A 57,296-nucleotide genomic window follows, 5' to 3' on the forward strand; every position below is an offset into this window, starting at 1 on the left:
CGATCCCTCAATCCCACAAGATCAGCACGCTCAACGCCCACGGTCCTCGCAACTCCCACAGATCGCGGGTGTTGCGAGGACCGTTAGAACCCAAGCAGGCGTCCGGGGCCCTGCCTCGTACGTCTCGTACGCGCCGGTCAGCTGCCGACGAAGGCGGCCAACAGCAGCCAGACCACCGGGGCGGTCGGCAGGAGCGAGTCCAGCCGGTCCATGATGCCGCCGTGGCCGGGCAGCAGCGTGCCCATGTCCTTGATCCCGAGGTCGCGCTTGATCATCGACTCGCCCAGGTCGCCCAGGGTCGCGGTGACCGCCGCACAGCCGCCCAGGATCAGGCCCTGCCACCAGCTGCCGCCGTCGATGATCAGCTCCATCAGCAGCGCGCCCGCCAGCATCGACAGGCCGATGCCGCCGGCCAGGCCCTCGCGGGTCTTGCCCGGGCTGATCGTCGGGGCCAGCTTGGTCTTCCCGAACTTGTAGCCCACCGCGTACGCGCCGGTGTCGCTGCAGATCGTCACGATCAGGAAGAGCACGATCCGCTGGGGGCCGTCGTCGGCCGCCAGCATCATCGCCACGAAGGTGGCCAGGAACGGCACGTAGAAGGCCGTGAACACGCCTGCCGTTATGTCCCGCAGGTAGTCCTCCGGCGGCTCGGCCATCCGCCAGACCATCACCGCCAGCCCGGTCAGCGCGAGCGAGGCGGCGGCCCACTGGATGCCGGACCAGTAGCCGGTGGCGACCATCGCGATGCCGCCCACGACCAGCGGGATCAGCGGCGCCTTGATCTGCTTGCGCTCGGCGAGCCGGCTGGTCAGCTCCCAGACGCCGACCGCGACCGCGGCCATCACGACGACCAGGAACAGCGCCTTCACCACGAACAGCGAGGCGACGATCACCGCGCCCAGGCCGACGCCCACGCCTATGGCGGCCTGGAGGTTACGGCCACCGCGCTGCTTGCGCGGCTGCGGCTGCGGGGCGGGCTGGGCGGCCACGGGTGTCTCCTGCCCTGGGTGGGACGACGGCACGAAGTGGGGCTGCCCGGCCGCCAGGTGGTTCGCCGGCGGCGCGGGATGCACCGGTGCCCCCGGGTGCGGCGGGGTGCCGCGGCCGGGGGCGGGGGGAGCGTCGTCGGATATCGCGCGCAGCACGACCGTCTCCGTCACGCCCGGCGGCGCCGACTGGGGCTGCTCGTCCCGGAAGAACGCGCCGCTCAGCCGGGACTCCCTGCCCTGTCCCCCGGCGGGCTCGGCCGGGCCGCCGGGGGCGGGCCGGCCGTGGGCCGAGGGCCCGCCATGGGCGGCGGGCCCACCGTGGGCGGCGCGCCGACCGGGGTCGGGCGTGCCGGGCGGCGGCCCGGGCTCGGCCGGCACGGGAGGCATGACCTGAGTCTCCTCCGCATCGCCGCCCCAGTACACCGGAGGCTGCTGCGACTGATCCGAACGGAGGCCCGGCACCCCGGGGGCGGCACCCGGCACGCCCGGGGGCACGGCGTGGCCGCCAGGGTGGCCGGGGTGTCCCTGGGCCGGCGCCGGCTGCGCGCCGTACCCCGGCGCCGGATGGGCCGGGGTACGGGCGGCCTGCGGGTGCGGCGCCGGGCGGTAGGGCTGGAACTGCTGGTCGGACGGGCCCCAGTAGCCGGGGGCGTCAGGGGCGTCGTTCATCAGACCTCGAGCAGCTCGGCTTCCTTGTGCTTCAACAGCTCGTCGATCTGGGCCACGTACTTGGCCGTGGTGTCGTCGAGCTCCTTCTCGGAACGGCGGCCGTCGTCCTCGCCGACCTCGCCGTCCTTCACCAGCTTGTCGATGGCGTCCTTGGCCTTGCGGCGCACCGAACGGATCGAGACCTTGGCGTCCTCGCCCTTGGTGCGGGCGATCTTGATGAACTCCCGGCGGCGCTCCTCGGTCAGCTCGGGCAGCACCACGCGGATGATCGAGCCGTCGTTGGACGGGTTCACGCCCAGGTCGGAGTCACGGATCGCCTGCTCGATGGCCTTCAGTGCGGTCTTGTCGAACGGCGAGACGACCGCCATCCGCGGCTCCGGCACCGAGAACGAGGCCAGCTGGTTGATCGGGGTCTTGGCGCCGTAGTACTCCGCGACGATCTTGGCGAACATCGCCGGGTGCGCGCGGCCGGTGCGGATGGCCGCGAAGTCGTCCTTGGCGTGCAGGACGGCCTTCTCCATCTTCTCCTCGGCCTCGAGGAGGGTCTCTTCGATCACTGTGGTCTCCCTGTCCGGTTCATCTGCTGTTGTTCCGACCGGTGTCGGCGCGGTGGCCGGTCGCGGCGCCGGCGCCGTCCGGTACGGCTGGTTGCTGCTCAGGCCCGGACAGAATCCTGGCTGATGAGTGTGCCGATCTTCTCACTCTTCACCGCGCGCGCGATATTGCCCTCCGCCAGCAGTTCGAAGACCAGCATCGGAAGGTTGTTGTCCTTGCACAGCGTGATCGCGGTGAGGTCGGCGACCTTGAGGTCGCGCGCGATGACCTCGGAGTACTCCAGCGCGTCGAACTTGACCGCGTCCGGGTTGGTCCGCGGGTCGGAGTCGTAGACGCCGTCCACGCCGTTCTTGCCCATCAGCAGGACGTCGGCGTGGATCTCCAGGGCGCGCTGGACGGCCGTGGTGTCGGTGGAGAAGTACGGCATGCCCATACCGGCGCCGAAGATCACCACACGGCCCTTCTCCAGGTGCCGGACGGCGCGCAGCGGCAGGTACGGCTCGGCGACCTGGCCCATGGTGATGGCGGTCTGGACCCGGGTCTCGATGCCCTCCTTGACCAGGAAGTCCTGCAGCGCCAGGCAGTTCATGACGGTGCCGAGCATGCCCATGTAGTCGGAGCGGGCCCGGTCCATGCCGCGGACCTGGAGCTCGGCGCCCCGGAAGAAGTTGCCGCCGCCGATGACCACCGCGACCTCGGTACCGGCGCGGACGACCGTGGCGATCTCCCGGGCGATCGCGTGCACGACGTCCGGGTCGACGCCGAGCCCGCCACCACCGGCGAAGGCCTCACCGGACAGCTTGAGCAGCACCCGGCGGCGCGAGCCGACCTGGGGGTCCTGCGCGGTCTCCTGCGTCTCCTGCATGGACTTCTCCTTTTTGCACCTACTGGTCACAGGCGCGGGTGTGCGGATGCCCCGCCTGCGCGTACACGCGAGGAGGCCACTGCCGCGGGAACCGGTTCGGTGTCCTGCACGGCAATGGCCTCCTCGTCGTTCATGGTGCCGACGCGAGCCCGCCCGTTGGGGGTAGGCGCGGGGTGAGCCCGTTCGGCGTTCCTCCCGCCCCGATCAGCGGGCGGGGGCGGTTCCCAGCGTAAAGGGGCCGGGGACCAGGTGGAACGTGGCTCAGGCGCCGACGCGGAAACGGGCGAAGCGCTTGAGGGCGACGCCGTTCTCCTCGAGGACCTTGGCGACGGTCTTCTTGTTGTCCTTCGCGAAGGCCTGCTCCAGGACGGAGTTCTCCTTCACGAAGCCGGTGACGCGGCCCTCGACGATCTTCGGCAGGGCGGCCTCCGGCTTGCCCTCCTCGCGGGCGGTGGCCTCGGCGACGCGGCGCTCGTTGTCGAGCTCCTCGGCCGGGATCTCCTCGCGGGACAGGTACTTCGGCGCGAAGGCGGCGATGTGCTGCGCGACGTCCTTGGCGACCTCGGCGTTCTCCTTGTCCAGCTCGACCAGGACGCCGACGGCCGGCGGCAGGTCGGGGCTGGTCTTGTGCAGGTAGACCGCGACGAAGCCGTCACCGTCGAACTGGGCGAAGCGACGGAAGACGATCTTCTCGCCCAGGGTCGCGTTGGCCTCGTCCACGAACTGCTGGACGGTCTTGCCGGCCTCGATCTCGGAAGCCAGGGCGGCGTCCAGGTCGGCCGGGGCGCTCTTGGCGACGTGGGCGGCGATCGCGTCGGCGACCTTGACGAAGTTGTCACCCTTGGCGACGAAGTCGGTCTCGCAGTTCAGCTCGACCAGGACGCCGGACTTCTTGTCCTCGGCGATCAGCGAGGCGACGGCGCCGTTGGAGGCGTCACGGCCCTCGCGCTTGGCAACGCCCTTCTGGCCCTTGATGCGCAGGAGCTCGACGGCCTTCTCGACCTGGCCCTCGGCCTCGTCCAGGGCCTTCTTGCAGTCCATCATGCCGGCGCCGGTGAGCTCACGGAGCTTCTTGACGTCCGCGGCGGTGAAGTTCGCCATGGTGTGAATCTCTTCTCGCGTCTCGCGTGTCTGCGTGGAGTGGCGCCGGGACCGATGGTTCGGTCCCGGCGCGGGAGAGAGGGGCACCTGCCGGCTTCGTACCGGCGGGTGCCCCTCACCCTTGGTACGTCAGGCCTGCTCGGCCGGAGCCTCGGTGGCGGGGGCCTCAGCAGCGGGGGCCTCAGCGGCGGGGGCCTCGGCAGCGGGGGCCTCGGCAGCGGCGGGGGCCTCCTCGGCCTTCTTCTCGCCCTCGATGAGGTCCTTCTCCCAGGCGGCCAGCGGCTGGTCGGCACCCGGCTCGGCCTTGGCGTCGCCCTTGGCGACACCGGCGCGGGACTTGAGGCCCTCGGCCACGGCGTCGGCGATCACGCGGGTCAGCAGGGTGACGGAGCGGATCGCGTCGTCGTTGCCCGGGATCTTGTAGTCGACCTCGTCCGGGTCACAGTTGGTGTCGAGGATGGCGACGACCGGGATGTTGAGCTTCCGGGCCTCGCCGACCGCGATGTGCTCCTTCTTGGTGTCCACGATCCAGACAGCGCTGGGAACGCGCTGCATGTCACGGATACCGCCGAGGGTCTTCTCCAGCTTGTCGTGCTCGCGCTGCAGGACCAGGAGCTCCTTCTTGGTGAGGCCGGAGCCGGCCACGTCCGAGAAGTCCAGCTCGCCGAGCTCCTTCAGGCGCTGGAGGCGCTTGTAGACGGTCGAGAAGTTGGTCAGCATGCCGCCGAGCCAGCGCTGGTTCACGTAGGGCATGCCCACGCGGGTGGCCTGCTCGGCGATGGCCTCCTGGGCCTGCTTCTTCGTGCCGACGAAGAGGACGCTGCCGCCGTGGGCAACGGTCTCCTTGATGAACTCGAAGGCGCGGTCGATGTAGTTCAGCGACTGCAGGAGGTCGATGATGTAGATGCCGTTGCGCTCCGTGATGATGAAGCGCTTCATCTTCGGGTTCCAGCGGCGGGTCTGGTGACCGAAGTGGACGCCGCTCTCCAGCAGCTCCCGCATCGTGACGACGGCCATTGCCGTGCTCCTTGGTGTTACGGCCCGGCGGCGGCACTGCCTCGCAGCGATCGCCCACAGCCGGGTCAGGCTCGGTTTGTCCGTGGCGGCCAGGTGACAGCCACGCCTGACGCCCCGAACGTGCCGAGCCGCTTGAACCCTGCGGCCCGGGGGCCGGTCGGGCTCGGCGGACCGAGCGGCACTCGCACCTGGCGGGCTGCGGAAGAACCGCGTCCGACCGCCGGTGGCGGGGCGTGCGAAGTCGACCCGGCAGACCGGGTCGCGTGTGAAGTGTACGGGAAGCGCCGCGGCGCGAGCGACTCCACGCGTGGCCGGGGGCCCGCCGAGGACCTGGGGGGAGCCGGGGGAACGGCCGGAACGGGCGGGTTGCGGCGGGGTTGCGGGCGGGGTTGCGGAGGGGGCAGGACGGGGGCGCGGGGGTTGCCGCGGGGCGCGCGCAGGGACGGAGAGGGGCACGCGCACCGGCTGATCGGCCACCGGCTCGGAGCCCGTCGGCGGCGGGCGCTTGTACACCGGATGGCGGCATTCGTACACCCGCCAGGGGGATGGCGGTCGGGCGCGAGGGCGGTTTGTCCACAGGTATCCGGATGTGGGTGGTGTGGGGGGCGGCCGAGCGTCGAGCCTGCGGGCATGACTGGTCGCGGGTGGTTCGGCGGGGTGTCCAAGGTGGTGACGGTGACGGTGGCGCTCGTGCTCGTGCTCGCGTCGTCGGGGGCGGCGGGGGCAGCGGGGGCGTCGGGAAGCGCGGGTGCGGTCGGCATCCCGGGCTCGGGTGGCGGGGCTGGGCGGGCCGGGGCCGGGTGGGGTGGGGCGCGGGCCTGGCCGGTGGGCGGGCCGGGCGGGGTGCTGAGCCGCTTCGAGCCGCCGGCGAAGGTCTGGGCCGCCGGGCACCGCGGAGTGGACCTCGCCGCCGCACCCGGGGCGGAGATCCGGACGGCGGCTCCCGGGGTGGTCACCTTCTCCGGGCTGGTGGCGGGACGGCCGGTGGTGACCGTCTCCCACCTCGGCTCGGGCTCTCCCCCGCTGCGGACCACCTATCTGCCCGTCACCGGCACCGTCCCGATCGGCACCCCGGTGGCCGCCGGGCAGCCGATCGGGCTGCTCGCTCCGGAAGGGCGGCACTGCGCCGGGCGCGACTGCCTGCACTGGGGGCTGCTCCGCGGAAGCCGCTACCTGGATCCACTGGCCCTGTTCGGCGCGGGCACGGCCCGGCTACTGCCGTCGAGGGGCGCGGACGGGTAGGGCGCACCTGCTCGACGCGCGCCGGCGGCGAGCGGACCGACGCCGGGCCCGGGCCGGGGCCGGGGGCAGGGGGCGGGCCCGGGCCGGGGCAGGGGGCGGGGGGCAGGGCAGGCAGGGCAGGGATCAGGGGCGGACGAGTCCGTGCAGGACCAGCGCGACAGCGGCGTCCGCGATCTCCTCGGGGCTCTCCGCCGCGCAGCCCGTGCGGCCGCTGGCCGCGGCCTGCTCGGCCCTACGGGTCGCCGCCTCCACGACGCCCTGGACCAGGGCCGCGGCGAGCCGGGGCTGCGCGTGGCCGAGGTCCTCCAGCGTCCGGCCGATCAGACCGGCCAGCCTGCCGTGCGCCGACCTGATCCGCTCGCGCGCGGACTCGTCGAGCTCCAGTGCCGAGATCGCCACCACCGCCCGGTGCCGGGGGTCGGCGGCCAGCGCCAGCTGACCCCGGACGTAGGCCTCGACCCGCTCGACGGCGGTGTCGCAGCTCTCCATCCCGGCCTCGATCTCGGCCGCCCAGAGCGGGAGGTCCACCTCGCAGAGGGCCTCGACCACGGCGGCGCGGGAGCGGAAGTACTCGTAGACCGAGGAACGCGCCAGCCCGGTGCGCGTGGCGAGCGCGGGGAAGGTCAGGGCCTCCATGCCACCCTCGGTGAGCAGGATGCGGGCAGCGTCGAGGAGCGCTGCACGCTGGAGCTGGCGATGCTCGGCCACCGTGGCCGCTCGGATCTTCGGCACGCACCCACTGTACGGAGCCATACCTCCGGCCGGTACGGCGCCGCGCATCGGGAGGAGGTTCGGGCCCCGAGGCCGGCTTTCCGAGGCCAGGTGTCAACGTCCGGGTGCCGACGCCCTATCGGATGTCCGACAGCTTGGCGCGCAGCTGGAGGACGGACTTGGTGTGGATCTGGCTCACCCGGCTCTCCGTCACCCCCAGGACCTGTCCGATCTCGGCGAGGGTGAGGCCCTCGTAGTAGTAGAGCGTCACCACCGTCTTCTCCCGCTCCGGGAGGGTGTTGACCGCCTGGGCCAGCAGCCTGCGCAGTTCGCGGTCCTCGGCCACCTCGACCGGGTTGTCCGCGCCGTGGTCCTCCAGGGTGTCCATCAGGCTCAGCCGGTCGCCGCCCTCCCCCACCGGGTGGAGCAGCTCGTCCAGCGCCACCACGTTGGCCAGCGACAGCTGGCTGAAGATGGCGTGCAGGTCCTCGATCGCGATGCCCATCTCGGCCGCGACCTCCGGCTCGTGCGGTGTCCGACGCAGCCGGGCCTCCAGCGTCGCGTACGTCCGCTCGACCGCCTTCGCCTTCTGCCGGACGGAGCGCGGGATCCAGTCCAGGGCCCGCAGCTCGTCGATGATCGCGCCGCGGATGCGGCTGATCGCATAGGTCTCGAACTTGATGGCGCGTCCGATGTCGAACTTCTCGATCGCGTCGATCAGCCCGAAGACCCCCGAGGAGACGAAGTCCGCCTGTTCCACGTTGGAGGGCAGGCCGACCCCGACCCGCCCCGCCACGTACTTGACGAGCGGTGAGTAGTGCAGGATCAGCTGCTCGCGCAGCCTCTGGTCCCCGGTCTCCTTGTAGGAGCGCCAGAGTTCCTCCAGCGCGCTGCGGCCCTGGGCCGCGGCCTCCCTGGCGTCCTGCCCCTGGTCTCCACCCGCCACTCTCTCCCGACGGGGCGGCGACACCGGTGAGGCGAACGCCGGGGACGTGACGCTCCGGGCCGGCGCGCTGCCGGGCGACCGGGGCGCGCCGGCCACCCCTGCGCCGGGGGGCGCACCGGCGGGTGCCCCGCCGGGCGCGCCGCCGGGGCCTGCCGTGTCCGCATCCTGGACCGGCTCCGCACCCCGGGCCGCGTCCACGGGCTGGGGCACCACCGTCGGCCGGCCGCCCTGGCGCGACAGGCCTCCCATCGTCCCCGGCGACTTGGCCGGGAAGTCGGGCACGGGGCGCCGATCGGTCCGCGGCCCTCCCGAGGACCGAGCGCCACCGGTCACTCTGTGTCCGGGAATGTGTGTGGGCATGCGTTGGTCTGCGCCGTTCTGCCGAGTCATGTGCTGATAGGGAAGGCATGTGGAGCGTAGCGTGACCGACTCGCTGCGAAGCGCTACCACCGCTCGGCCGTCCCCCGATCCGGTGGCGTTCGCACGCCGGATCCGGGCAACGAACAGCAGAACCGGATCGGCAGGTCAGCAGGGCGGCTCCGACGCGCGTTCCCTCGGCGCGAGCGCGTTCTCCGGTGCGACGTTCACCTCCTCCGCACCACGCGCCAGTGCGCGCCATGACGCTCCACGTAGCCGAGCGCGCCCAACTCGTAGAGCCGTTGCAGGACTTCGTCCGGCGGGAGACCGGACTGCCGGGCCAGTCGCTCGATCGGGGCGCCCTCCGCGGTCGCCGGTACGGCCTCCAGCACCCGGGCCACCGCCGGCTCCAGCAGATCACGCGGAAGCACCGGGCCGCTGCGCTGCGGTGCCAGGTCGTCCCCGATCGCGCCGATCAGCTCGGTGATCTCGGCCGCGTCCGTGACCAGGGTGGCGGCGCCGCTGCGGATCAGGGCGTGCACCCCGGCGGAGAGCGCCGAGGTCACCGGGCCCGCGACGCCCATGGTGTGGCGGTTGAGGTCCCGCGCCCGTCTGGCCGTGCTCAGGGCTCCGCTGCGCACCGCGGCCTCGACCACCACCGTGCCCCGGGTCAGCGCCGCGATGACCCTGTTGCGGAGGACGAAGCGGAAGCGGTTCGGGTGCTCCCCGGGCGGGAGTTCACTGACCAGCAGGCCCTGGACGCCGATCCGCCGGATCAGTTCGGCGTTGCCCTTGGGGTAGGCCACGTCGACGCCGCAGGCGAGCACGGCGGCCGTCATCCCGCCGACCGCCAGCGCCCCGCGGTGTGCGGCCGCGTCGATCCCGTAGGCGGCTCCGGAAACCACCGTCCAGCCGCGCTCGGCCAGTTGGGCCGACAGCTCCCCCGCGACGTGGGCGCCGTAGGCGGTGCAGGCCCGGGAGCCCACCAGCGCGACCGAGCGGAGAGCGAGCAGCCGCAGCGAGCCGGTGCCCGCCACCCAGAGCCCGACCGGACGTCCGTCACCCAGGTCGTCGAGTTGGCTGGGCCACTCCGTGTCCCCCGGAATGATGAACCGTCCACCGACGGCCCGTACCCGTTTCAGGTCCGTCTCCGGGTCCAGGCCCGGGAGTCGCGCCTGGTACCCGGCCAGGCGGGTGGCATCCAGTCCGGGGTGGTCGGGCACCGTCCCGTCCCGGATCGCCTCGACCACGTCGACGGCGGGGAGCTGGCCGAGCCACCGGCCGACCACCGCGTCCCCCGGTTCGCTGAGCCGGCCGAGCAGCACCCGGGCGAGGCGCTCGGGCTCGGACCCGGTGTCGGACGCGGCACCGGCCGCGGCCGCGCCGGGAATTCGAGGTTGCCTCAGCAGCTGGTTCATGCCTCACCCTCCTGGTTCCGCGGACGCTCGTCGAGCGCCCCGGGCTTCTCCGGCCGGCCGTCCTCCGGGCTGCCGCGCTGCGCCGGGATCCCGCCGAGCCGGCCGAGGGCCCGCTCGGTCAGCGGCAGTCCGTGTTCCACCCCGGTGCGCAGGACCAGAGCGGTGCGCACGTCCCGCTGGTCCGGCCGGTCGCGTCCGGCGAGATCGGCGACCGTCCAGGCCACCCGGAGCACCCGGTCCAGGCCCCGGGCGGTCAACAGCCCCCGCTCCAACTGCCGCGCGGCGTCGTTGAGCGCCCCGGGTGAGAGCTGCCAGCGGGTGCGCAGTTCGTGGCCCGGCACCTCCGCGTTGGTCCGCCACGGGGTGCTCGCCAGCCGGGCCGCCGCCCGCTCACGCGCGGCCAGCACTCTGGCCGCGACGGTCTCGGTGGTCTCCGCCGTGGTGTCCCGCTCCATGAGTTCGACCCTGGTCACCGGGGCCACCTGGACCTGGAGGTCGACCCGGTCCAGCAACGGCCCGGAGAGCCGCCCCTGATAGCGGCTGACCATGGCCGGGGTGCACTCGCAGCCCTCGCCCCGCCGCGAGTACCGTCCGCACGGACAGGGATTGGCCGCCAAGCAGAGCAGGAAGCGAGCCGGGAGCCGCAAGGAGCCGGCCGAACGGGCGATGACCACCTCGCCCGACTCCAGCGGCTGGCGCAGCGCGTCGAGCACCCTGACCGGGAACTCCGGCGCCTCTTCCACTTTTCCTGACGTGAACCTGTGCGGGATGTTGCCGACCTGCGGAGATGCATCGCGGCCACGTCCGCGACGTGGAGGCCGCCCCCCAGCAGCAGGCCCGAGACGGCTCCGGGAGGTCGACCGCGGGCAGAGGGGTTCCAGCTGCGACAACTACTGAGAGTTGACATTCCGTCGGCCGCAAGTACAATTTGACGAGCCCGTGGTTCCGTGATGCCAAAAATGACTTTGCATCAGGAGCTGACGGCGCGCTAGGTTACTCCTGGCAACACAACCACACATGTCTCGGCTCCAGCGATGCACCGCATCGCCGGGGCCCTTGTCTTATATGGGAGGAAAAAATGGGTATTGCGATACTTGTTGGCGGCGGTTGGGTGGTGGTCGCCCTCGGGCTGGGAGTGTTTGTCCTGCTGGGGCTGCTGTTCGTCCTCAGCCTGTGGAAGGCGTCGCCTGCCGAGGCGCCTGCAATCCTGACGGAGCTGACGGGCCTGGTCATGGCACTTGCGTCCTTCATGCCTTGGCGCCAGGCCAAGGGGGCGACCAGTGCGGTCCAGCAGCCGAGGGCTGTGCCTGGCTCTGGTCCTGGGGTCCAGAACGTGATCCAGGGCGAGCTGGTGAACCCGGAAGCTGAGGAAGACACCGACCCACAGGTGCTGGAGCCCTGATCTCGCCCGCTGATCCGCATGGGTTCCCGGTCAGCGGGTGGGCGCCACAAACTCTGGTGGCGTCCACCCGTCGACCGGACCCCATGCGGATCGGCAGGGCGGTCAGGTGCGTTGGTGTTCAAGAAGTTCGGCTTCGAGCGCGGCGACACGCTTGTCGGCGAAACGTAGGTTGGAGCGGGCGCCGTCGAGGCGTTCCTGCAAGGTGCGGTGCTCGCGGGTGAGCTGCTCGACGCGGTGCTTGAGGGTGGTGTTCTCCGTGACGAGGGCCTGGACGGACTCGCCAGGGACCATCTGGTCGAAGTCGCGGATGTGGCCCATGAGCTCCCCGATCCGTTGCCGCAGGACGCCAACCTCGTTCTGGGTGCGGGTGAGTTCGGCCTCCGCGTTCAGGGCCCGCTCGCGCCAGGTGGCCTCGATGCGGTCATGCTCGGCCTGGCCGGCCTGGTCGTGGCGGCTCCGGCTGGCGGTGACGGCGTTTTGGGCCATGGCCCGCGCGGCGGTGTTCTCGTAGAGGAACGTGCTGGAGACGCCTGCTCGCCGTGCGATGGCCTTGACGGTCAGGGTGCCCCGTTCGCGGCGGAGCTGTTCGATGGCGGTGGCGACCTGGGCGAGCTTGTCCTCGGCCTGCCGGCGTCGGGTGGCGATGGCCGCCGCAGTGGACTCCGGCCTCATGCCGGGCCCCCGGTCGACTCGTGCCCGGCCAGCTCCCGGGCCCGGAAGGCAGTGGTCCAGATGCGGCCGAAGTAGTCCTGCGGCCGCCGCAGGTCGAGGGCGAGCGCCTCCTCCAGCAGGCCGACACCGGTCAGAGCCTTCTCCAGGCCGTCGATAGCTCGGGCCGTGGGCTCGAATGCGTCGTGGAGGAAGTCGGCGGTGGCCGGGTCCGGCGCGCGTTCGGCGAGTGTGCGCCACTGCTCGCGCTTGCGGCGCCAGTAGAGGAGGTCGGCGCCGGACAGGACGAACTTGTCGCAGTTGTGGCAGTCCAGGTTCCAGGGGCAGGCGTCGCCGTTGACGACGGGCTGGAAGGTGCAGAAGCCGCCGTCGGCGGGAGTGGAGGTGCGAGCGAGGTCGATCGCCAGGGCCTCGGCCTGCTTGCGGGACATCGGCTGGCCGGCCGACAGCAGCTTGCCGGGCTCGGCGGTGCCGGGGCCCGCGACCCAGACCGCGTTGAGCGCGTCGTTCAGGCGCGGGTCAGTATTGGCGAGGTGGACGTAGTGCTCGGCCATCGCCTCGGAGACCTGCCCGAGGTAGCGCTTGACGTGCACCAGGTTCGCGCCGGCCTTGATCAGGTTCGTCGCCAGGGTGTGGCGGGCCTGATGCGCGACGCCCTTGATGTCGAGCTCGCCGACCCAGCGGCTGAAGAGGGTCTGGAACCAGCTGAGGGTCATGCTCTGCTGACCCGAGCGGTTGGTCGCGCGGCGGGGGAACAGAGCGAGGAGGGCTCGTTCCTGCGCGGTGGGCGGCCGGCCGTGACGCTGGACGAACCGGTCGACGGTCTTCTTCTGCCGGACCTCGATCCGCCGGACCAGGCGCTCGGGGATGCGGATGCCCTCGTCCAGATTCCCGACCTTCGTCTGGTCGTGCCAGAGCAGTGGCAGGCCGTTGATGCGCGCGATGCAGTCCAGTCGCAGCCGGGCCACCTCATTGCCGCGCCGGCCCGTGACGACGAGCGCCTCCCAGATGTCGCGCAAGCCGCGGTCGTCGACGTCGAGCTCGTCGAGGCGGGCGAGGTTGTCCGGGTCGGCCAAGGCCTTGGCCACTTCGTCCGAGAACGGACGCCGGGGCCGGCCCCGGGAGATCCCGCCGAAGGGGAAGGCCAGGACGAACCGGTGATCCAGCCCGATCTCGAAGACGATCCCCTTGTCCAGCGCGAACCTGAAAACCTGGCGGGTCGCGTTGATGATCCGGGAGATCGACTGCGGGTTCGCGGTGCTCGGGGGCCGTTTGACCAGGTCGAATTCGCGCGAGAGCGGCAACAGCCCGTGTTGGGCCCGGTGACGCTGGTCGGCGACGAAGCCGAGCACGTCGGCCTCGGTCAGCAACCGGGGATCGTGGCCGCCCCCGGGCGCCTGCGCCTGCAGGTAGGCGCTGAACTCCACGAAACCGCGCCGGGCCGCCTTGAACGGGCCCTGCGATCGAGGCGGATCGTTCCTCAGCCGCTCGTCGTAGAAATCCCAGAGAAGATCGCGCAGCCACCGCTGCGAGACAGCGGTCAGCGCGAAATGGCTGGAGCAGTCGGGAAAGTGGACGCCGTAGTGCGCCGACTCGATGAACCCGGCCTCCCGGGTGTCCTGCCGGGTGAAGTAGACCAGCCGCAACTGCCCGACCATCGCCTTCGCGATGCCCCGGGGCGTCAGCGGGACGGCGTACATGTCCAGATCCGACAGCGACCGCGCCTCGCAGGAACGGGCGTGCTGAACGAGGCGGTGGACCCAGAAGAGCGGCCAGTGCGCCTTGTCCGCCGGCCCGTGCGTGTGATCGAACATGGTCCACTGGATCTCGGCCTTCAACAGCGGCGCGAGGCCCAGCAGCGACAGAACACCGTTCTTCTGGAAGATGGCTGGCGCCTGGTCGCACCAGCGCCGGAACGCGCTCTCGTCCCCGAAACTGACCGGCGCCTCGGCCGGCATCTGCTTGAGCTTGCGCCAAGACCGCGTGTTCATCACCCGCGCATCGCCCGGGGTGCCCTCCCGCTGGTAGAGGCTCATGTGCCGGGTGCACAACTTCAGCGGATGATGGTTCGCCCGGTCCGCGCAAGCTCGAACTCGGCACTTCCCCAGCCCCGGAAACGGCGAGCAAGTGGCCAGCCAGCTGTCGAAATCGGCGGTCCGGCCCCGATTCGCCTCGTCCCGCCGCCAGCCGATCCACCGTCTCGCGTGGACGGAGCAAAGGCCCGTCTTACCGATCGCTGGCAGCTCCGGGCAGATCAGACACGGCCGCGCGTCCGACCAGGTCCTCGCCTGCAGCGGCTCCGCCTTCTCCATGAACTGGGTGTAGGAGCCCCCGGCGTCCCGGAGCGCCGCCCACTCGACGCGGTGGTTGTAGCACAGGTCCCAGGACCCTTCGTGGGCGCGCTCGCATCCGTCGACCTTGCACTGCCAGCCGAAGACCGGATGGTCGCCGGGCATCCGCAGCACGTCACCACGGAACAACAGGTCGAACGACGGAGCCGTGATCAGCGCCTGCAGGATTTCCAGCCGGTCCGCTCCGGTGCGGGACAGGACGTGCGGGTTCGTCAGCAGCGGGAGCGCTCTCACCCGTCCTCCCCCCAGACCTGGCTGAGTGCCGCACTGAACTGCGGTGAGTGCAGATCCGGGTGACCATAGACCTGGTCAACCATCGCCGCCGACGCCCAGTTCCCGGCGGCCTTCGCGACGAAGGGGTCACCGCCGGACGCCTCCAGCACGGCGTTCGTGAACGTGTGCCGGAACGCCTGCGGCCTGATCCTGCCCGGCAGCCCTGCCCGCGCTCCGGCCCGCCGCAGCATCCCCCGTGCAGCGTCCGCGCTCCAGGGCTCGCCCCGCCGTGGTCCGGCCAGCTGGATCAGCAGCATCCCGTGCCCGGCGGCGAAGGACGCGTACTCGGTCGTCATGTAGGCGAAGTAGGAGCTGACCATCGCAGGGCTCGCCCTCACGATCTCGCCGCCCGTAACCACGCCGTCGCGCAGCCACCAGTCCGGCTTGATCTTGGCCGCCGCCCGGTTCGGATTGTTCCAGCGATGGCAGATGTGCAGGTGGGGGTCCGCGCACTCCCCGCAGGCCGCCCGCTCCCGCAGGTGCAGGTCGACAAGATGGAGACCGGTGAGCGCGCCGATGCGTATGCTCGTGTCCGACAGCCAGGTCACCACCATCGCGTCCCGAGCCGTGTTGACCCGCTCCAGCAGGTCCCCGCGGGTGCCGTCCGGGAGCATCTTGGGGTGCCGGCGGCCCCGGCGCCTCGGCGCGAGCGGGTTGGCAGGCGCCGACGTAATCACATGCCCGAGGAACGCCCGGCCGCGGTCCGCCCGGGTCGGCAGCCGACCCGCGGCCAGCGCGCTCCGCAGCTCGTCGTTCACCCCGCCGACCGCGCAGTGATGCAGGTAGAAGCCCTTCAAACAGGCTGCGGCGATCACCAGGGCTGATGCCGAGTACGGACGCTTCGGCGGCAACCGCCACGGCAGCCCGAACGGGAACTGCACCTTCGCGCCGACCGCCCCCATGTACCGCTGAAGATCACGCAGTCCGACCCGCTCGGTGGTCAGGCCCTCTCGCAGCCGCCACCGCAGGTGATCGACAAGGAAGTAGGCGTACGTCCGCTGAGTCCCTCGACCATCGAACAGGCGCAGGAACGCGTCGGCCTCGTCCTCAACCGTCGCATCCGGCCGAACGATCGTGTAGGACCGGCCGCCACCAGCCCGCGGCATCTCCTGGACCCTCAGATCTCCGAGCACCAGCCCCCGCACCCCGACCTCCTCCGCAAAACCGGACTCAACAGTCACATCGGCAGCGGTCGGTAAACCTCCACGTCATGTCCTAGATCTGCATCCAAACGAGTGACACGGACGTTCTACGGGTGGTCGGTAAAGTCCAGGAAGAGCACGCCCCGGTGGGCCAGCGAGACCGCCCCCGGTCTCGGCAGACCGCTGCCGCCGCCGACGATGGCCGGCATCGTCGTGGAGTGGTGCGGGGCGCAGTAGGGCGCGGTGTCGATCAGGGGACGCCCGGCTGGCAGCAGCCCCGCCACCGAGTGGACGGCGGTGACCTCCAGCGCCTCCTTCTGGGTCAGCGGCGGGAGCAGCGCGGGCAACCGCTCCGCCAGCATCGTCTTGCCCGCCCCGGGCGGGCCCTTCAGGTAGATGTGGTGGCCCCCGGCGGCGGCGATCTCCAGGGCTCGCCGGGCCTCGTACTGGCCGGCCACATCGGCCATGTCGAGCCGGGCCGCCCGGTCGTCGGGCAGGCCCCGCACCCCCGCGCTGGGCAGCATCAGGCCGGCCATCAGCGGATCCGGCCGACCGCCGATCGGGTCGGGCGGCTCCTCCGGTGCCGCCGCGCCGGTCAGGATGGCGACGAGCTGGCGCAGGCTGCGGACCCCGATCACCGTCACCCCGGGAACGAGCGAGGCCTCGGGCGCCGTCTGCTCGGCGACCACGACCCGCTCGTACCCCGCGTCGGCGGCGGCCAGCACCGACGGCAGCACCCCTCTGACCGGCCGCACCCGGCCGTCCAGCCCCAGCTCGCCGATGACCAGCAGATCGGCGATGGCGGAGGGGTCGAGCCGTTCGGCGGCGGCCAGCACGGCGCAGGCGACCGCGAGGTCGAAGCCGCTGCCGCTCTTGGGCACCGAGGCGGGACTGAGGCCGACCGTCAGTTTGCGCTGCGGCCAGGCCTCGCCGCTGTTCACGACCGCGGCGCGGACCCGGTCGCGGGCTTCGGTGAGCGCCTTGTCGGGCAGGCCGACCAGGGTGAACGCGGCCACCCCGGGCTCCAGATCGGCCTGGACCTCGACGATCACTCCGTCGACGCCGACCAGCGCGACGGAACAGGTACGGGCGAAAGCCATCTCAGACCACCCCCCGCAGGTGGTCGACCAGGGCCGCACCCCGCGCCCGGTTCACCACCGCGACCAGGTCGATCCGCACCCCGCCCGGTGGGGCGGGCGGCCATTGCGGATCGGTGGGCCCCGGATCGTAGCCGGGCCCGGCCAACTCGGCGAAGTGACCGGGCCAGCGCTCGGCCATCCAGCGCTCGGCCAGGCGCTGCAGCCGGGCGGCCTTGGCCCGGTCGATGGCCTCGGTGGGCTGTTGGAATCCCCGCTCGGAGCGGGTCTTCACCTCGCAGACCGCCACGGTGTCGCCGTCGAGGGCGACGATGTCCAGCTCGCCCTCGACGCAACGCCAGTTGCGGTCCAGGATGCGGAGCCCGGCCTCGGCGAGGCGGCGGGCGGCGACCCGCTCTCCGTAGCGGCCGAGCCCGTTCTTGGTACTGCGCTCCGGGATCGCCCGCGGGGGTTTCCCGGCTGTGGACGCGTCCGGTACGGCCTGGTCCTGCACGACGGTGTGCTGCATGGTGACCACCTCCGCCGAGGAGGCTGCACCAATGCGCACGACGAGGCCCGGGAATTCCCGTTCCCTGTGGATAACCCGGGCCTGTGGACAACTCTTGTCACCCGCAGGGGTGAGAAGCCCCGTTCCCGCCGAATTCGGCTGGACAACGCGGGACGGAGTCGTCCAACGTCAGTTCCCGAAGCCGGACTCGTCCGAGGGCAGCTCCAGATCGCTCTTCGCGAGTTCCTCGATGTTCACGTCCTTGAAGGTCAGCACCCGGACCTTGCGGACGAACCGGGCCGGCCGGTACATGTCCCAGACCCACGCATCCGCCATCGACACCTCGAAGAACACCTCGCCCTGGACCGAGTGCACCTGCAGCTCGTAGTCGTTGGTGAGGTAGAACCGTCGCTCGGTCTCGATCACGTACTTGAACAGGCCGACGACGTCCCGGTACTCCCGGTAGAGCTTGAGCTCCATCTCGGTCTCGTACTTCTCGAGATCTTCGGCACTCATCCAGGCGTCCCCTCAACTTGTCACGTCCACCCATTGTGGACCACCGCACCCACGGTCAGAGCCGTACCGGATCCACCGGCGGGCCCTCGGCCAGCAGCCGCTCCAGGAAGTCCGCCAGGCCCGGCGGATAGACCGTCTCGGCGGTCCCCCTCAGTTCCTCGACCGTCCACCAGCGCGCCGCGAGCAGTTGGGCGTGCTCGTCCGCACCCATGCCCGAGTGGTCCAGCCCTGTCTCCGCGGTCCGGGCCAGGTGGAACCACTGCTCCTGCTCGTAGCACTGTCCCTGAAAGGAGAACGACACCGTGCCGTACCCCACCAAGGGCCCCAGGTCCACGCCCCGCAGGCCGGTCTCCTCCACGAGCTCCCGCTCGGCGGCCCCGCGCACGTCCTCCCCCGGCTCCAAGCCGCCCCCGGGCGTGAACCACCACGTCTCCCCCGGGGTGGCCGGGTCGGCCCCCAGGAAGAGGAGGATGCGGTCCTGCCCGTCCAGCAGCAGGATCCGCGCGGCCCTGCGACGCCGTGCTGTCATGGCGGCGCTCCACGCTCCTTCCGTCCGCATCGGTGGCGCTACCGATCCTGCCACCCGGCGCGGTCGTCCGGGGCGATGTTCGGCAGAGCGGCCCGCCCGGCGACGGTCCCGCTCAGGCGCCGCGCCCCCGGAGCCGGCGGGCCAGAGCAGCCACCCCGCCCACCGCCGAGGTCACGAGGATCAGCGCCGCACCCGCGACGGCGGCGTAGGCGAGGGGCTCCAGCGGCCCCGGCTGCGAGGCCCTCGGGCCCGCGAAGCCGTCGAAGTCCGTGACCCGGCCGAGCAGACCCATGCGGCCGAAGGGCAGCACGGTGGCCTCGACCCTGGCCTCGACGGCCTCGGCCGGGACGGTCCCGCCGTCGACCTCCAGGTGGGTGCGGGAGTCGAGCGAGCCCACCCGGTTGTCGCCGAGCAGGAACAGCCGGCCCTGCGGCACCGTCACGCTGAACGCGTCGCCCTGGCGGCCCTGCGTCGCCAGGTAGGGCTCGTCCACCGGCTGCCCGTTGACCGTCAGCCGGTGCTCGGCCCCGGTGGTGGCGACGGTGTCCCCGCCGACCGCGACCACGCGCTTGACCATCAGCTCGCTGCCCCAGGCCTGGTCGCGGAAGACCACCACGTCGCCCCGCCCGATGTCGCCGCCGTCGGCCTTGCGCGCGAGCACGGTGTCCCCGGCGCGCAGCGTCGGGTGCATCGAGGCGGTGGGGATCTTGTACGGCCGGTAGTCGATCGCGATCAGGGCGAAGCCGCCGACCATCAGCACCAGCCCGAGCGCGAGGGCGACGCCCTGCAGCACCGCGGCGGGCCCGCGGCCCGCTCGGGCGGGCACGGGCGGGCGGTCGACCGTCTGCTCCACGACACTGCTCATCGACACCGTCCACCTCTGGCCGACCGGAGAACACCACTGGCACGCCGGAGGCACGGGCGGAGAAGCCGACGGGCCGTGGCACGTCCGAGCAGATTACTCGTCGGTACCACGGCCCGCGCAAGAGCCGGGGCCAACCCGGCGGAACACGATCCGGTGGAGCTCAGGACTCCTGGCGGCGCTCCGCCCGGCCCCGCACCCGACGCACCAGCGGGAGCAGGGCGACGGCCCCCACCGCACCGGCCACGGGGGGCGCCATCGGCGCGGCCGCCGCCAGGCCCTTCTGGTCGAAGGTGTCCGGCACCGGCAGCGTCGACCAGTGGCTGATCGGCCAGGCCACCACGAAGGCGCGCCCGATCACGTTGTCCACCGGGACGGTGCCGCCACCCGGCTGGTCCATGTGGAAGCGGGAGTCCAGCGAGTTGGCGCGGTGGTCACCCATCACCCAGATCCGGTCCTTGGGCACCTTGACCGGGCCGAAGGGGTGGTCGCCGCAGGGGGTGTTGCCCGGGTAGACGTACGGCTCGTTGAGGGCGACGCCGTTGACCTTGACCGGCCCCTCGCCCTCGCACTCGACGGTGTCGCCGCCGACCGCGATGACCCGCTTGATCAGGTCCTTCTCGTTGGCGGAGGGCATCAGGCCGACGAAGCTCAGCACGTCCTGGACGCCGCGGAGGAAGGAGTTGCTGCTCTGCTGGGTCGGCTCGTCGTTCAGCCAGCCACCCGGGTCGTGGAACACCACGACCTCACCGCGCTCGGGTTCGGCTCCGAACCACGGGGTCAGCTTGTCCACCAGGACGCGGTCGCCGACCTGCAGCGTGTTCTGCATCGATTCCGACGGAATGGAGAACGCCTGGACGAAGAAGGTCTTGATCACCAGCGCGAGGATCAACGCGATGCCGATCAGGATCGGCAGTTCCTTCCAGAACGAGCGCGGCTTGCGCGGCTTGGAGGGAGCCTCCGACTCCGATCCGTCCGCGGGCTCGGCCCCCGCGTGCGGGGAGTCCGGGGATTCCTCCGGCCCGGTGCCCTGTCCGTCAGCGGTCTGCGCCGCCGCGTCCTCGACCGAGGCCGAGGAGGCCGCGGACTCGGCGGACCGGTCCGCCCGACGGCCCGGGCCCTCGGGCTCTCCGGCGCCTGATCGGGCGCCGATCACCAAATCCCCCACAACGTCTCCTCCCTGCTGTGCGGACGCCCGCGCGCCCGCGCTCAGAGTGCCGCACAGCGGGCACCACGCTCACCACGACCATGAACGCCTCAGGGCTGCCCACCGCGGACTCCCCTGACACCAGCACGGCCTCGGCCCACGGCCGGGACCACTTCCGGCCGCACCTGCACTTCTCTATCACTCCCAGGCATCCGGCTCGCGGTCCCACACGCGAGGCCCGTCCGGTCGACGGCCGGCGCGACTCACTCCGGACGCCGCCCCGACCTGCGCGCGACGACCGGAAGGATGCCCAACACCCCCATAACGAGCGGGGGTTCCGCAGGAACCGGCCCAACGCCCACCGACTCCGCGGCAGTTCCGCCGGCCTGCGGCATCCGGGCGAGAGAGGAGAGTGAACCGGGCGCATCGAGTTGATGGAACCGGTCCAGCGGCCAGGCGATCACGAAGGCGCGACCGACCACGCCGCTCAGCGGGATCGTCCCCTGGCCCGGATTGCCCATGTGAAAACGGGAGTCGGCGGAGACGTCCCGGTGGTCGCCCATGACCCACAGCCGCCCCTGCGGCACCTGGACCCTGAAGGTCTGCCGGGACGGCGGGTTACCGGGCGCGAGATAGGACTCCTCCACCGGACGGCCGTTGACGCTGAGCCGCCCCTGCGCGTCGCAGCACTCGACGGTGTCCCCGCCGACGCCGATCACCCGCTTGATCAGGTCCTGCTCGTCGTCGGAGGGCAGCAGTCCGACGAAGGTCATCACCTTCTTGGCCCCGCCCAGCACCAGGCCGTCGTCGGACGGCTTCCGGTCGTGCTCCAGCCAGCCGCCCGGGTCCTTGAACACCACGATGTCGCCGCGCTGCGGCTCACTGCCGAACCAGGGGGTCAGCTTGTCCACCAGCACCCGGTCCCCGATCAGGATGGTCTGTTCCATCGAGCCCGAGGGGATCACGAACACCTGGACCAGGAAGGTCTTCATCACCAGCGCCACCAGCAGGGCCACCAGGATGATCAGCGGCACCTCGCGCACCAGCGAGCGCTTGCGCCGACGGGCCGCCTTGCGGGCACTGCGCCGGCGCTCGGCCCGGCCGCGCGCCGACGGGGCCCCGGCCGGCCCGGAGCCCGCCGCACCACCCGTCCCCGGCACTGCGGTCGCCGTTCCCCCGGCGGCCGGACGGTCGGCGAGCCGATCCCTACCCCTGGTCCCCATGACCGCCCGTCCCCGCAGTCGCGGCGAAGGCCGCGGGCCGGTCCAGGCCGGTCCAGCGCGAGAACGGGTAGACCACCCAGTCCGCCCTGCCGATCACCTTCGTCTCGGGCACGAAGCCGCCGCCGGGCTCGCCGAGGTGGTCGCGGGAGTCCCGGGAGGCGCTGCGGTGGTCCCCCATCACCCACAGCTTGCCGGCGGGCACGACGATGTCGAAGGCCACGCTCGACGGATCGTCGCCCGGGGACAGGTAGGAGGTCTCGTCGATCGGCACGCCGTTGACGGTGATCGGCGCGCCCGGGCCGGTGCTGGTCACCCGGTCCCCGCCGACGCCGATCACGCGCTTGACGTAGACGGTGTCCCCGGCCGGGGCCAGACCGAGGTCCTGGGCGAACGAGCGCAGGCCGTCCCAGAAGCCCGACGGCTTCGCCGACCCGCGCAGGAAGGAGCCCGTCCCGTCGAAGACCACGACGTCGCCCCGCTGGGGGTGGCCGCCGAAGGCGTAGGCGAGCTGGTTCGCGACCAGCCGGTCCCCCGGGCGCAGGGTCTCCTCCATCGACCCGGAGGGCACCGAGAACGGGCGCGCGACGAAGGCGTTCACCAGCAGCAGGGCCGTCAGACAGATCCCGACCAACAGCAGCAGGTCCCGCGAACGCGAACGCCCTGGCTCCTCGTCCTGGTCGGATCCGTCACCGCCGTCCGAGTCGGCATCGCCGCGGCCGCCGGTCCGTTCCTCGGCGCGTTCAGGACCCGCAGCGCGTTCAGGATCCTCGCCCCGCTCCGGCAGCTCGGCGCGCTCCAACAGCTCCGCGCGCTCCGGCCCGTCGGCGGCCTCCGAGGCATCCGCGCCGTCCGCCGCGGCGGAACCGCTCCCGGAAACGACCGCGGACCGCGACAGCGAGTCCGCACCGGTGGGTGCGGGACTGCCGTCGCGGTCCGCGGGTGGTTCGTGCGTGCTCATCGGGGGGTGAGCTTACCTTGCGGCCGTTCGACCCCCTCGGAGCGTTCCGATCCCCGGCGGAGCCGGGGTCCGGTGGATCAGCGGTCGCGCTTCTCCTTGATCTTCGCGGCCTTGCCGCGGAGGTCACGCAGGTAGTACAGCTTGGCGCGGCGAACCGCACCGCGGGTCACGACCTCGATCTTCTCGACGACCGGGGTGTGCACCGGGAAGGTGCGCTCCACGCCGACGTTGAAGCTGACCTTGCGAACGGTGAAGGTCTCACCGATGCCGGCGCCGTGGCGGCGGATGACGACGCCCTGGAAGACCTGGACACGGGAGCGGTTGCCCTCGATGACCCGGACGTGAACCTTCAGGGTGTCACCGGCGCGGAAGGCCGGAATGTCGCTACGCAGCGAGGCCGCGTCGACAGCAGCGAGCTTGTTGCTCATGTTGCTCTCCATCGCAGGCGCCACGGGCCGCCCACGGAAATCGTCACAATGGGGTCTGCTGCGGGCCGCATCGGCTGACGACGAACCCCCCGTGGCGGGGGCGCCGGTCCACGTGCCCCCTACGGAAGGGAACCAGCGACAGACAGCAGCGGCCTATTCTTCCACATCACCGGCCACGGACCGAAATCGGCCGAGCCTCTCGTCCCAGGCCAGGCCGAGGATGCTCAGCGCCTCCCGCTCCTTCTTGTCGAAGTCGCCGTACTGCCAGCGCTCGACCAGATCGGGCCGGTTGGCCAGGGTCCGGGCGAAGGCCTGCTCGCGGCGCCAGCGGGCGATCCTGCCGTGGTTGCCGCTGAGCAGCACGTCCGGCACCGTCCGGCCGCGCCACTCGGCGGGCTTGGTGTAGACCGGGCCCTCCAGCAGGTCGGCCATCGCGCCCGGCGCGAAGGAGTCGTCGCGGTGCGACTCGGCGTTGCCGAGCACCCCGGGCAGCAGCCGGGCGATCGCCTCGACCATCACCAGCACGGCGACCTCGCCGCCGGCCAGGACGTAGTCGCCGATCGAGGCCTCGACCACCGGCATCCGGGTGGCCGCCTCCTCGATCACCCGGCGGTCGATGCCCTCGTACCGGGCGGGGGTGAAGGCCAGCCAGGGGCGCCCGGCCAGTTCCTGGGCGAGCGCCTGGGTGAACGGTCGCCCGCTCGGGGTCGGCACGACCAAGGTGGGCAGCTGCCCCTCCGGTCCGCCGGCGATCACCGCGTCCAGCGCCTCGCCCCACGGCTCGGGCTTCATCACCATGCCGGGGCCGCCGCCGTACGGGCTGTCGTCGACCGTGCGGTGCACGTCGTGGGTCCACCCGCGCAGGTCGTGGACGTGCACGTCCAGCTGGCCTCGGGCGCGGGCCTTGCCGACCAGCGAGACGTCCAGCGGCTCCAGGTACTCGGGGAAGATCGTGACGACGTCGATCCGCATGCCGCTCTGCACGCCGTCGGCCGCCGGAACGCCCGCCCCGGTGTGCTCCGCCGTGGTCACTTGGACTCCTCCGAGTCCTCGGAGTCCGAGCCCGCGGCGGGCTCGGCCGAGGAGGTCCCCGCGACCTCGGCCTGCTCCGGGTCGATCAGCCCGGCCGGCGGGGTGATCACGGCGCGCTGGTTCTCCAGGTCGATGGTCGGCACGATCTGGGTGACGAAGGGCACCAGCACGTCCGTCCCGTCGGCCTTCTTGACCGTGAGCAGGTCCTGGTAGGGCAGGTGGACCACCTCGGTCAGCTCGCCGACCAGGGTGCCGTCGAGCAGCACCACGTCCAGGCCGATCAGCTGGTGGTCGTAGTACTCCTCCGGGTCGTCGGGGCGCTCCTCCGGGTCGACCTCGGAGATGAGCAGGGTGCCGCGGAGGGCCTCGGCCGCGTTGCGGTCCTTGACGCCGACGAAGCGCAGCAGCAGTCGGCCGCTGTGCACCCGGCCGGACTCGACGGTCAGCGGTCCGGTCGAAGCGGGGTCGGTGAGCACCACGGCACCGGGGCCGAGCCGGAGTTCCGGCTCGTCGGTGCGGACCTCGACACTGACGTCCCCCCTGATGCCGTGGGCACGGCCGATCCTGCCGACGACGAGCTGCACGGTGATCGTTCTCCTGGAGTTCCTGAGCCGAAACGAAAAGCGACGGGCTGCGAAGCGATGATGTGCGGGAAATACGGATGGAAATGCGAAAGGCCGACCGGGACGCCATGCGTCCCGGTCGGCCTCACAAGCCCTGACGGCTGAACGAGCAGCAGCGTCAGCGAATGCTGTCCACGTCGACCAGGTCGACCCGGACGTTGCGACCGCCGAGGGCGCCGACCACGGTGCGCAGTGCGCGCGCCGTACGGCCGCCCCGGCCGATCACCTTGCCGAGGTCATCGGGGTGCACCCGCACCTCGATGGTGTTACCCCGACGCAGGTTGCGCGAGCGCACCTGCACCTTGTCGGGGTGCTCGACGATGCCCTTCACCAGGTGGTCCAGGGCGTCCTCGATCACGATCAGGCCTCGGCAGCGGCGTCGGCCTCGGCCTTGTCCGACTTCTTGGCCTTCGGGGTGATGGCGACGCCGGTGGTGGCGTCCTCGAAGCCGGCGACGGCCTTGGCGAACAGGTGCGAGAAGTCCTCGACCTTCGGCTCGGCGACCTTCAGCGGCGCCGGGGCCGGCAGGCCCTTGAACTTCTGCCAGTCGCCGGTCAGCTTCAGGATGGCGAGCACCGGCTCGGTCGGCTGGGCGCCGACGGACAGCCAGTACTGGGCGCGGTCGCTGTCGACCTCGATCTTCGAGGGGTTGTAGGTCGGCTGGTAGATGCCGATCTCCTCGATCGCGCGGCCGTCACGCTTGGTGCGGGCGTCGGCGACGACGATGCGGTAGTGCGGGGAGCGAATCTTGCCGAGACGCTTCAGCTTGATCTTGACTGCCACGGGAGTGGATTCTCCTGGTGTTGACGTGGGTGAGCGGGCTCGCCATCGCGTGGGGTTGCGCGGCGGACCGTTCAAGGGACACGCCAGCCGTAGGAGAGAGGGGTCCTGCTCGGCTGCCGAGTACTCAGCTGTCCATTCTGCCACATCGGCGAGAACCGCCTGTACGCGGGCCCGGGCGCCCGGTCAGGGCTCGACCGGGAGCCCCCGCTCCCGGTCCAACCCGAAGACATCACCGCTGTCCTGCCGTACCGCTCGATCGGTGGTGCCCGATCCGCCCGGTACCGCTCACTCGGTACTGCCGGTCCTGCTGGTCCTGCTGGTCCTGCTCACTCGGTGCCGCTCATTCCGGCCGGACCGCCGCCCGCACAGCAGCCCGCCGGGACGTCGACCGACTACGCGATCTTGAACGGCTGCTGGCACGCGCCGCAGACGATGGACGCCTGCGCGAGCACCGACGGAACGACCCGGACGTTGCGCCCGCAGCCGCAGACCGCCTTGACCCGCACGCCGCCCCCGGAGGAGCCGTGCCGGGCCGCCGGGCCGCGGAAGGCGCGCGTCGCGCCGTCGCCGGCCACCGCCTCCTGGTGCGCCCCGAGGGCGCGGTCCAGTCGCTCGATGGTCTCGGCGTACCGCTCCTGCGTCTCCTTGAGCATGGTCACCTGGGAGAAGCCGCTGCTGGCGTGCGGCTCGATCGGGTGTGCCAGGCCCAGCTCGGAAGCGAGCATCAGGAAGCGCCGGTTGTGGTAGCGGCCGGCCCGCGAGGTGTCCCGGATGTCCCGGGCCGCGGCCAGACCGTGGGCAGCCTCGTGGAGGAGCCGCTCGAAACCGAGCCGCGTCCCACAGGCCGAGGAGGACTCACCGATCAGCGCCTCGGGCGAGGCGAGGTCGGGAAGGTCCTGGTGGTAGGCCTGGATGTCACTCCAGGCGGCGGCCAGTTCGGCCGCGAGAACGAGGGGCTGTGTCGTGCTCACGCTAGACCAACGATGGAGTGCGAGCCGATGTTCCGCATGTTCTCGTTCCCGGGGAATTCACAGGGAACTCCCAGGAATGCAAGGCCGCGCGCGAATTGCGCGTTCCGGATCTGACGCAAGACCAACCCCCTGCCGGTTTCGGCCCGTCGCCACGTCGGCGGGCCTGATGAATTCCGTCCGGGGGGCGGGCTGTCGCCACCCGGGACGTACGGCCCGTGGGCCTGCCGGATTGACAGGGCCACGGGCCGTACACCGTACCGCTATTCCGTTAATACCGGGAGTTGACCGGCCAGTAGGGATGTCCACCTCGGGGACGCACCGGAGGAGTTACCGGATTCTTACCCTTCCGCATTCCGGGCAAATGTCGCCGGTGTCGGTCATTACCCGCGGACCGCGGACGCCCGGCGGACATCAACAGGACATCCGCCGGGCACCGGGACGGCAGCCGGCACACCCCGACGGACACGCCCCGACGGACACACCCCGGACCGGCGTCAGTACGCCCGGGCCACGATCGCGACGTTGCCCTCCTGGTCGTCCGCCTCCGGCACCGAGCCGTCGGCGGCGACGATGCAGCGCACCGTGACGCCCTGCTCGGCCAGCTTGGCCTCGCCCTCCGCGCCGAGGTCGGCCCAGGAGATCCGGCCCCAGCCGGTCGCGGCGGCCTCGATGGCCTCGTCGATGGTCTTGACGTCGACCGTGCGGGATTCGCGGCGCTCGCGGGACTGGCGCAGCAGCAGCGCCTGGTCCTCCTCCAGCACGCCCGGCAGCAGCGAGACGAGGGAGTCGATGGAGACCGGCTCCTTGCCGCCCGGGATGCGGCGGGCCAGCATCGCGGTGCCGTTCTCCAGGTCGCGCGGGCCGACCTCGATGCGCAGCGGAACGCCCTTGAGCTCCCAGTCGACGGCGCGGCGGCCGAACGGGGTGTCGGTGCGGTCGTCGACCACGACCCGGATGCCGGCGGCCTCCAGCTGGGCGCCGATCTCGCGGACCTTGGCGATGACGGCGTCGTCGCCCTTGATGGCGAGCACGACGGCCTGGACGGCGGCCAGGCGCGGGGGCACCCGCAGGCCGCTGTCGTCGCCGTGGGACATGATCAGGCCGCCGACCATGCGGGTCGAGACGCCCCAGGAGGTCTGCCAGACGTGCTCGCGCTCGGCGCCCTGCAGCTGGTAGGTGGTGTTGAACGCCTTGGCGAAGTTCTGGCCCAGCTCGTGGCTGGTGCCCATCTGCAGGGCCTTGCCGTCGCCCATCATGCCCTCGAGGGTGAGGGTGTTGATGGCGCCCGCGAAGCGCTCCTTGGCGGTCTTGCGGCCGAGCACGACGTCGATGCCGAGCACGTTGGTCATGAAGTCGCCGTAGACCTGCGTGTGGATCATCGACGCGTAGGCGCGGGCGTCCTCGTAGGTGGCGTGGGCGGTGTGGCCCTCCTGCCAGAGGAACTCGGTGGTGCGCAGGAAGACGCGCGGTCGCAGCTCCCAACGGACCACGTTGGCCCACTGGTTGATCAACAGGGGCAGGTCGCGGTGGCTCTGCACCCACTTCGAGAAGTACTCGTTGATGATCGTCTCGGAGGTCGGCCGGACGACGACCGGCTCCTCCAGCTGCTTGCCGCCGCCGTGGGTGACCACCGCGAGCTCGGGGGCGAAGCCCTCGACGTGCTCGGCTTCCTTGGTCAGGTAGGACTGCGGGATGAACATCGGGAAGTAGGCGTTCTGCGCGCCGGCCTTCTTGATCCGCGCGTCCATCTCCTGCTGCATCCGCTCCCACAGGCCGTAGCCGTACGGTCGGATGACCATGGTGCCGCGCACCGGACCGTTGTCGGCCAGCTCGGCCTTGTTGATGAGGTCCTGGTACCAGCGCGGGAAGTCTTCCGCCTGAGGGGTGAGAACGGGTGCCTTAGCCATGGGGCGAATGGTACGGGGCGCGGGGCCCCGGTTTCGAATCGGTATCACCGTACGGGGGCGCACCACCGCGACACGCGCGCACCACCCTGCACCCCTCTGGACGCCGGGCCCGACCCGCTGTTCGCTGGTGTGGGGCGGGACTTTGGGGGAGCCGTAGCAGCACACCGAAGGACCGGATGGGAGGCCGCCATGGCTTCAGCGCGGACGACCGGCACGACCGCACGACCGACGGGCGCACGCCCGCACCACCCGCGGAACGGGGCCGCCCGCTCCGCGCGGGCGCGCGACTGGGCGGAGATCCAGGAACGCATGCTGGTGCCGCTCTACGAGGCGGTCCACGACCGGTTGGAGGTCGGCCCGGCGAGCAGCGTGCTGGGCCTGGGCTGCCGGTCCGGGCTGGCCCTGCTGCTGGCGGCCGGGCGGGGCGCCCAGGTCGCCGGGCAGGAGCCGCGGGACGAGCTGCGCGAGCTGGCCCACGACCGCCGGCTGCGGGTGTGCGCGGGGGCCCGGACGCCGTCCGCCGTCCCCCGCTCGGCCCATTCGCTGGTGACGGTTTTCGAGCAGCTGCCCGGGGCCGCCGGGTCCGGCGCGGTGGTCGCCGAGGCCGCCCGGCTGACCCTCCCGGGCGGGCACGTGGTGCTGGCCGCCTGGGGCCCGCCGGAGCGCTGCGAGAGCGCCGCGGTGCTGGACGTGGCCCGGCGGATGGCGGGCCGGACCACCGCGCGCGACCCGTTCGAGCTGAGCGCGCCGGGCGCCCTGGAGGACCTGCTCGCCCCGGCCGGCCTGCGCCCGGCCGGCAGTGGCCGGGTGAGCTGCCCGTTCGCCTACGCCGACCTCGACAGCGCGGTGCGCGGCCTGCTCTCCACCGGACTGTTCGAGCCCGCCGAGGAGTTCTCCGGCGCCTCGCTGGTGGCCAAGGAACTGGAGGAGGCCCTCCAGCCGTACCTGCGCGCGGACGGCTCGGTGCGGATGGAGAACCTGTTCCGCTACCTGGTCGCCGAGCGGCCGCGCTAGGCCGCCCCAGGGGGCGGGTGAACCCCAGGAGGGGCGGGTGAACCCCAGGGACGGGTGGACCCCAGGAGGGCGGGTGAACCCCCACGATGGAAGGTGCACCCGCACGAGGGGCGGGTGAACGCAAACCGGGGGCGCCCGCCATCATGGCGAGCGCCCCCGGCGCCGGACCTCACGCCCGGTCGATCGACTTCCCGTCGGAGCCGTCGGGCTCGCCCGAGTCACCGGTCCCGGCGGAGGACCCCGCCGAAGACCCCGCCGAAGATCCCGCCGAAGGCCCGGCGGAAGTCCCGCCGGGGCCCTCCGGGGCCGCTTCCCGCGGCACCCCGGCCGCCCGGTACGCCTCCTCCTCGTCCAGCGTCTCCGCCTCCAGCAGCGCCGCCGCCAGCGCGTCCAGCCGGTGCCGCTGCTCGTTCAGGATCCGCACCGCGTCGCCGTAGCACTCGGAGACGATCCGCCGGGCCTCCTCGTCCACCGCGTCCAGGGTGGTCGGCGCGGCGGAGAGCCCGTAGGCGCCCTGCGGGTCGGAGGGCACCGCGGTGAGCCGGCCGACCCGCTCGCTCATCCCCCAGCGCCCGGCCATCCCGCGGGCGATGCTGGTGACCTGCTCCAGGTCGCTCTCCGCACCGGTGGTGATCACCCCGTAGACCACCTGCTCGGCCGCCATGCCGCCGAGCGCACCGATGATCCGTCCGCGCAGGTAGGGCTCGGTGTACGAGTAGCGGTCGTTCTCCGGGGTGGAGAGGGTGACGCCGAGCGCCCGCCCGCGCGGCACGATGGTGATCTTGCGGACCGGGTCCGCGCCGGGCTGGAGCATGCCCAGCAGCGCGTGCCCGCTCTCGTGGTACGCCGTCCGCTCGCGCTCCTCCTGCGGCATGACCAGCGGCCGCACCGCACCGAGCTGGACCTTCTCCAGGGCGTCCGAGAGGTCCCGCTCGTTGACCGCGTCCTGCTCGCGCTTGACGGCCAGCAGCGCGGCCTCGTTGACCAGGTTGGCGAGCTCGGCGCCGGTCATCCCCGGCGTGACCTTGGCCAGCTGGTTGAGGTCGGTGCCGCCGGCCAGCGGGACGTTGCGGCTGTGGATGCGCAGGATCGCGGCGCGGCCCTCCCGGTCGGGCGGGCTGACGGTGATCCGCCGGTCGAAGCGGCCGGGGCGCAGCAGCGCCGGGTCGAGCACGTCCGCCCGGTTGGTCGCGGCGATCACGATGACGCCCTCGGAGCCGGTGAACCCGTCCATCTCGGTGAGGATCTGGTTGAGGGTCTGCTCGCGCTCGTCGTGCCCGCCCATGCCGCCGCCGGCGCCGCGCTGGCGGCCGATGGTGTCGATCTCGTCGATGAAGATGATCGCCGGGGCGACCTTGCGGGCTTCGGCGAACAGCTCGCGGACCCGGCTGGCGCCGACGCCGACGATCATCTCGATGAACTCGGAGGCGGAGGCGGAGAAGAACGGCACGTTGGCCTCGCCGGCCACGGCCCGGGCCAGCAGGGTCTTGCCGGTTCCGGGCGGGCCGCTCAGCAGCACGCCGCGCGGCATCTTGGCGCCGAGCCTGCGGTACCGCTCCGGGTTCTTCAAGTAGTCGACGACCTCGGTGAGTTCGGCCTCGACCTCGTCGATGCCGGCCACGTCGGCGAAGGTGGTGCGCTTGCCCTCCTCGGCGAGGACCGGCTTGGGCGGGGCCTTGCGGCCGAGCGGTCCGCCGCCGAGTCCGCCGGCCATCCGGCGGGCGAGCAGCACCCAGATGAAGATCAGCAGCAGCATCGGGGCGAGTGAGAGCAGCAGGTTGGTGAGGAAGCTGCGCTGCTGGACCGGCGAGGTGGCGGTGACCTCGACGCCCTGCTGCTGCAGGGTGGCCCAGAGGTTGTCGCCCGCGAAGGAGGGCCGCTGGGTCTCGAACTCGGTGTAGTCGCCCTTGCCGCCGTCCGGCTTGGGCTGGGCGGTCTTGAGGGTGCCCTCGATCGCGTCGCCCTTGGCGTAGATCTTGGTGATGTTGCCCTTGTTCAGCTGGTTGTTGAACTCGGTGTACGAGATCGTGGTGGCGCCCGCGGGGCCGAAGAAGGACAGCAGCAGGTCCGAGATCAGGAACACCACGAGGGCGGTGAGGGCGAGGCCCACCCAGCCTCCGGGCATCCGGCGCTTGGGCGGCGGGGGCGGGGCACCCTCCGAACGCCAGGGCTGTTCGGGGGTCTGACGTGGCGGCACGGGTTCGGTCACCCATCGGACAATACGGACAGGTGCTCGGACGAGCCAATCGCAACGCCGCGCCCGGGCCGCCGTACGCCCGGGCCAACCCTTCCCACCAGCGGCTATGCCGTCACGCCGGGCCACTCCTCGGCGGTCAGCGCGAACCGCTCGTGGTCACGCCAGTCGCCCTGGAGGAAGAGCATCCGCGGGGAGAATCCCTCGTGCCGGAAGCCGAGCCGCTTGGCCATCGCGATCGAGCGCTCGTTCTCCGGCTGGACGTTGATCTCCAGCCGGTGCAGTCCCAGCCCGTCGGCCGACTGCGGGGAGAAGCAGCGGTCCACGACCAGCCGCATCCCCTCGGTCATCCGGCCGGTGCCGTTGAACGGGAGGTACGAGTCGTAGCCCAGCGTGGCGTTGCAGAAGCGGCTCATCACGATGTTGGCGACGTTCACCTTGCCGACCAGCCCGCCGGTCTCCCGATCGAGGATCAGGAAGGTGCGCAGCCCGGAGCCCTGGCGCTTCAGCAGGTCGGGCAGTCCGTCCGGCTCGACCGGGTTCCACCGTCCGATGTGTTCGGCGGACCGCCGGACCGCCTCGGCGTACGCGGCCGTGTCGTCGGCCCTCGGGGCCCTGATCATCACTCGCATGCCCCCATCATCGGACACGCGATCGGCCCGCCGCCCGGAAACACCGGGCGACGGGCCGATCGGGATCGATCAAGACCGCTCGCCGTCGATCAAAGGATGATCAAGGACGATGGCGCGTCAAGGACCGCCAAGGACCGCCAAGGGCTGTCCAGGACTACAGCATGTCCTTGAACTCCTTGGGCAGCTCGAAGTCGGCCGGACCCTTGCCCGCGCCGAGGCCGAAGGCGCCGCCGTCCGCCGGACCCTGGCCCGCGCCGAGCGCGCGGCGCTCGGCGGCCGCGGCCTCCTCCTGCGCCCGCTTCAGCGGGTTGCCGCTCTTGCGCTTGCCCTTGGCCTGCGGGGCCTTCTTGGCGGACTTCTTCGCGCCGCCGCCCATGCCCGGGATGCCCGGCATGCCGGGCATCCCCTTGCCGGAGGCCATCGCGGACATCATCTTGCGGGCGTCGAAGAACCGCTCGACCAGGTTCTTCACCTCGCCGACCTGGACGCCCGAACCCTTGGCGATGCGGGCCCGGCGGGAGCCGTTGATCAGCTCCGGCTCGGCGCGCTCGGCCGGGGTCATCGACTTGATGATCGCGCCGACCCGGTTGACGTCCTTGTCGTCGATGTTGTTGATCTGGTCCCGGATCTGGCCCATGCCGGGCAGCATGCCGAGCAGCTTGGAGATCGAGCCCATCTTCTGGACCTGCTCCAGCTGGGACAGGAAGTCGTCCAGGGTGAACTGCTTCGGGCCGCCGCGCAGCTTGGCGGCGATCTTCTCCGCCTCCGCCTGCGAGAAGGTCTGCTCGGCCTTCTCGATCAGCGAGAGGACGTCACCCATGCCGAGGATGCGCGAGGCCATCCGGTCCGGGTGGAAGGCGTCGAAGTCGTCGACCTTCTCGCCGTTGGAGGCGAACATGATCTGCCGGCCGGTGACGTGCGCGACCGACAGGGCCGCGCCGCCGCGGGCGTCGCCGTCGAGCTTGGAGAGCACCACGCCGGTGAAGTCGACGCCGTCGAGGAAGGCCTGGGCGGTGGTGACCGCGTCCTGGCCGATCATCGCGTCGACGACGAACAGGACCTCGTCCGGGTTCACCGCGGCGCGGATGTCGGCGGCCTGCTGCATCAGCTCGGCGTCGATGCCCAGGCGGCCCGCGGTGTCGACGATGACGACGTCGTACTGCTTCTGCTTGGCGTACTCGATCGAGTCCTTGGCCACCTGCACCGGGTCGCCGACGCCGTTGCCCGGCTGCGGGCCGTAGAAGGCCACGTCGGCGCGATCGGCGACCACCTGGAGCTGGTTGACCGCGTTGGGGCGCTGGAGGTCGCAGGCGACCAGCAGCGGGGTGTGCTTCTGCGTCTTCAGCCAGTGGCCGAGCTTGCCCGCGAGGGTGGTCTTGCCGGCACCCTGGAGGCCGGCCAGCATGATCACCGTCGGGCCGTTCTTGGCGAACCGCACCCGGCGGGTCTCGCCACCGAGGATCGCGATGAGCTCCTCGTTGACGATCTTGATGATCTGCTGCGCCGGGTTCAGCGCGCCGGAGACCTCGGCACCGAGCGCCCGCTCCTTGACCTGCTTGATGAAGGCCCGGACGACCGGCAGCGCGACGTCCGCCTCCAGCAGCGCGATGCGGATCTCGCGGGCGGTGGCGTCGATGTCCGCCTCGCTCAGGCGGCCCTTGCCCCGGAGGTTCTTGAACGTCGCTGCGAGGCGATCGGAAAGGGTGTCGAACACGTCGTCGCGGGTCCTCTGCGGCATCGGTATCGGTACGGTCGTCGCCCCCCAGGGTATCCGGCCACCCCGGGTGAGGTCTCCACCCCCGGTCGGAACGCTTGCCCGGCCCCCTGCCGGGCACCCTGCCCGCGGGCCTTCCGCGGCCCGGTCCGGCCCGGTCCGGCCTGGTCCCAACGCTCGGCCCGGCCTCGGCCCGGCGCTCAGCCCAGCGCGGCCCGGACCGCCGCCGCCACCTCGCCGGCCCGCCCGGCGGTGAGCGGCCGGCCCTCCTCGTCGGTCAGGTAGAACGAGTCGACGGCCTCCGCGCCCAGCGTGGACACGTGCGCGGTGCGCACCCGCACGCCCGCTCCGTCCAGCGCCCGGCCGATCCGGTGCAGCAGCCCTGGGGCGTCGTGCGCGCGGACCTCCAGCACGGTCGCGGTCGCCGAGGCCACCGCGGGCGCCACCGCGACCATCGGCGGCGGGGTGGGGATGCCCCGGCGGCGCGGGGCGGCGGCGTCCCGCTCGGCGAGCCGGCGGGCGACGTCCAGCGAGCCGTCCAGGGCCCGGCGCAGGTCGGCCCGCAGCCGGGCCGCCTCCGGCAGCTCGCCGTACTCGGCCGCCACTCGCCAGGACAGCAGCAGCACCGGCCCGGCGCCCACCGGGTCCAGCTCGCGCAGCCCGGCCGAGCGGACGGCCAGCCGGTGCAGCGCGAGGACCCCGGCGGCGGTGCCGAGCAGTCCGGGACGGTCCGGGACCGCCAGGTTCAGCTCGACGCCCATCGGCTCGGCGCCCGGCTCCGCCCCCTCCGACCGGGCCCGCAGCGACAGCGCCGGCTGCCCGGTCCGGGCGGCCTCGACCGCCAACCGCTCCTGCTCGGCGGTCGGCGCCGTCTCCACCGGCGGGACGCCCGCCCCGGCCAGCCGGTCCGCCACCCGGGCCACCAGGCCGTCCACCAGCGAGGCCCGCCAGCCGCTCCACGCGGCCGGCCCGGTGGCCAGCGCGTCCGCCTCGGTGAGCGCGTGCAACAGCTCCAGCTCCGGCCGGGTGGTGACCACCTTGGTGATCGCCTCGACGGTGGCCGGGTCGTCCGGATCGCGCCGGGTCGCGGTGTCCACCAGGGTCAGATGGTGGCGGACCAGCACCGCCAGGGTCTCGGTGTCCTCGGGGCCGAAGCCCATCCGGGCGCCGAGGTCGCGGACGATCACCTCGCCGGCCGCGCTGTGGTCCCCCGGCCAGCCCTTGCCGATGTCGTGCAGCAGCGCGGCCACCAGCAGGAGGTCCGGCCGGGCCACCCGGCGGGTCATCGCGGCGGCCCGCACCGCCGTCTCCACCAGGTGCCGGTCCACCGTCCAGCGGTGCACCGCGTTGCGCTGCGGACGGCAGCGCACCCGCTCCCAGTCCGGCAGCAGCCGACGGACCAACCCCTCCGCCTCCAGCGCCTCCCACACCGGGACGGCCGACTCCCCGGCGCCCAGCAGGGTGACCAGCTGCTCGCGCGCCTCGTCCGGCCAGGGCACGGGCAGCGGGCGGCACTCGGCGGCCAGCCGGCGCACCGTGGCGTGCGAGACGGTCAGCCCGTTCTGCGCGGCGGCTGCCGCGGCGCGCAGCGGCAGCACCGGGTCGGCGGCCGGGCGTGCGCCCTGGGCGAGCACCGCCTCGCCGTCCTGTTCGACCACGCCCTCGGCGAGCGGCCGCCGCTCGACCGCGCCCCGGGCCACCGCTCCGGACCCGCGTCCGGAGCCGGCGAACGGGATGCCCGGCCGCCGCACCCGCCGGCCGCGGCCGCCGCGGGCCGCGAGCACCCGGTCCACCGCCCGCCAGGTGACGTCGCCCGCGTACGCGACGGTGCGGGCGGCCTCGTAGACCTGGCGCAGCAGGGTGTCGGCGTCCAGCACCCCGAGCCGCTCGGCGACCTGGTCCTGGTCCTGGAGGCCGAGCCGCTCGGTGGCCCGTCCGGTGACCAGGTGCAGGGCGTCGCGCACGTCGGCCAGCCGCTGGGCGGCGGCGTCCAGGCCGTCCCGGGGCGCGTCGGCCAGCCAGGTGGCGGCGATCGCGTCCAGCGTCACGACGTCGCGCAGGCCGCCGCGGGCCTCCTTGAGGTCGGGCTCCAGCAGGAAGGACAGCTCACCGTGCCGTTCGGCCCGCTCGCGGCCCAGCTCGCGCAGCTCCGGCAGGCGCGCGGGGGCGCTCGCGCGCCAGTCGGTGAGCACCGCGGAGCGCAGCTCGTCGGTGAGCGCCCGGTCCCCGGCGAGGTGACGGGCGTCCAGCAGGCCGAGCTGGGCCTTGAGGTCGGTGGCGGCGACCGAGCGGGCCTGCGCGACGGTGCGCACGGAGTGGTCGAGCTTGGCGCCCGAGTCCCAGACCGGGTACCAGATCCGCTCGGGCAGCTCCCGGGCGATCGGGCCGTCGTGCAGCAGCAGGACGTCCAGGTCGCTGCGCGGGGACAGCTCGCCGCGCCCGTACCCGCCGACCGCGACCAGCGCGACGCGGGGCGGGGCGCCGGCGGCCGCGAACAGTCCGGCCAGCCGGTCGTCGGTGAGCCGGGCGAGCGCCCGGCGGCGGGGGCGGCCGCCCGGGCCGGGGCCGGCGAGCAACGCGGCCCGGGCGGCGGCCCAGCCCGCGAGGTCGAAGGGGTCGGCGGGGTGACCGGGGTCGCGGGGGCTGGTCTCGGAGGTCATGCGCGTGGTCCCGTCCGTCGTGCTGCTGAGCCGTCGTGCTGGTGGAGCCGTCGTGCCGCTGAGCCGTCGTGCCGCGCGAGCCGGTGGTGCCCGGTGGAGCCGCACTGTCGCGATCCGTCGTGTCGCGCGATCCGTCCTGCCGCCCCGGCCCCGCGCGGGGCCGTTCGGCCGGCCGGAGTACGCCGGTACGCCGTCGGACGGACCCTCCACCCCCCGGGTGTGCGGGTCCGCCCGACGGCGCGGGACTACAGGGCGTCCGGGCCGCGCTCGCCGGTGCGGACCCGCACCGCGGTGTCGACCGGGACGCTCCACACCTTGCCGTCGCCGATCTTCCCGGTCCGGGCGGCCTTCACCAGGACGTCGATCAGGTCCTCCGCGTCCTCGTCCTCGACCAGGACCTCGATCCTGACCTTCGGCACCAGGTCCACGGTGTACTCGGCCCCCCGGTACACCTCGGTGTGGCCGCGCTGGCGGCCGTAGCCGCTGGCCTCGGTGACCGTCAGGCCGTGCACCCCGAAGGCCTGGAGGGCGGCCTTCACCTCGTCCAGTCGGTACGGCTTGATCACGGCGGTGATGAGCTTCATCGGGCGTCGACCTCGGTCCTCTTCTCGGCGGGCTTCTCGGCGGCCTCCGCGGCAGCGGTCCGCTCGGCGACGGGCTTCGCGGCGCCGGGCCCCGCGTCGGCGGGCCGTTCGGCGGCGGGCTTCGCGGCAGCGACGGCCAGGCCCGGCAGGGCCCGGGCCAGGCCCGCCCCCACGGCGCTGAAATCGTAGGCGGACTCGGCGTGTTCGGCCTGGTCGATGCCGGCCACCTCGACCTCCCCGGAAACCCGGAACCCGACCAGCCGATCGACCGCCTTGGCCAGCAGCCAGGACAGCACGAAGGAGTACGCCGCGACCACCGCCACGCCCATCGCCTGCTTGCCGAGCTGCCCGATCCCGCCCCCGTAGAACAGGCCCTTGACGCCCTGGCCCACCCCGCCGGTGGCGAACAGGCCGACCAGCAGCGAACCGATCGCCCCGCCGACCGCGTGCACGCCCACCACGTCGAGCGAGTCGTCGAAGCCCCAGCGGTACTTCAGCGAGACCGCGGCGCAGCAGACCGCACCCGCCACCAGCCCGATCGCCACCGCGCCGAGCGGGCTCACCGAGCCGCAGGCCGGGGTGATCGCGACCAGCCCGGCCACCGCGCCGGAGGCGGCGCCCAGCGTGGTGAAGGCGCCGTGCCTGAACCTCTCGTAGACCAGCCAGCCGACCAGCGCCGCGCCGGTGGCGACCTGGGTGTTGACCATCGCCATCGCGGCGACGCCGTTGGCCGCCAGCGCCGAGCCGGCGTTGAAACCGAACCAGCCGAACCAGAGCAGCCCGGAGCCGAGCATCACCAGCGGCAGGCTGTGCGGGCGCATCGGGTCCTTCTTGAAGCCGATCCGCTTGCCCAGCACCAGGCAGACCGCGAGGCCGGCGACGCCCGCGTTGATGTGCACGGCGGTCCCGCCGGCGAAGTCGATCACGCCGTTGCGGTCGCCCAGCCAGCCGCCGTGGCCGCCGTCGAAGAAGAACACCCAGTGCGCGACCGGGAAGTAGACGATCGTCACCCAGAGCGCGATGAACAGGCCCCAGGCCGCGAATCTCGCCCGGTCCGCGATGGCGCCGCTGATCAGCGCCGGGGTGATGACCGCGAACATCAGCTGGAAGAGCGCGAAGGCGGTGACCGGGATGGAGCCGGTCAGCTCGTCGAGGCCGAGGCCGCGCATCCCGAGGTGGTCCAGGTCGCCGATCAGCCCGGCGAAGGAGTCGGACCCGAAGCTGAGCGAGTACCCGTAGAGGACCCACAGCACGCTGACGATCCCGAGCGAGAGGAAGCTCATCGCCAGCATGTTCAGTGTGCTCTTGGCCCTGACCATGCCCCCGTAGAAGAAGGCGAGTCCCGGGGTCATCAGCATGACCAGGGCCGCACTGATGAGTACGAAGGCGGTGTCGCCCGCACTGAAGCCGTCCGGCATCGGCGTCTCCTCTGCGTCCAGGCCGATCCGCACCCGGGGACCCGTCCCGTGGTGCCACCCGGGGTGTCGGCGTTGAGGAGGAGCCTGCCGAAGGCTGGTTTCGGCCAGTGCGGCCGGTTGTTTCACCGCCGTGACGCGTGCGACGCGCGGGTTACGGCTGCGTGAACCGCGGACCGCGGACCGGTCGCCCAGTGCGCGCGGCGCCACCGGGCGCCGGAGGCCGGACATGCCACCGACCGTGACGGCGGCGGCCGCCACGGTCGGTGGAGCTTCCCTCGGAGGGCCCTGACCGGTCGATGGCCCTGACCGGTCGGAGGCCCTGACCGGTCGATGGCCCTGATCGGTCGGAGGGCCCGAGCGGTCGGGGATCCCGAGCCGCCGCAGGGCCCGAGCGGTCAGACCACCGACACGAACTCCGGGATGTCCTGAACCACCCGCTCCTTGAGCCGGCTCACCGCGTCCACACCCTTGAACCGGGCCGCCGCGGCCTCCGTGGTCTTGCGCACCCGGGAGTTCAGCCGCTCCGAGCGCACCTTGGTGGCGATGTCCACCGCCTGCTCGGCCATCACCGCGGCCTGTTCCGCCTCCCTCTGCAGCAGGTGGACGCTGGCCATGCCGATCAGGTTGAAGGCGTACGAGCGCACGTGGTCGGCGTCCTGGCGGAACAGGTCGACCGCGCGCTCCATCACCGGCGCGGACATCGACGCGTAGAGCTCGGCGTTGTCCGAGTGGTAGGCGAGGTCGCGGAAGGAGTGCGCGTTCTCGGCGTTCAGCTCGGCCGGCGAGAAGAACTTCAGCCAGTCCGGCTCCTGGTCCCCGTCCCGGATGTCGGTGAAGGTGTCCTCGGCCAGCCGGACCGCCCGGGCGCAGCGGTTGACCTCGCCGATGGTGGCGTAGGCACGCGCCTCCATCGCGTACAGCAGGGACTGCTGGCGCGCGGTGGCGGTGTCGCGGCTGCCGTACTGGGCCAGGTGGATGAGCTCCAGGGCGTCCTCGCCCCGGTTGAGGTGGATCATCTGGCGGCTCATGTCGGTGAGGATCAGCGCGCCGAACGGGCGGTCGCCCGCCTCCTTGGCCGCGTGCAGGGCGAGCACGTAGTACTTCTGCGCGCTCGGGTGCATCCCGACGTCGTACGACATCCACCCGGCCAGGTGGGCGAGTTCGGCGGTGAGCCGGAACAGCCGCTTGGTGGTGTCCTCGCTGTACGTCTCCTGGAGCAGGTCGGTGACCTCGTGCAGCTGGCCGACGACGGCCTTGCGGCGCAGCCCGCCGCCGTTCTGCGCGTCCCACTGCCGGAACATGACCGTGGTCTGCTCGAGCAGTTCCAGCTCGGGCTCGGAGAGCCGGCCGGTGAACGCCTCGCCGCCGTTGGCCGCGGTGAGGATCGGGGTGGGGACACCGGTCGGGCCGGGCGCGAGCCAGCGCTGCATCGGCTCGATCAGCGCGGCGCCCGCGGTCAGCGCCAGCGAGGTGCCGAGGAACCCGCGGCGGTTGAGCATCAGGTCACTGCGGGAGTAGTCGCTGATCAGCTGGACGGTCTGCGGACCGCTCCACGGCAGGTCGACGCCGCCGCCCACGGTCGAGACCGGGATCGCGGCGCGCAAGCCCAGGTCCTCGATCGAGACCACTGAGCCGAACCGTTCGGAGAAGAGTTCCGACATGATCTTGGGGATCGGCTCACGGGGCTGCTCGCCGTCGAGCCAGCGGCGCACCCGCGAGGTGTCGGTGGACACATGGTGGGCGCCGATCTGCCGGGCCCGGCGGTTGACCTGCCGGGCCAACTCGCCCTTGGACCAGCCGCTGCGCGCGAACCACGTGGTCAGCTTCTCATTCGGTTGCTTCTCTGCCATGGGTAACGTCCCCATCCCGCCCGGCCCCTAGCGGGGCCCCCGATCGTGACCGCCCGACGGTTGCGGGCTCTTGCCAGACGTGCCGTGCCTGAGGTGCTGCCGTGCCGCGGCGCTGCCGTGCCGCAGCGTCCTCGCACTGGTGTGCCATCGTTGCGGACGATTCGTCAGATTCCCAACTCCCGCTCCTCCACGGCCCGGGACGGACTCCTCGACGACATCCGCACGCTGAACGTAATGCCCCGCGAGGGGACCGTGGGAGCGGCCCTGGCGAAACGCCACCTTTCGCCACCCCCAGGAGTGAACCGAAGCCCGGGGGCACACGCTTCACTTAGGGAGTCCCGACGGCCCGGCATATGCGGGCCGCCAAGTCCCCCGGCTCATCCCGGAGGACCCGGCGGACCCGGCAACCCACCGCAGCCACAGGCGAGTTCACCATCCACTCGGGATGGCGACAGTCCCACGCACACGACGATCCGGCATCGGCGCCGCCCCCACAAGGCGGCGCCCGAGGCGCACCGGCGGAACAGGCGCACACCACGCGCTGCGCGCCGCCACCGCACTACGCACCACACAGCTGACAATCGACACACAGTCACCGTCCCGTAACCATCGGCAACGAGAACCTGTTGGGGGAGGCATGGACAACCTGTTCGGCGAACTTCGACTGGGGCACCTGCGGCTGGCACCGCTGGGCGCGCGCCGCCGCACCAAGGTCACCGCGTCCCAGGCCGCCGCGGAGTACACCGGCCGCTGGGGCTGGGCGGTCGTCACCGGCGACCCGGTGACCGGCGCGCCGGTCACCGGCGCCACCGCCCCGACCCGCTGTCCCTGCGGCTCCCCCCGCTGTGCCGCACCCGGCCTGCACCCCGCGACCGGCGGCGGCCGGGCCCGTGCCGGCCGCGCCGAGGCCTCGGTGCTGTTCCCCACCGGCCGCGCCTTCGACGTCCTGGACGTCCCCGAGCAGGCCGGCCTCCAGGCGCTGGTCCGGCTGGAGCGGATGGGCACCCAGGTCGGCCCGGTGCTCGCCGCCCCCACCGGCCGGCTCCAGTTCCTGGTCGCCGCCGGCACCGCCCGGCGCCTGCCCGACCTGCTGTACCGGATGGGCTGGGACGACGCCGCGCTCGACCTGGTCTGCCACGGCGAGGGCGGCTACGTCGCCGCCCCGCCCACCGTCCTCGGCTCCCTCGGCCCGGTCCGCTGGCTGCGCCGCCCCACCCGCGACAACGCGGGCTGCCCGCCCGAGGCCCGGCTGCTGCTCGGCACCCTCGCCTACGCCTGCCACCGCAGCCGCGAGCGCGCCGCCGAGCCGGCCTGGATGGCGTCCTGACCCCTCCGGTCTCCGCCGCGCCGAGGCCCCGCTCCCCGAGCGGCAGCGGCCGGCCCGCGTCGAGGCCGCTTCCCACCGCGCGCCCCGCCCGGCTCCGGGTGCGCGAAGGGCCCGCCCCCGGGAGGGAGCGGGCCCTTCGTACGCCCTGTGCGCACTCGTCCTGCGCGCACTCGCCCTGTGCGCACTCGTCCTGCGCGGGTGTGCGTCAGTCGCCGATCAGCGCGTCCACGAACGCCCCCGGCTCGAACGGAGCCAGGTCGTCCGCGCCCTCGCCGAGGCCGATCAGCTTGACCGGCACACCCAGCTCGCGCTGGACCGCGACCACGATGCCGCCCTTGGCCGTGCCGTCCAGCTTGGTCAGCACGATGCCGGTGATGTCGACCACCTCGGCGAAGACCCGGGCCTGGATCAGGCCGTTCTGGCCGGTGGTGGCGTCCAGCACCAGCAGTACCTCGTCCACCGGGCCGTGCTTCTCGACGACCCGCTTGACCTTGCCCAGCTCGTCCATCAGGCCGGTCTTGGTGTGCAGGCGGCCGGCGGTGTCGATCAGCACCGTGTCCACGCCCTCGGCGATGCCCTCCTTGACCGCGTCGAAGGCGATCGAGGCCGGGTCCCCGCCCTCCGGGCCGCGCACGGTGCGCGCACCGACCCGCTCGCCCCAGGTCTGGAGCTGGTCGGCGGCGGCGGCGCGGAAGGTGTCGGCGGCGCCGAGCACCACCTTGCGGCCGTCGGCGACCAGGACGCGGGCGAGCTTGCCGGTGGTGGTGGTCTTGCCGACGCCGTTGACGCCGACCACCAGGACCACCGCCGGGCCCTCCTCGTGCCTGGTGGAGCGGACGACGCGGTCGGCGTCCTTGCCGACCAGCTCGACCAGTTCCTCGCGCAGCAGCGCGCGCAGTTCCTCGGGCGTACGGGTGCCGAGCACCTTCACCCGGGTGCGCAGCCGCTCGACCAGCTCCTGGGTGGGGGTGACGCCGACATCGGCGGTGAGCAGCGTGTCCTCGATCTCCTCCCAGGTGTCCTCGTCCAGGTGCTCCCGGGAGAGCAGCGAGAGCAGGCCCTTGCCGAGCGAGTTCTGCGAACGGGACAGCCGCGAGCGCAGCCGGACCAGCCGGCCGGCGGTGGGCTCGGGCACCTCGACGGCGGGCGCCGCCTCGGCCTCGGCGGGAGCGACCTCGACGACCTCGACGGCCTCGACGGCCTCGGGCGCCTCGGCCTCCGCCGGGAGCTGCACCTCCTCGACGGTGCGGCGGGGCTCCTCGGTCGGCGGCGCGGACTCCTCGCCGACCTGGGGCTCCCGCGGGGTGGGCTCGGGCGCCGTGATGACCGGCGCCTGCGACTTCGGGGGCAGCTGCTGGCGTCGTCTGCCGGAAACGACGAGGCCCGCGATCGCGCCGACGGCGACCACGGCGATGACTACGGCAAGGATCACGTATTCCATAACTGCTCCAGTATCCGCGACCGGAGCCCGGATGGACCGCAGCCGCCCTACACGGATGCGGTGCGTACCGTCCGCGGCCGCCGTTCCCGGTGTTCTCCCCCGGCCTGGCGGCCGGGAGCTGCTCCCTCGCGCAGCCGCTGGCTGATCACCTGGGAGATGCCGTCGCCCTTCATGGTCACGCCGTAGAGGGCGTCGGCGGACTCCATGGTGAGCTTCTGGTGGGTGATCACGATCAGCTGGGAGCTCTCCCGCAGCTCCTCCATGATCCCGATCAGCCGGCGCAGGTTGGTCTCGTCCAGCGCCGCCTCCACCTCGTCCATCACGTAGAACGGGCTGGGCCGGGCCTTGAAGATCGCCACCAGCAGCGCCACCGCGGTCAGCGAGCGCTCGCCGCCGGACAGCAGCGACAGCCGCTTGACCTTCTTCCCCGGCGGGCGGGCCTCCACCTCGACCCCGGTGGTGAGCATGTCGTCCGGGTCGGTCAGCACCAGCCGGCCCTCCCCGCCCGGGAAGAGCCGGGCGAAGACGCCCTCGAACTGGGCGGCGGTGTCGTGGTAGGCCGAGGTGAACAGCTGCTCGACCCGCTGGTCCACGTCCCGGACGATGTCCAGCAGGTCGCGCCGGCCGCGCTTGAGGTCGTCCAGCTGCTCGCCGAGGAACCTGTGCCGTTCCTCCAGTGCGGCGAACTCCTCCAGCGCCAGCGGGTTGACCTTGCCGAGCTGCAGGTACGCCTTCTCGGCCGCCCGCAGCCGCTTCTCCTGCTCGGCCCGGACGTACGGGTACGGCTCCCCCGGTTCCCTCCCCTCCTCGGCGGTGTCGTCGCCGCCCGACGCCGCGGGCGAGGGCGGGACGAGCTGGTCGGGCCCGTACGAGGCGAGAAGTTCGCCACCGTCGATGCCGAACTCCTCCAGCGCGCGGGCCTCCAGCTGCTCGATCCGCAGCCGCTTCTCGGCCCGCAGCACCTCGTCCCGGTGCCCGGCGTCGACCAGCTTGTCCAGCTCCTCCTTGAGCCCGCGGCCGTGCTCGCGGTGCTCCCGCAGCTCCTGCTCGCGCTCGGCACGCGCCTGTTCGACGGCCGCCCGTCCGGCGTCCGCCCGTTCGAGCGACACCTCCAGGCCGGCCAGCAGCTGCCGGGCGCCCGCCGCGACGGCGTTCGCCACCGAGGCGTCGTGCTCGGCGCGCCGACGGCGCTCGGCGGCCCGGGCTCGCGCCTCGCGCTCGGCGCGGGCGGAGCGGTCCAGCTGGTCGGCCCGGCCGGCCAGGGCGCGGACCCGCTCCTCGTGGGTGCGCACCGCGAGCCTGGCCTCCAACTCGGTCTGCCGGGCGGCACTCGCGGCCCCGGCCAGCCGCTGCTGTTCGGCGGTGTCCGGCTCGTCCTGCCCGGCCCGGGCCGACTCCTCGGCGGCGGCCAGGCGTCGCGCCGACTCCTCGGCGCCGTCGAGCAGTTCGGCCAGCCCCTGCTCGGCCCGCGCGGCGGCGGCCGACAGCCGCTCGGCCTCGCCCGCGGCGGCGCGGGCCTGCCCGCCGAGCCGGCCGAGCGCCCCGGCGACCTGCGCCCGCTCCTTCTCCGCCTGCCGCCGCTGCTCGGCCAGTTGCTCCACCTCGGCCGCCGACTCCCGCCGCCGATCGGCGAGTTCGGCCAGCCGCGCGGCCGACTCGGCGCAGCGGGTGGCAAGTTCCCCGATCGCCCGGGCCGCCTCGTCCACCGCCGCCTGGGTCTCCAGCAGGCTGGGCGCACCGCCGGACCCGCCCTGGGCGAAGCCGGCGCCGAGCCGGTCCCCGTCGGCGGTGACGGCACAGATCCCGGGCTGCGCCGCGGTCAGCCGCAGCGCCTGGTCCAGATCCGCGACCACCGCCACCCCGGCCAGCAGCCGCCGGACCGGTCCGAGCAACTCGTCCGGGCCGTCGACCAGTTCGGCCGCCCAGCGGGCCCCGTCCGGCAGTTCTCCCGCCGCCTGCGCCACCTCGGCGGCGCCGGCGATCAGCAGCGCGGCCCGGCCGGCGTCCTCGGCCCGCAGCAGCCGCAGCGCCCGGGCGGCGACGGACGGCGAGTCGACGGCCACCGCGTCGGCGGCCGCACCGAGCGCCGCGGCCACCGGCACCTCGTACCCCGCGTCGATCCGCAGCAGCGCGGCCGCCGGGCCGAGCAGCCCGCCCAGCCGCTCCCCCGCGTCCAGCAGCGCGCCGGTGCCGTCCTTGCGGCGCAACCCGAGGGAGAGCGCCTCGTGCCGCGCGGTCAGCCCGGCCCGCTCGCGCTCGGCGGCACCGGCCGTCTCCCGGGCCGCGGCCAGCTCCCCCTCCACGGCGGCCAGCCGCTCGCGCGCCCGCTGGTACCGGGCCTCGGCCTGCTCGTCGTCCCCGGCCAGGCCGTCCACCTGCTGCTGGAGTTCGTCCAGCTCGCCCCGGGCGGACTCGGCGCGCAGCAGCGCCTCGTCCCTGGCCTCGGTGAGCCGGCCGATCTCGGCCTGCGCGGCGGCGGCCCTGGACCGGGCGGCGGCGGCCTGCCCCTGCAACCGGGCCAGGCCCTCCCGGCGGTCGGCGATGGCCCGGGCGGCGTCGCGCAGCCGGCGCTCCTCGTCGGCCAGCTCCCGCTCCAGCCCGTCCTTGCGCTCGACCGCCTCGGCCAGCGCGTACCGGGCCTCCTCCAGCGCCTCGGTCAGCGCGGCCTCCTCCTCGCGGACCCGCTCGGCCTCCCGCTCCAGCTCCTCGGGGTCTCGTCCGCGCCGCTCCTCGCCGCGGCCCCCGGCGACGGCGTGCCGGGCGCGGGCCTCGGCCAGCCCGATGGTGCCGCGGGTGCGTTCGGCGAGCGCGGAGAGCCGGTACCAGGTCTGCCGGGCGGCCTCCAGGCCGGGTCCGAGCTGCTGGACCTGCGCCTCCAGGACGCGCTCGCGCTGCACCGCACGGGCCAGCTCCTGCTCGACGGTGGTGCGGCGCAGCCGCAGCGCCAGTTCGTCCGCGATCTCGGCCTCGACGGCCCGGCGGAGCGTGCACAGGTCGTCGGCGAGCAGCCGCAGCCGGGCGTCGCGCAGGTCGGCCTGGATGCCGGCGGCCCGGCGGGCGACCCGGGCCTGCCGGCCGAGCGGTCCGAGCTGGCGGCGGAGTTCGGCCACCAGGTCCTGGACCCGGTTGAGGTTGGCCTGCATCGCGTCCAGCTTCCGCAGCGCCTTCTCCTTGCGCTTGCGGTGCTTGAGGACGCCGGCCGCCTCCTCGATGAAGGCGCGCCGCCCCATCGGGTCGGCGTGCAGCACGGAGTCCAGCTGCCCCTGCCCGACGATGACGTGCATCTCGCGGCCGATGCCGGAGTCGGAGAGCAGTTCCTGGATGTCCAGCAGGCGGCAGGTCACGCCGTTGAGGGCGTACTCGCTGCCGCCGTTGCGGAACATGGTCCGGGTGATGGTCACCTCGGCGTAGTCGATCGGCAGGGCGCCGTCGCTGTTGTCGATGGTGAGGCTGACCTCGGCGCGGCCGAGCGGGGCGCGCCCGCTGGTCCCGGCGAAGATGACGTCCTCCATCTTGCCGCCGCGCAGCGACTTGACCCCCTGCTCGCCCATCACCCAGGACAGCGCGTCCACCACGTTCGACTTGCCGGAGCCGTTCGGGCCGACGACGCAGGTGATGCCGGGCTCGAAGCGCAGGGTGGTGCTGGAGGCGAAGGACTTGAACCCGCGCAGCGTCAGACTCTTCAGGTGCACGCGGCCGGTCTCCTCGATCGCTCACGACGGGAACCGACTGTATCCGGAGCCGGACACGACGAAGGGACGCCACATCCGGGCGTCCCTTGCAAGCTGCGTCCCTTTCGGGGCGGCTCAGTGCACAGCGGCGTCGATCTGCGAGGACCGGGCGGGACTCAGGTGAGAGCCGGCTCCCGCTGATCCAGATCGATGCTGTTGAGCAGCGAGTGCTCGTCAGCGACAGCGGTCAGAGCGTCGTTCTCAGCCTGCATCCGAAGGAGCTCGGCTTCAAGGTCCTGGACGCGCTGCTGAAGCCGTCGCATCTCGGAGAGCATTCGCGGGTCGGGGCCGCCGACGTACCCGAGAAGCGCCTTTGCCATGATGAATGGTCCTCCACGCTGAGTGACCGAACCGGAACGGTACAGGTCTAGGGGGAAGGGGGACGCACGCGCGGCGCGTCACCGGAAGTGCTGGCTGGGCACTACGGCACAACCACCGTGAGCTGGGCTCACGGGGGCATGCGCCTGCCGGGAGAACGCGGTCGTGTGCGCGGGCTTCCAGCGTCTCACCAAAGACGGAAAGGGTCAACACGATCACCGCACGCTACCGCGCCCCTGTCACCTGCCCGGCGGTGTCGTCACGCCTGGGGGGTTTCGGGACGGGTCCATCGCGTACTCGTGGATCATCGTTCGATGCGGAGTCAACCACGAGTCTGCCCGGATGGCAACCTCGTGACACCGTCAGTTCGGGATCTTTTCCCGGAAGCCCGCGCCCCGGTCCGCCGAAGGCCCGGCCCGGGGCGGCTCGGGGGCGGCTCGGGGGCGGCTCAGCAGCGGCTCAGCGGATCTCGAAACCCTCGTAACCAGGGCCGACGGCCGTCCAGATCTCGGTGACTCCGCTGACGTTCCCCGGGGTCCCCGGGCCGCGCAGCCGGGCCAGCAGCTCCTCGCAGTCGGGCGCGAGCCCCTCGGCCACCACCTGCACCCGGCCGTCGCCGAGGTTGCCGGCGTAGCCGGTCAGGCCGATCTCCAGTGCCCGCGCCCTGGTCCACCAGCGGAAGCCGACCTGCTGGACCTTCCCCCGGACCCAGGCGGTCACCCGGACCGGTTCCTCACTGTGGGCGTCGCGACCGTGCATGCCCCGACCTTAGGACACGCCCCGGCCACCCGCGCGCCCTGGTCGCCGCCCGGTCCGCCCCGCCCGCGCAGGCCGGCCGGGCCCGGAGACGGGAGCGGCCCCGCCGGAGCCCGGAGCTCCGGCGGGGCCGCCGACGCGGACGGTCGGTCCGGGGCTACCAGTCCCCGCCGCCGAAGTCGCCACCACCGAAGTCGCCACCGCCACCGAAGTCGCCTCCGCCGAAGTCGGAGGGGTTGAAGTCGGCGCCGGTGAAGTCGCCGCCCTCGTACTGGTCCTGGTAGCCGTGGCCACCGTCCATCATCGGCGCGGCCGCGTAGGCCGGGGTGCTCATCATCGAGCCGAGCATGGTGCCGACCAGCAGTCCCGGCAACAGGCCGCCCCCGCCGAAGCCGCTATAGTAGCCGCCCGCGTACGGGGCGTAGGCCGGGCCGGCGTTCCAGTACGGCTGCGGGCCCTGGTCGGTGTGGACGGTGCGGATCGCCGGGTCGAGGCCGGCCGCCACCCGGTCCGCGTCGGCCTGGCAGACCGGCACGGGGCGGGCGGAGCCGCCGGCCGGCGCCCAGTCGACGTCCTTGACGGACGGGCCGTGGCGCGGGTCCATGAAGCACGGGGGCCGGCGCTCGGGCAGCGGGCGCTCGTCCCGCCGGGCGCTCAGGGTGGCCAGTGCGAACCGGCCGTCCTCGATCGCCTCGGTGACCTGCTTGACGCCCTCCGGCCGCTTGGCCTCGTCCATCAGGCGCTTGGACTTCTCGTACGAGTCCAGGGCGTGGGTGTAGTCGGTGCGCTGGGCGTCGTCGGCGTCCGCCGCGCCCGGGTTGAAGTCGAGCCGGTCCAGCTCCTCGCCGAAGGCGGTGATGTCCTCGTCCACCACCCGGCGCAGCTGCTGCAGCTCGGCCCGGGCCTGCTCCTCCTTGCGCTTCTTGGCGCGGCGGAAGAGGAGGAAGACGCCGGCGCCGGCCAGCGCGACCAGCACCACCGGGATGACCACCCAGGCGATCGAGGTGCTGTGGTTGACCCCGGTGCCCTTGGTCTGCGGGACGGCCTGGTCGACGAAGGAGTTCAGGGTGGCGTCGATGTCGCCGCCGTTCGCGCGGAAGGCCGCGCCGGCGATGCGCTGCGGCTGGCCCGCGCCGATCGCGCCGCGGTCGCCGCCGGCCTCGAACTTGTCGCCGTGCCACACCGCGTAGACGCCGTCGATGCCCACCAGGGTGCGGAGGTCCTGGAGGTTGCTCTTCGCGTAGGCCGGGGAGTCGGGGATGACCGCGATGAAGATCGGCTTGTCGGCCTTGTCGATCTTCTTGGTCAGGGCGTCGGCCTGGGACTCGCTGAAGCGGTTCGCCATGGCCGGGTCGACGTAGACCTGGCCCTTCTTCAGGGTGGCCGCGGCATCGCTCATCCCGCCGGCCGCCGAGGCCGCGGGTGCCAGCAGGAGCAGCAGCCCGAGCAGCGCCGCCACCAGGGCAAGTGGCCCGGCGCCCCGGGAACGTCGTGCAAGGGTTCTCATGCCCTCGACGCTACCGTGACCGGCCGCCGAGCACGCCATACCCTTCGCATACTGGTATTGACAAGGCTCCCCGCCGTCCGCCGGGGCCGCTCCCCTCCTCGGGGATGATGTTTCCCCCGGTCGCCCCTGAGCCGGGGCCCGCTCGGGAACCGCGTGAGGCCGCCGGACGTACGTTCCGGCAGGTCCGGCCTGGTCCCGGGGTACTCCGGGGAGCGTGCCGACCGTACCGTGCGAACGGGCATAGTGGTCCCGAACCACCGGTCCCATTGCTTTTTCTTTACCCACCCCGTCCTTGACTCGACTCCCGATCGGAGCACTCGGTGATCATCGGCCTCGTCACCGCCGTGGCGGCATCCGCCTGCTACGGCACCGGCTCGGTCCTCCAGGCCGTCGGATCCCGCCGCTCAGCCCGGGAGGAGGCGGCCAAGGGCGCCACCACCTCGACCACCGAGCACGGCGGCCCGAGCCTGTCCTCGACCGCGAAGGCCGCCGTCACCTGGGAGTTCATCCTCGGCACGGTGCTCGACCTGATCGGCTTCGGGCTCGGCGCGCTGGCCGCCCGCCTGCTGCCGCTGTTCCTCTCCCAGACCATCATCAGCGCCAACCTGGTGATCACCGCGGTGCTCAGCATCAAGCTGCTGGGCATCCGGCTCAAGCAGCTGGAGTGGGCCTCGATCGCCGTGCTCTGCTCGGCGCTGGTGCTGCTGGCCGTCTCGGCCGGGCCGGAGGGCGGCCACCACGCGGCGATGTCCTTCCACTGGTGGCTGCTGATCGTCACCACCGTGCTGCTGGTCGGCGGCAGCCTGCTGGTGCGGCGGATGGGCGCCAACGGCGCGATCGTCGCCGGTCTGCTCTCCGGCCTCGGCTTCGGCGCCCTGGGCGTCGGGGTGCGCATCCTCAACGGCATCGAGCCGTTCGACCTCGGTTCGCTGCTCTCCGACCCGGCGCTGTACGCGGTCCTGGTCGGCGGCATCGGCGGGATGTACATCCACACCGTGGCGCTCCAGATCGGCTCGGTCAACGGCGCGACCGCCGCGCTGGTGGTCGGCGAGACGGTGCTGCCCGGCGCGGTCGGCGTGCTCTGGCTCGGCGACTCCACCAAGGCCGGCCTGGGCTGGCTCGGCGTGATCGGCTTCCTGCTCGCGGTGGTCGCCGCGGTCGGGGTCGCCTACTTCGGCCAGGACACCCACGGCGCGCCCGGGGAGCCGGCCGTCCCGGAGCCCGAACTCACCCGCAAGTAGCGGCCTCAGCCCCCGCTGCGGGTGCGCGGCACGCGCTGGCAGCGGGGGCAGAAGTAGCTGGAGCGGTTCATCCAGGCCGCCCGCCGGATCGGGGTGCCGCAGCGGCGGCAGGGCTCCTGCTCGCGGCCGTAGGCGTCGAGGTCCCGGGAGAAGTAGCCGCTCTCGCCGTTCACGTTGACGTAGAGGCTGTCGAAGCTGGTGCCGCCGACGGCGAGCGCCGCGGTCATCACGTCCCGGGCGTTGGCCAGCAGCAGCAGGGCCTGCGGGCGGGTGAGCGTCGCGGTCGGGCGGTCGTAGTGCAGCTTGGAGCGCCACAGCGCCTCGTCGGCGTAGATGTTGCCGACGCCGCTGATCAGGGTCTGGTCGAGCAGGGCGCGCTTGACGGTGGTCCGCTTGGCGCGCAGCGCGGCCGCGAAGGCGGCGTCGTCGAAGCGCGGGTCGAGCGGGTCGCGGGCGATGTGCGCGATCGAGACCGGGGTGCCCTCCGGGTCCCCGTCCTCGGCCTCCTCGACCGCCAGGCCGCCGAACGTCCGCTGGTCGACGAAGCGCAGTTCGCGCCCGCCGTCGGCGAAGCGCAGCCGCACCCGCAGGTGCGTCTCGTCGGGTACGGACGGGTCCTGGACGAGCAGCTGGCCGCTCATCCCGAGGTGGCCGATCAGCGAGAATCCCGCCCCGGTGCCGGCCAGCGGCACCCACAGGTACTTGCCGCGCCGCTGCGCGGTGCCGAGGGTGGTGCCGGTCAGCCGGGCGGCGAAGTCGGCCGCGCCGGCCGGCTGGCGGCGCACCGCGCGCGGGTGCAGCACCTGGACGTCGGCGACCGTCCGCCCGGCGACCCAGTTGGCCAGACCACGGCGGACGACCTCGACCTCGGGAAGTTCGGGCACGGGAACACGCCTCCTGCTCGGTACGGATCAGCAGGAGTGAAGGCTACTGGGAGGTCACGCCCCGGCGGGCAGCCGGTCGGCGTACTTCTCCTTGATCGCGCGCCAGGCGCTCTCGGCGGCCTTCTGCTCGGCTTCCTTCTTCGAGCGGCCGACGCCGCTGCCGAAGTCCTCGCCGGCCACCCGGGCCGCCGCGGTGAAGGTCTTCTCGTGGTCCGGACCGGACTCCATCACCACGTACTCGGGCACTCCGATGCCCACCGAGGCGGTGAGCTCCTGGAGGCTGGTCTTCCAGTCCAGGCCCGCGCCCAGCTGAGAGGACTCCTCGATCAGCGGGTCGAACAGCCGGTGGACGAACTCGGTGGCCGCGTCCAGTCCCTGGTCCAGGTAGACGGCGCCGATCACGGCCTCGACGGTGTCGGCGAGGATCGACGACTTGTCGCGACCGCCGGTGCCCTCCTCGCCCTTGCCGAGGCGGATGAACGTGCCGAGCTCCAGGCCACGGCCGACGTCCGCGAGCGCGCGGGAGTTGACCACCGCGGCGCGCAGTTTGGCGAGCGTGCCCTCCGGGACGTCCGGGTGGACGCGGTAGAGGGTGTCGGTCACCACGAGGCCCAGCACCGAGTCGCCGAGGAACTCCAGGCGCTCGTTGGTGGGCAGCCCACCGTTCTCGTACGCGTACGAGCGGTGGGTCAGGGCACGCACCAGAAGGGCGCGCTCGAGTGTGTACCCGAGGCGCCCTTCCAGGACGTCGTATTCGGTCGAAGCCGGCCCGCCGGCCTTGCCCCCGCCCGAAGAACCCTTCGGGGCGGCGGACGCCTTGCGGGTGGAGTTACCGTCCGACATCGATCCGTGCACCCCGCCGATCAGACCGAGAGGACCTGGCGACGGTTGTACGTGCCGCAGCTCGGGCACGCGATGTGGCCCAGCTTCGGCTCGTGGCAGCGGTCGCACGCCACGAGGGCCGGAACGACGGCCTTCCAGTTGGACCGACGGTGGCGCGTGTTGCTGCGCGACATCTTCCGCTTCGGAACAGCCACGGCTACTTCTCCTGGTTCTCGGCGAGACCCTCACGGGTGTCGCTGTTCTTAGATCCGTCACCCTCGTCGCCGGGGGCGGCGGAGAGTCCCTGCAGAGCCGCCCACCGGGGGTCGACGGCATCGTGGTGGTGCGCCGGGTCGTCGCTCAGGCGCGCTCCGCATTCGGAGCACAGGCCCAGGCAGTCTTCCTGGCACACCGGCTGCAGCGGCAGTGCGAGCACCACCGCGTCACGCAGCACCGGCTGGAGGTCGAAGAAATCGCCCTCCAGACGGTAAGTCTCTTCTTCCGAGTCCTCGTCGAGGTCCTCGGCCCCGGCGGTCCGGGCGCGGTGGCGCTCGTCGGACTCCGGGTAGTAGTACAGCTCCTGGAAGTCCACGTCGACGTCGAACTCGACGGGCTCCAGGCACCGGACGCACTCGCCCACGACGTGGGTCTCGGCGGTGCCGGTGACCAGCACGCCCTCGACCACGGACTCCAGGCGGAGCTCCAGCTCGATCGGGCTCTTCTCCGGCACGCCGATCACGTCGATGATCCCGAAGCCCTCGGGGGCCTCCAGGGTCCGGCTCACCTTGCGCATCGAACCCGGGCGACGACCGAGCTCGTGCGTGTCGAACACGAGGGGGTCGCGGTGGTCGAGGCGGTTCACGGTGTCCTGACTTCCATAGGAAACGATCTGAGATTCCCCATACGAGTCGGCGCTGCGAGGGCAAGCCGACGGCCGGACATGGGGATGCCGGAGTGGTCAGACTACCGGAGTCTCCCGCCAGGCCCAACTTCGGTCCCGTCAGGAGACTCCCGCACGGCTGTGCCGGGGCCGGCTCAGCGGCCGCCGAGCTCCCGCAGCCTGGTCATGTCGATCATGCTGGTGTCGAAGAAGCTGGTCTCGTCCAGGCCCTGGCCCTGGCCCTGCCCGTGGCCCTGGCCCTGCCCGTGGCCCTGCTGCTGGTGCGGCACGGCCGGCGGGGCGGCCGGCTGCGGGGGGTAGGCGTAGCCGTCGTACGACTGCGCGGCGTAGCCCGACTGCTGCTGGGGATAGCCGTAACCGCCCTGCTGCTGGTAGCCGTCCTGCTGTCCGCCCCACTGGGCGTTGTAGGGGTCGCCCTGGCCGGCCGGGTCGTAGCCGCCGCCGTACACCTCGACGTACTGCCCTCCCGGCTGCTGGGCGGCCGCGTACTGGTCGGTGCCCGGGGCCTGCCAGCCGGCCGCGGCCGGGGTCTGCTCCGGCCAGGTCTGCTGCTGCGGGACGTCCTCGCGGTACCAGGCGATGTCCTCGCCCTCGGCGTCGTGGGCGAAGCCCGCCGCCACCGCCTCGGCCCGCTCCTTGGCCTGCTGGGCCTGGTCGGCGGCGGCCAGGTAGGCGCCCAGCTCGTCGATCGGGCGCTTGCCGAGCAGCTTGTCCCGGCCCTTGCCGACCGCCTCCAGGGTGGCGCCGAGCACGTTCTCCAGGGTGGCGAGCTTCACATCGACGTACTCGTCCACCTCGGGGCTCGGGCTGATCCGCTGGGGGCGGAACTCCTCTCCGTCGCTCTCGCCCTCGGGCTCGGCCTCGAAGACGCCGGAGTCGCCGCGCAGCTTGGTGCGGCCGCGGCCGACCGCGCCGAGCGTCTTGGTCAGCACGACCTCGAAGTTGGCGAGCTTGCTGTCCACGTAGTCGTCGGCCTCGGCCCGCTTGGCGTCGACCTCGGTGCGCGCCTCGGCGAGGATCCGGTCGGCCTCGGCCTGGGCCCGGCGGACCACCTCGGTGTCCGAGATCAGCGAGCCGCGCTCGGCGTGCGCGCCCTGGATGATCCGCTCGGCCTCGGCCTGGGCCCCGGCCACCACCTGCTCGTGATCGGCCATCACCGACTGGGCCTGGGCGAGTTCGGCGGGCAGGGCCGACCTGAGGTTGTTGAGCAGGCCGATCAGCTCGGCCCGGTTCACCACGCAGGAGGCCGACATCGGCATCGAGCGGGCGTTCTCGACCGCCGCCACGATCTCGTCGACCTTGTTCTGCACGTCCACGGGGCTTCGTCTTTCCGTGTGCCGCCGACGGTCCGGCGGAGGCAGGCCCGGCGCGGTGGACCTCACCGCAGGGCAGGAATACAGACTGTACGGCCACTGCCCTGCGGGGTCACAACGCCTCAGCCGAACCGGTGCACGGGGAAACGGACATGACGTGACGAACCGGCAGAAGCGGACAGTCGGCGGCCTACTGCTCGGCCTTGCGCTCCGCGATCCGCTCCACCAGCCGGCGGTGCACCGTCTCCGGCAGCAGGTGCGAGACGTCGCCGCCGTAGGAGGCCACCTCCTTGACCAGCGTCGAGGAGAGGAAGCTGTACGTCGGCGAGGTCGGCACGAACAGCGTCTCCACCCCGGTCAGACCGTGGTTCATCTGCGCCATCTGGAGCTCGTAGTCGAAGTCGCTGACCGCGCGCAGGCCCTTGATGATCGCGGGGATGCCGCGCTCCCGGCAGTAGTCCACCAGCAGGCCGTGGTGCGACTCGACCTGCACGTTCCCGAAACCGGCGGTGACCTCCTCGATCAGGCCGATCCGCTCCTCGACGGTGAACATGCCCTGCTTGTTCCGGTTGACCAGGACCGCGACATGCACCACGTCGTACAGCTTCGAGGCCCGCTCGATGATGTCGAGGTGGCCGTTGGTGATCGGGTCGAACGAACCGGGACAGACGGCTCGGCGCATGGCGTGTGTGCTCCCTCGTGGGGTGACGGCTGCTGCGGGCCGCGGCCCGCTACTCCTGCTCGTCGGCCGCGGCGGCGCGACCGTACCAGAGCGTGCCCTCGCCGTAGCGGCGGGAGCGCAGCTCCTCGAAACCCCCGGGCCAGACGAATCCGCCACCGCGGGTGCTGCGCTCCACGGTGACGAGCGTGCCCGCCGCGAGCCAGCCCCCGGCCAGGAGTGTGATCAGCATCTCGCGGACCTCCTCGTCCGTCACCACGTACGGCGGGTCGAGGAAGACCAGGTCGTACGGGCTCTGCGGGGGCGGGCCGGCGATCACCTTCTCCGCCCTGGCGGCCCGCACCTCGGCGCCCGGCAGGCCGATCGTCCGGACGTTCTCCCGGATCACCCGGGCCGCCTGGCCGTCCGCCTCGACCAGCAGGACGTGCTCGGCGCCGCGCGACAGCGCCTCCAGCCCGACCGCGCCCGATCCGCCGAACAGGTCCAGCATCCGGGCCCCGTGCAGGGTGCCGCGCAGCGCCTCCAGGGTGGAGAACATCGCCTCACGGGCCTTGTCGGAGGTCGGGCGGGTGCCCCGGCCGGGCGGTACGGCCAGTCGGCGGCCACCGGCCGCCCCGGCGATCACGCGGGTCATGGTGGTGGAAGGTCCTTTCGTCGCTGCCCGACCACGCTATCCCGCCCCGAACCGCAGGGGCGCGCCGGTGCCGGGAGGTGGGGAGCGACGAGCGGGGCGGGAGCACCGGGGCGACGGCCGTCGGCACCGGGCCGGGAGCGCCCCGGAGGCGGGCGGGCGAGCCGCCCGCCTCCACCACGGCGAGCACGGCGCGGCCCGGCGGGTTCGCCGCCGGGCCGCGGTGGTCAGCTCGCCTCGGAGCCCGCCGACTGGGCCGGGGTGCCCGAGCCGAGCAGGGCCGGCGAGGCGTAGCGGGACCAGGACAGGCAGCCGTCGGGCGGGCAGAACTCGGGGCGGCGCGGGTCGTGCCCGAGCTCGCGCAGCTTGGTCCGGACGGAGTCGGGCGTGCGGCCGAACCGGGCGGCGATCCGGGCGATGGTCTCGCCGTCGTGGAAGCGCCGGACCAGTTCCTCCTCGTGCTGCGGCACCCAGGGGGCGCCGTGGCCGGGGTACAGCTCGCGCAGCACGTCGCGGTCGGGGATGGGCTCGGAGACGTCGGCGACGATCGCCAGCGCCCGCAGCGCGCGGTTGAGCGCGATCCGCAGCGAGGCGACGTCCTCGACCGGCAGGCGGAGCTTGCCCGAGGCGAGCGGTGCGGCGGCCGCCCCCTCGCGCCAGCCGGTCAGGGTGAGGGTGACTTCGCGGTCGTCGTCGCTGGCGAGTTCGATCCGGAAGACCTTGTCGCCCAGCGGGAGCTCGTTGAGATGACGGAATGCCATGGCTTGACCCCCAAGTGTCGTGCCAGGTACGCACCTTGGAGGTGCGCCCTGAACACCTTCATTCTCTCCCGGGGGTCTGACAATCCGGCCCTCGAAGGGTGCTCAGCCCTTCTCCATGTAGGCCGCGCGGTCCTCGTCGAGCAGGCTCTCCAGCGCGGTGCGCAGCTCCGGGTGGGCGGCCAGGTCCGGGTCCTCGGCGACCAGCCGGGTGGCCTCGGTGCGGGCGGTGAGGATGACCTCCTCGTCCTCCAGCACCGAGAGCACCTTGAGCGAGGACTTCACCCCGGACTGGGCCTGGCCCAGCACGTCGCCCTCGCGGCGCTGTTCGAGGTCGATCCGGGACAGCTCGAAGCCGTCCAGGGTGCCCGCCACCGCGTCCAGCCGGGCCCGCGCGGCGCTGCCCCCGGGCATCTCGCTGACCAGCAGGCACAGGCCCGCCGCGCTGCCCCGGCCGACCCGGCCGCGCAGCTGGTGGAGCTGGGAGACGCCGAAGCGGTCGGCGTCCATGATGACCATCGCGGTGGAGTTGGGGACGTTGACGCCGACCTCGATCACCGTGGTGGCCACCAGCACGTCCACCTCGCCGGCCGAGAACCGGCGCATCACCTCGTCCTTGGCCTCCGGCGCGAGCCGGCCGTGCAGGATCTC

At 72.7% G+C, this 57,296-nt stretch carries 51 protein-coding genes and 2 pseudogenes (1 of these 53 running past the window's edge); 5 read left to right on the plus strand and 48 right to left on the minus strand.

Annotated features, from left to right (window positions below):
* Positions 1–137: 137 nt before the first annotated feature.
* From ABZ449_RS23055 to rpsB, 5 genes are all read right to left on the minus strand, one after another.
* Entirely contained in the window at positions 138–1,376 is a 1,239-nt protein-coding gene (locus ABZ449_RS23055) for a phosphatidate cytidylyltransferase (RefSeq protein WP_360349046.1), read from the minus strand.
* A gap of 281 nt (positions 1,377–1,657) precedes the next feature.
* Positions 1,658–2,215: a ribosome recycling factor gene (gene frr / locus ABZ449_RS23060; RefSeq protein WP_360348875.1), complete on the minus strand. Its 558-nt coding sequence runs from the start codon at positions 2,213–2,215 to the stop codon at positions 1,658–1,660.
* 98 nt (positions 2,216–2,313) lie between these two features.
* Positions 2,314–3,078 (minus strand): UMP kinase, encoded by a 765-nt coding sequence (gene pyrH / locus ABZ449_RS23065; RefSeq protein WP_360348878.1) that lies wholly within the window; start codon positions 3,076–3,078, stop codon positions 2,314–2,316.
* 261 nt (positions 3,079–3,339) lie between these two features.
* Positions 3,340–4,179: a translation elongation factor Ts gene (tsf, locus tag ABZ449_RS23070; RefSeq protein WP_360348881.1), complete on the minus strand. Its 840-nt coding sequence runs from the start codon at positions 4,177–4,179 to the stop codon at positions 3,340–3,342.
* 129 nt (positions 4,180–4,308) lie between these two features.
* Positions 4,309–5,196, minus strand: coding sequence for a 30S ribosomal protein S2 (gene rpsB / locus ABZ449_RS23075; protein ID WP_360348884.1), 888 nt, complete (start codon positions 5,194–5,196; stop codon positions 4,309–4,311).
* A 630-nt stretch (positions 5,197–5,826) separates the two neighbouring features.
* Between rpsB and ABZ449_RS23080 the strand changes: the two genes are divergently transcribed.
* Positions 5,827–6,438 (plus strand): M23 family metallopeptidase, encoded by a 612-nt coding sequence (locus tag ABZ449_RS23080; protein ID WP_360348887.1) that lies wholly within the window; start codon positions 5,827–5,829, stop codon positions 6,436–6,438.
* Between the two features lie 123 nt (positions 6,439–6,561).
* Here the strand turns inward: ABZ449_RS23080 and ABZ449_RS23085 are convergent, their stop codons facing one another.
* The 4 genes and pseudogenes from ABZ449_RS23085 to ABZ449_RS23100 form a co-directional block, all read right to left on the minus strand.
* A complete protein-coding gene (locus ABZ449_RS23085; RefSeq protein WP_360349049.1) occupies positions 6,562–7,146 on the minus strand; it encodes a helix-turn-helix domain-containing protein in 585 nt (194 codons plus the stop codon).
* Positions 7,147–7,285: 139 nt separating this feature from the next.
* Positions 7,286–8,095 (minus strand): RNA polymerase sigma factor WhiG, encoded by an 810-nt coding sequence (gene whiG / locus ABZ449_RS23090; protein WP_360348890.1) that lies wholly within the window; start codon positions 8,093–8,095, stop codon positions 7,286–7,288.
* A gap of 584 nt (positions 8,096–8,679) precedes the next feature.
* Complete coding sequence (gene dprA / locus ABZ449_RS23095; RefSeq protein ID WP_360348893.1) at positions 8,680–9,870, minus strand: DNA-processing protein DprA; 1,191 nt, start codon at positions 9,868–9,870, stop codon at positions 8,680–8,682.
* A pseudogene (locus ABZ449_RS23100) lies at positions 9,867–10,613 on the minus strand (ATP-binding protein); the annotation flags it as partial. The gene dprA and the pseudogene ABZ449_RS23100, both read right to left, overlap by 4 nt.
* A gap of 335 nt (positions 10,614–10,948) precedes the next feature.
* Between ABZ449_RS23100 and ABZ449_RS23105 the strand changes: the two are divergent.
* Positions 10,949–11,272 (plus strand): hypothetical protein, encoded by a 324-nt coding sequence (locus ABZ449_RS23105; RefSeq protein ID WP_360348896.1) that lies wholly within the window; start codon positions 10,949–10,951, stop codon positions 11,270–11,272.
* A 102-nt stretch (positions 11,273–11,374) separates the two neighbouring features.
* Here the strand turns inward: ABZ449_RS23105 and ABZ449_RS23110 are convergent, their stop codons facing one another.
* The 18 genes and pseudogenes from ABZ449_RS23110 to proS all read right to left on the minus strand — a co-directional run bounded on the left by ABZ449_RS23110 (position 11,375) and on the right by proS (position 28,270).
* A complete protein-coding gene (locus tag ABZ449_RS23110) occupies positions 11,375–11,944 on the minus strand; it encodes a DUF6262 family protein (RefSeq protein WP_360348899.1) in 570 nt (189 codons plus the stop codon).
* Entirely contained in the window at positions 11,941–14,397 is a 2,457-nt protein-coding gene (locus ABZ449_RS23115) for a tyrosine-type recombinase/integrase (protein WP_360349052.1), read from the minus strand. Before ABZ449_RS23115 ends, ABZ449_RS23110 begins: the two co-directional genes overlap by 4 nt.
* Positions 14,398–14,522: 125 nt before the next feature.
* The gene (locus ABZ449_RS23120; RefSeq protein WP_360348902.1) at positions 14,523–15,746 is read right to left on the minus strand and encodes a tyrosine-type recombinase/integrase; all 1,224 of its coding nucleotides are present in this window, start codon (positions 15,744–15,746) and stop codon (positions 14,523–14,525) included.
* A gap of 86 nt (positions 15,747–15,832) precedes the next feature.
* Positions 15,833–16,807: pseudogene (locus ABZ449_RS23125) on the minus strand (ATP-binding protein); the annotation flags it as partial.
* A 1-nt stretch (position 16,808) separates the two neighbouring features.
* Positions 16,809–17,312 (minus strand): YraN family protein, encoded by a 504-nt coding sequence (locus ABZ449_RS23130; protein WP_360348905.1) that lies wholly within the window; start codon positions 17,310–17,312, stop codon positions 16,809–16,811.
* Between the two features lie 168 nt (positions 17,313–17,480).
* On the minus strand, positions 17,481–17,807 hold the full coding sequence (locus ABZ449_RS23135; protein WP_030056781.1) for a DUF2469 domain-containing protein: 327 nt from the start codon (positions 17,805–17,807) through the stop codon (positions 17,481–17,483).
* A 55-nt stretch (positions 17,808–17,862) separates the two neighbouring features.
* On the minus strand, positions 17,863–18,336 hold the full coding sequence (locus ABZ449_RS23140; RefSeq protein WP_360348908.1) for an NUDIX domain-containing protein: 474 nt from the start codon (positions 18,334–18,336) through the stop codon (positions 17,863–17,865).
* A 112-nt stretch (positions 18,337–18,448) separates the two neighbouring features.
* Entirely contained in the window at positions 18,449–19,201 is a 753-nt protein-coding gene (lepB, locus tag ABZ449_RS23145) for a signal peptidase I (RefSeq protein ID WP_360348911.1), read from the minus strand.
* A gap of 160 nt (positions 19,202–19,361) precedes the next feature.
* Positions 19,362–20,366, minus strand: a complete 1,005-nt coding sequence (lepB, locus tag ABZ449_RS23150; protein WP_360348914.1) for a signal peptidase I — start codon at positions 20,364–20,366, stop codon at positions 19,362–19,364.
* Positions 20,367–20,608: 242 nt separating this feature from the next.
* Complete coding sequence (gene lepB / locus ABZ449_RS23155; RefSeq protein WP_360348917.1) at positions 20,609–21,568, minus strand: signal peptidase I; 960 nt, start codon at positions 21,566–21,568, stop codon at positions 20,609–20,611.
* Positions 21,552–22,526 (minus strand): signal peptidase I, encoded by a 975-nt coding sequence (gene lepB / locus ABZ449_RS23160; protein ID WP_360348920.1) that lies wholly within the window; start codon positions 22,524–22,526, stop codon positions 21,552–21,554. Before lepB (ABZ449_RS23160) ends, lepB (ABZ449_RS23155) begins: the two co-directional genes overlap by 17 nt.
* Before the next feature lie 77 nt (positions 22,527–22,603).
* Positions 22,604–22,954, minus strand: coding sequence for a 50S ribosomal protein L19 (gene rplS, locus ABZ449_RS23165; RefSeq protein ID WP_030306736.1), 351 nt, complete (start codon positions 22,952–22,954; stop codon positions 22,604–22,606).
* Positions 22,955–23,107: 153 nt separating this feature from the next.
* Positions 23,108–23,926 (minus strand): tRNA (guanosine(37)-N1)-methyltransferase TrmD, encoded by an 819-nt coding sequence (trmD, locus tag ABZ449_RS23170; RefSeq protein ID WP_360349055.1) that lies wholly within the window; start codon positions 23,924–23,926, stop codon positions 23,108–23,110.
* 56 nt (positions 23,927–23,982) lie between these two features.
* The gene (gene rimM / locus ABZ449_RS23175; protein ID WP_360348923.1) at positions 23,983–24,570 is read right to left on the minus strand and encodes a ribosome maturation factor RimM; all 588 of its coding nucleotides are present in this window, start codon (positions 24,568–24,570) and stop codon (positions 23,983–23,985) included.
* 157 nt (positions 24,571–24,727) lie between these two features.
* The gene (locus tag ABZ449_RS23180) at positions 24,728–24,967 is read right to left on the minus strand and encodes an RNA-binding protein (protein WP_360348926.1); all 240 of its coding nucleotides are present in this window, start codon (positions 24,965–24,967) and stop codon (positions 24,728–24,730) included.
* A gap of 2 nt (positions 24,968–24,969) precedes the next feature.
* A complete protein-coding gene (rpsP, locus tag ABZ449_RS23185; RefSeq protein ID WP_360348929.1) occupies positions 24,970–25,392 on the minus strand; it encodes a 30S ribosomal protein S16 in 423 nt (140 codons plus the stop codon).
* Between the two features lie 392 nt (positions 25,393–25,784).
* Complete coding sequence (locus ABZ449_RS23190; protein ID WP_360348932.1) at positions 25,785–26,363, minus strand: hypothetical protein; 579 nt, start codon at positions 26,361–26,363, stop codon at positions 25,785–25,787.
* Between the two features lie 494 nt (positions 26,364–26,857).
* Positions 26,858–28,270, minus strand: coding sequence for a proline--tRNA ligase (gene proS, locus ABZ449_RS23195; protein ID WP_360348935.1), 1,413 nt, complete (start codon positions 28,268–28,270; stop codon positions 26,858–26,860).
* A 189-nt stretch (positions 28,271–28,459) separates the two neighbouring features.
* On the opposite strand from proS, the gene ABZ449_RS23200 reads away from it, so the two are divergent.
* Positions 28,460–29,284 (plus strand): SAM-dependent methyltransferase, encoded by an 825-nt coding sequence (locus ABZ449_RS23200; RefSeq protein ID WP_360348938.1) that lies wholly within the window; start codon positions 28,460–28,462, stop codon positions 29,282–29,284.
* A 169-nt stretch (positions 29,285–29,453) separates the two neighbouring features.
* On the opposite strand, the gene ftsH is transcribed toward ABZ449_RS23200, so the two are convergent.
* The 7 genes from ftsH to ABZ449_RS23235 form a co-directional block, all read right to left on the minus strand.
* On the minus strand, positions 29,454–31,493 hold the full coding sequence (gene ftsH / locus ABZ449_RS23205) for an ATP-dependent zinc metalloprotease FtsH (protein ID WP_360348941.1): 2,040 nt from the start codon (positions 31,491–31,493) through the stop codon (positions 29,454–29,456).
* A gap of 92 nt (positions 31,494–31,585) precedes the next feature.
* Positions 31,586–32,110, minus strand: a complete 525-nt coding sequence (locus tag ABZ449_RS23210; RefSeq protein ID WP_360348944.1) for a GNAT family protein — start codon at positions 32,108–32,110, stop codon at positions 31,586–31,588.
* 154 nt (positions 32,111–32,264) lie between these two features.
* Positions 32,265–33,824, minus strand: coding sequence for a signal recognition particle protein (gene ffh / locus ABZ449_RS23215; RefSeq protein WP_360349058.1), 1,560 nt, complete (start codon positions 33,822–33,824; stop codon positions 32,265–32,267).
* A 200-nt stretch (positions 33,825–34,024) separates the two neighbouring features.
* Complete coding sequence (locus ABZ449_RS23220) at positions 34,025–36,484, minus strand: [protein-PII] uridylyltransferase (RefSeq protein WP_360348947.1); 2,460 nt, start codon at positions 36,482–36,484, stop codon at positions 34,025–34,027.
* Between the two features lie 245 nt (positions 36,485–36,729).
* A complete protein-coding gene (locus ABZ449_RS23225) occupies positions 36,730–37,068 on the minus strand; it encodes a P-II family nitrogen regulator (protein WP_359829808.1) in 339 nt (112 codons plus the stop codon).
* A complete protein-coding gene (locus ABZ449_RS23230; RefSeq protein WP_360348950.1) occupies positions 37,065–38,486 on the minus strand; it encodes an ammonium transporter in 1,422 nt (473 codons plus the stop codon). Before ABZ449_RS23230 ends, ABZ449_RS23225 begins: the two co-directional genes overlap by 4 nt.
* A 395-nt stretch (positions 38,487–38,881) precedes the next feature.
* The gene (locus tag ABZ449_RS23235; protein WP_360348953.1) at positions 38,882–40,336 is read right to left on the minus strand and encodes a hypothetical protein; all 1,455 of its coding nucleotides are present in this window, start codon (positions 40,334–40,336) and stop codon (positions 38,882–38,884) included.
* Positions 40,337–40,973: 637 nt separating this feature from the next.
* On the opposite strand from ABZ449_RS23235, the gene ABZ449_RS23240 reads away from it, so the two are divergent.
* On the plus strand, positions 40,974–41,663 hold the full coding sequence (locus ABZ449_RS23240) for a bifunctional DNA primase/polymerase (protein WP_360348956.1): 690 nt from the start codon (positions 40,974–40,976) through the stop codon (positions 41,661–41,663).
* A gap of 205 nt (positions 41,664–41,868) precedes the next feature.
* On the opposite strand, the gene ftsY is transcribed toward ABZ449_RS23240, so the two are convergent.
* The 5 genes from ftsY to ABZ449_RS23265 all read right to left on the minus strand — a co-directional run bounded on the left by ftsY (position 41,869) and on the right by ABZ449_RS23265 (position 49,416).
* Positions 41,869–43,104, minus strand: coding sequence for a signal recognition particle-docking protein FtsY (gene ftsY / locus ABZ449_RS23245; protein WP_360348959.1), 1,236 nt, complete (start codon positions 43,102–43,104; stop codon positions 41,869–41,871).
* 47 nt (positions 43,105–43,151) lie between these two features.
* Complete coding sequence (smc, locus tag ABZ449_RS23250; RefSeq protein ID WP_360348962.1) at positions 43,152–46,796, minus strand: chromosome segregation protein SMC; 3,645 nt, start codon at positions 46,794–46,796, stop codon at positions 43,152–43,154.
* A 155-nt stretch (positions 46,797–46,951) separates the two neighbouring features.
* Positions 46,952–47,155 (minus strand): hypothetical protein, encoded by a 204-nt coding sequence (locus ABZ449_RS23255; protein WP_045702518.1) that lies wholly within the window; start codon positions 47,153–47,155, stop codon positions 46,952–46,954.
* Between the two features lie 457 nt (positions 47,156–47,612).
* Positions 47,613–47,912, minus strand: coding sequence for an acylphosphatase (locus ABZ449_RS23260; RefSeq protein ID WP_360348965.1), 300 nt, complete (start codon positions 47,910–47,912; stop codon positions 47,613–47,615).
* Between the two features lie 154 nt (positions 47,913–48,066).
* Complete coding sequence (locus ABZ449_RS23265) at positions 48,067–49,416, minus strand: hypothetical protein (protein WP_360348968.1); 1,350 nt, start codon at positions 49,414–49,416, stop codon at positions 48,067–48,069.
* A 320-nt stretch (positions 49,417–49,736) separates the two neighbouring features.
* On the opposite strand from ABZ449_RS23265, the gene ABZ449_RS23270 reads away from it, so the two are divergent.
* Entirely contained in the window at positions 49,737–50,657 is a 921-nt protein-coding gene (locus ABZ449_RS23270) for a hypothetical protein (protein ID WP_360348970.1), read from the plus strand.
* A gap of 5 nt (positions 50,658–50,662) precedes the next feature.
* On the opposite strand, the gene mutM is transcribed toward ABZ449_RS23270, so the two are convergent.
* The 9 genes from mutM to recG all read right to left on the minus strand — a co-directional run.
* Positions 50,663–51,541, minus strand: a complete 879-nt coding sequence (gene mutM / locus ABZ449_RS23275; RefSeq protein ID WP_360348973.1) for a bifunctional DNA-formamidopyrimidine glycosylase/DNA-(apurinic or apyrimidinic site) lyase — start codon at positions 51,539–51,541, stop codon at positions 50,663–50,665.
* A gap of 54 nt (positions 51,542–51,595) precedes the next feature.
* Positions 51,596–52,384, minus strand: a complete 789-nt coding sequence (gene rnc, locus ABZ449_RS23280; RefSeq protein ID WP_360348976.1) for a ribonuclease III — start codon at positions 52,382–52,384, stop codon at positions 51,596–51,598.
* A gap of 20 nt (positions 52,385–52,404) precedes the next feature.
* Positions 52,405–52,578: a 50S ribosomal protein L32 gene (gene rpmF / locus ABZ449_RS23285; RefSeq protein ID WP_030056747.1), complete on the minus strand. Its 174-nt coding sequence runs from the start codon at positions 52,576–52,578 to the stop codon at positions 52,405–52,407.
* Positions 52,579–52,580: 2 nt separating this feature from the next.
* A complete protein-coding gene (locus tag ABZ449_RS23290) occupies positions 52,581–53,225 on the minus strand; it encodes a DUF177 domain-containing protein (RefSeq protein WP_360348979.1) in 645 nt (214 codons plus the stop codon).
* Positions 53,226–53,398: 173 nt separating this feature from the next.
* Positions 53,399–54,580 carry a cell division initiation protein gene (locus ABZ449_RS23295; protein ID WP_360348982.1) on the minus strand — a complete coding sequence of 394 codons (1,182 nt, stop codon included), beginning with the start codon at positions 54,578–54,580 and terminating at the stop codon, positions 53,399–53,401.
* Between the two features lie 187 nt (positions 54,581–54,767).
* The gene (gene coaD / locus ABZ449_RS23300; protein WP_360348985.1) at positions 54,768–55,259 is read right to left on the minus strand and encodes a pantetheine-phosphate adenylyltransferase; all 492 of its coding nucleotides are present in this window, start codon (positions 55,257–55,259) and stop codon (positions 54,768–54,770) included.
* 49 nt (positions 55,260–55,308) lie between these two features.
* Positions 55,309–55,890 carry a 16S rRNA (guanine(966)-N(2))-methyltransferase RsmD gene (gene rsmD, locus ABZ449_RS23305; RefSeq protein ID WP_360348988.1) on the minus strand — a complete coding sequence of 194 codons (582 nt, stop codon included), beginning with the start codon at positions 55,888–55,890 and terminating at the stop codon, positions 55,309–55,311.
* 224 nt (positions 55,891–56,114) lie between these two features.
* Complete coding sequence (locus ABZ449_RS23310; RefSeq protein WP_360348991.1) at positions 56,115–56,648, minus strand: hypothetical protein; 534 nt, start codon at positions 56,646–56,648, stop codon at positions 56,115–56,117.
* A gap of 102 nt (positions 56,649–56,750) precedes the next feature.
* Positions 56,751–57,296, minus strand: the 3' portion of a protein-coding gene (recG, locus tag ABZ449_RS23315) for an ATP-dependent DNA helicase RecG (protein WP_360348994.1). 1,674 nt of this gene lie beyond the right edge of the window; only the last 546 of its 2,220 coding nucleotides appear in the window; the start codon falls outside the window, past its right edge — the gene reads right to left on this strand; the stop codon is at positions 56,751–56,753.

Origin of the sequence: Kitasatospora sp. NPDC005856 (genome assembly GCF_040629945.1) — a bacterium.
In the GTDB taxonomy this organism is placed as follows: Bacteria; Actinomycetota; Actinomycetes; order Streptomycetales; family Streptomycetaceae; genus Kitasatospora.

Coding starts and splice junctions, on each gene's coding strand:
- ABZ449_RS23225 (WP_359829808.1), bottom strand. CDS start 37,068: ATGAAGCTCATCACCGCCGTGATCAAGCCGTACCGACTGGACGAGGTG.
- pyrH (WP_360348878.1), bottom strand. CDS start 3,078: ATGCAGGAGACGCAGGAGACCGCGCAGGACCCCCAGGTCGGCTCGCGC.
- tsf (WP_360348881.1), bottom strand. CDS start 4,179: ATGGCGAACTTCACCGCCGCGGACGTCAAGAAGCTCCGTGAGCTCACC.
- coaD (WP_360348985.1), bottom strand. CDS start 55,259: ATGCGCCGAGCCGTCTGTCCCGGTTCGTTCGACCCGATCACCAACGGC.
- lepB (WP_360348911.1), bottom strand. CDS start 19,201: ATGAGCAGTGTCGTGGAGCAGACGGTCGACCGCCCGCCCGTGCCCGCC.
- dprA (WP_360348893.1), bottom strand. CDS start 9,870: ATGAACCAGCTGCTGAGGCAACCTCGAATTCCCGGCGCGGCCGCGGCC.
- rpsB (WP_360348884.1), bottom strand. CDS start 5,196: ATGGCCGTCGTCACGATGCGGGAGCTGCTGGAGAGCGGCGTCCACTTC.
- rplS (WP_030306736.1), bottom strand. CDS start 22,954: ATGAGCAACAAGCTCGCTGCTGTCGACGCGGCCTCGCTGCGTAGCGAC.
- ABZ449_RS23265 (WP_360348968.1), bottom strand. CDS start 49,416: ATGAGAACCCTTGCACGACGTTCCCGGGGCGCCGGGCCACTTGCCCTG.
- ABZ449_RS23130 (WP_360348905.1), bottom strand. CDS start 17,312: ATGCAGCACACCGTCGTGCAGGACCAGGCCGTACCGGACGCGTCCACA.
- trmD (WP_360349055.1), bottom strand. CDS start 23,926: ATGCGGATCGACGTCGTCACGATCTTCCCCGAGTACCTGGAGCCGCTG.
- ABZ449_RS23080 (WP_360348887.1), top strand. CDS start 5,827: ATGACTGGTCGCGGGTGGTTCGGCGGGGTGTCCAAGGTGGTGACGGTG.
- ABZ449_RS23135 (WP_030056781.1), bottom strand. CDS start 17,807: ATGAGTGCCGAAGATCTCGAGAAGTACGAGACCGAGATGGAGCTCAAG.
- ABZ449_RS23240 (WP_360348956.1), top strand. CDS start 40,974: ATGGACAACCTGTTCGGCGAACTTCGACTGGGGCACCTGCGGCTGGCA.
- ABZ449_RS23310 (WP_360348991.1), bottom strand. CDS start 56,648: ATGGCATTCCGTCATCTCAACGAGCTCCCGCTGGGCGACAAGGTCTTC.
- proS (WP_360348935.1), bottom strand. CDS start 28,270: ATGGCTAAGGCACCCGTTCTCACCCCTCAGGCGGAAGACTTCCCGCGC.
- ABZ449_RS23220 (WP_360348947.1), bottom strand. CDS start 36,484: ATGACCTCCGAGACCAGCCCCCGCGACCCCGGTCACCCCGCCGACCCC.
- ftsY (WP_360348959.1), bottom strand. CDS start 43,104: ATGGAATACGTGATCCTTGCCGTAGTCATCGCCGTGGTCGCCGTCGGC.
- ABZ449_RS23235 (WP_360348953.1), bottom strand. CDS start 40,336: ATGGCAGAGAAGCAACCGAATGAGAAGCTGACCACGTGGTTCGCGCGC.
- ABZ449_RS23110 (WP_360348899.1), bottom strand. CDS start 11,944: ATGAGGCCGGAGTCCACTGCGGCGGCCATCGCCACCCGACGCCGGCAG.
- ABZ449_RS23255 (WP_045702518.1), bottom strand. CDS start 47,155: ATGGCAAAGGCGCTTCTCGGGTACGTCGGCGGCCCCGACCCGCGAATG.
- ABZ449_RS23260 (WP_360348965.1), bottom strand. CDS start 47,912: ATGCACGGTCGCGACGCCCACAGTGAGGAACCGGTCCGGGTGACCGCC.
- ABZ449_RS23210 (WP_360348944.1), bottom strand. CDS start 32,110: ATGCGAGTGATGATCAGGGCCCCGAGGGCCGACGACACGGCCGCGTAC.
- rnc (WP_360348976.1), bottom strand. CDS start 52,384: ATGTCGGACGGTAACTCCACCCGCAAGGCGTCCGCCGCCCCGAAGGGT.
- ABZ449_RS23055 (WP_360349046.1), bottom strand. CDS start 1,376: ATGCCTCCCGTGCCGGCCGAGCCCGGGCCGCCGCCCGGCACGCCCGAC.
- ABZ449_RS23140 (WP_360348908.1), bottom strand. CDS start 18,336: ATGACAGCACGGCGTCGCAGGGCCGCGCGGATCCTGCTGCTGGACGGG.
- ABZ449_RS23115 (WP_360349052.1), bottom strand. CDS start 14,397: ATGCCCGGCGACCATCCGGTCTTCGGCTGGCAGTGCAAGGTCGACGGA.
- ABZ449_RS23230 (WP_360348950.1), bottom strand. CDS start 38,486: ATGCCGGACGGCTTCAGTGCGGGCGACACCGCCTTCGTACTCATCAGT.
- ABZ449_RS23200 (WP_360348938.1), top strand. CDS start 28,460: ATGGCTTCAGCGCGGACGACCGGCACGACCGCACGACCGACGGGCGCA.
- rsmD (WP_360348988.1), bottom strand. CDS start 55,890: ATGACCCGCGTGATCGCCGGGGCGGCCGGTGGCCGCCGACTGGCCGTA.
- lepB (WP_360348920.1), bottom strand. CDS start 22,526: ATGAGCACGCACGAACCACCCGCGGACCGCGACGGCAGTCCCGCACCC.
- lepB (WP_360348917.1), bottom strand. CDS start 21,568: ATGGGGACCAGGGGTAGGGATCGGCTCGCCGACCGTCCGGCCGCCGGG.
- ABZ449_RS23105 (WP_360348896.1), top strand. CDS start 10,949: ATGGGTATTGCGATACTTGTTGGCGGCGGTTGGGTGGTGGTCGCCCTC.